The organism is Desulfosediminicola sp., from assembly GCF_048381775.1.
Classification (GTDB): Bacteria; Desulfobacterota; Desulfobulbia; order Desulfobulbales; family Desulfocapsaceae; genus Desulfopila; species Desulfopila ganghwensis.
Genome location: NZ_JBLXGE010000011.1, coordinates 1 through 57,671, shown reverse-complemented (window position 1 = coordinate 57,671; position 57,671 = coordinate 1). Strand labels below are relative to the sequence as shown.

General features: G+C 49.0%; 45 protein-coding genes and 1 pseudogene (1 of these 46 running past the window's edge). 17 read left to right on the top strand and 29 right to left on the bottom strand.

The genetic code is table 11. The features are described 5' to 3' along the window. The 15 genes from ACN5NT_RS17265 to ACN5NT_RS17195 all read right to left on the bottom strand — a co-directional run. Positions 1 to 43, bottom strand: the 5' end (the start) of a protein-coding gene (locus ACN5NT_RS17265; protein WP_419176255.1) for a sulfite exporter TauE/SafE family protein. The gene continues 1,667 nt to the left of window position 1, outside the view; only the first 43 of its 1,710 coding nucleotides appear in the window; it begins with the start codon at positions 41 to 43; its stop codon lies off the left edge, out of view. 90 nt (positions 44 to 133) lie between these two features. After that, on the bottom strand, positions 134 to 571 hold the full coding sequence (locus ACN5NT_RS17260) for a hypothetical protein (RefSeq protein ID WP_419176254.1): 438 nt from the start codon (positions 569 to 571) through the stop codon (positions 134 to 136). Next, complete coding sequence (locus tag ACN5NT_RS17255) at positions 564 to 2,249, bottom strand: GAF domain-containing protein (protein ID WP_419176253.1); 1,686 nt, start codon at positions 2,247 to 2,249, stop codon at positions 564 to 566. Before ACN5NT_RS17255 ends, ACN5NT_RS17260 begins: the two co-directional genes overlap by 8 nt. 90 nt (positions 2,250 to 2,339) lie before the next feature. Continuing rightward, on the bottom strand, positions 2,340 to 2,792 hold the full coding sequence (locus ACN5NT_RS17250) for a 4Fe-4S dicluster domain-containing protein (RefSeq protein WP_136798358.1): 453 nt from the start codon (positions 2,790 to 2,792) through the stop codon (positions 2,340 to 2,342). Continuing rightward, positions 2,789 to 4,903, bottom strand: coding sequence for a molybdopterin-dependent oxidoreductase (locus ACN5NT_RS17245; protein ID WP_136798359.1), 2,115 nt, complete (start codon positions 4,901 to 4,903; stop codon positions 2,789 to 2,791). Before ACN5NT_RS17245 ends, ACN5NT_RS17250 begins: the two co-directional genes overlap by 4 nt. Positions 4,904 to 4,939: 36 nt before the next feature. Beyond that, positions 4,940 to 5,299 (bottom strand): response regulator, encoded by a 360-nt coding sequence (locus ACN5NT_RS17240; RefSeq protein ID WP_136798360.1) that lies wholly within the window; start codon positions 5,297 to 5,299, stop codon positions 4,940 to 4,942. Between the two features lie 13 nt (positions 5,300 to 5,312). Continuing rightward, positions 5,313 to 6,863 carry a two-component system sensor histidine kinase NtrB gene (locus tag ACN5NT_RS17235; protein WP_136798361.1) on the bottom strand — a complete coding sequence of 517 codons (1,551 nt, stop codon included), beginning with the start codon at positions 6,861 to 6,863 and terminating at the stop codon, positions 5,313 to 5,315. Beyond that, positions 6,860 to 7,324 (bottom strand): hypothetical protein, encoded by a 465-nt coding sequence (locus tag ACN5NT_RS17230; protein ID WP_136798362.1) that lies wholly within the window; start codon positions 7,322 to 7,324, stop codon positions 6,860 to 6,862. Before ACN5NT_RS17230 ends, ACN5NT_RS17235 begins: the two co-directional genes overlap by 4 nt. Before the next feature lie 520 nt (positions 7,325 to 7,844). Beyond that, a complete protein-coding gene (locus tag ACN5NT_RS17225; RefSeq protein ID WP_419176252.1) occupies positions 7,845 to 8,333 on the bottom strand; it encodes a MarR family winged helix-turn-helix transcriptional regulator in 489 nt (162 codons plus the stop codon). A 423-nt stretch (positions 8,334 to 8,756) separates the two neighbouring features. Continuing rightward, on the bottom strand, positions 8,757 to 12,347 hold the full coding sequence (locus ACN5NT_RS17220) for a mechanosensitive ion channel domain-containing protein (RefSeq protein ID WP_419176251.1): 3,591 nt from the start codon (positions 12,345 to 12,347) through the stop codon (positions 8,757 to 8,759). Between the two features lie 140 nt (positions 12,348 to 12,487). Then, entirely contained in the window at positions 12,488 to 13,798 is a 1,311-nt protein-coding gene (locus ACN5NT_RS17215) for a histone deacetylase (protein WP_136798365.1), read from the bottom strand. A gap of 248 nt (positions 13,799 to 14,046) precedes the next feature. Next, a complete protein-coding gene (locus ACN5NT_RS17210; RefSeq protein WP_419176250.1) occupies positions 14,047 to 15,750 on the bottom strand; it encodes a hydantoinase/oxoprolinase family protein in 1,704 nt (567 codons plus the stop codon). Between the two features lie 187 nt (positions 15,751 to 15,937). Continuing rightward, positions 15,938 to 16,534 carry a flavodoxin family protein gene (locus tag ACN5NT_RS17205; protein ID WP_136798367.1) on the bottom strand — a complete coding sequence of 199 codons (597 nt, stop codon included), beginning with the start codon at positions 16,532 to 16,534 and terminating at the stop codon, positions 15,938 to 15,940. A 389-nt stretch (positions 16,535 to 16,923) separates the two neighbouring features. Further along, positions 16,924 to 17,601 carry a CBS domain-containing protein gene (locus tag ACN5NT_RS17200; RefSeq protein WP_136798368.1) on the bottom strand — a complete coding sequence of 226 codons (678 nt, stop codon included), beginning with the start codon at positions 17,599 to 17,601 and terminating at the stop codon, positions 16,924 to 16,926. A gap of 73 nt (positions 17,602 to 17,674) precedes the next feature. After that, a complete protein-coding gene (locus tag ACN5NT_RS17195; protein ID WP_419176249.1) occupies positions 17,675 to 18,817 on the bottom strand; it encodes a histone deacetylase in 1,143 nt (380 codons plus the stop codon). Between the two features lie 644 nt (positions 18,818 to 19,461). Between ACN5NT_RS17195 and ACN5NT_RS17190 the strand changes: the two genes are divergently transcribed. The 8 genes from ACN5NT_RS17190 to meaB all read left to right on the top strand — a co-directional run bounded on the left by ACN5NT_RS17190 (position 19,462) and on the right by meaB (position 27,859). Further along, positions 19,462 to 21,009: an acyl-CoA carboxylase subunit beta gene (locus ACN5NT_RS17190; protein ID WP_136798369.1), complete on the top strand. Its 1,548-nt coding sequence runs from the start codon at positions 19,462 to 19,464 to the stop codon at positions 21,007 to 21,009. Between the two features lie 15 nt (positions 21,010 to 21,024). Then, entirely contained in the window at positions 21,025 to 21,432 is a 408-nt protein-coding gene (locus ACN5NT_RS17185) for an OadG family protein (RefSeq protein WP_136798370.1), read from the top strand. 12 nt (positions 21,433 to 21,444) lie between these two features. Next, positions 21,445 to 21,846: a biotin/lipoyl-containing protein gene (locus tag ACN5NT_RS17180; RefSeq protein ID WP_419176248.1), complete on the top strand. Its 402-nt coding sequence runs from the start codon at positions 21,445 to 21,447 to the stop codon at positions 21,844 to 21,846. A 75-nt stretch (positions 21,847 to 21,921) separates the two neighbouring features. After that, complete coding sequence (locus ACN5NT_RS17175; protein WP_419176247.1) at positions 21,922 to 23,085, top strand: sodium ion-translocating decarboxylase subunit beta; 1,164 nt, start codon at positions 21,922 to 21,924, stop codon at positions 23,083 to 23,085. Between the two features lie 280 nt (positions 23,086 to 23,365). Continuing rightward, a complete protein-coding gene (locus tag ACN5NT_RS17170; RefSeq protein ID WP_136798373.1) occupies positions 23,366 to 23,962 on the top strand; it encodes a TetR/AcrR family transcriptional regulator in 597 nt (198 codons plus the stop codon). An 85-nt stretch (positions 23,963 to 24,047) separates the two neighbouring features. After that, a complete protein-coding gene (gene mce, locus ACN5NT_RS17165; protein ID WP_136798374.1) occupies positions 24,048 to 24,452 on the top strand; it encodes a methylmalonyl-CoA epimerase in 405 nt (134 codons plus the stop codon). 185 nt (positions 24,453 to 24,637) lie between these two features. After that, complete coding sequence (gene scpA / locus ACN5NT_RS17160) at positions 24,638 to 26,782, top strand: methylmalonyl-CoA mutase (RefSeq protein ID WP_419176246.1); 2,145 nt, start codon at positions 24,638 to 24,640, stop codon at positions 26,780 to 26,782. Positions 26,783 to 26,878: 96 nt separating this feature from the next. Then, on the top strand, positions 26,879 to 27,859 hold the full coding sequence (gene meaB / locus ACN5NT_RS17155) for a methylmalonyl Co-A mutase-associated GTPase MeaB (RefSeq protein ID WP_419176245.1): 981 nt from the start codon (positions 26,879 to 26,881) through the stop codon (positions 27,857 to 27,859). Positions 27,860 to 27,920: 61 nt separating this feature from the next. Here meaB and ACN5NT_RS17150 read toward each other — a convergent pair whose 3' ends face one another. After that, positions 27,921 to 28,994 (bottom strand): AI-2E family transporter, encoded by a 1,074-nt coding sequence (locus tag ACN5NT_RS17150; RefSeq protein ID WP_419176244.1) that lies wholly within the window; start codon positions 28,992 to 28,994, stop codon positions 27,921 to 27,923. A 112-nt stretch (positions 28,995 to 29,106) separates the two neighbouring features. Next, a complete protein-coding gene (locus tag ACN5NT_RS17145; protein WP_419176243.1) occupies positions 29,107 to 31,179 on the bottom strand; it encodes an AsmA family protein in 2,073 nt (690 codons plus the stop codon). Between the two features lie 197 nt (positions 31,180 to 31,376). Between ACN5NT_RS17145 and ACN5NT_RS17140 the strand changes: the two genes are divergently transcribed. The 3 genes from ACN5NT_RS17140 to ACN5NT_RS17130 all read left to right on the top strand — a co-directional run bounded on the left by ACN5NT_RS17140 (position 31,377) and on the right by ACN5NT_RS17130 (position 33,959). Next, on the top strand, positions 31,377 to 31,907 hold the full coding sequence (locus ACN5NT_RS17140) for a HupE/UreJ family protein (protein ID WP_419176242.1): 531 nt from the start codon (positions 31,377 to 31,379) through the stop codon (positions 31,905 to 31,907). Between the two features lie 317 nt (positions 31,908 to 32,224). Beyond that, positions 32,225 to 32,644: a hypothetical protein gene (locus tag ACN5NT_RS17135; protein ID WP_136798380.1), complete on the top strand. Its 420-nt coding sequence runs from the start codon at positions 32,225 to 32,227 to the stop codon at positions 32,642 to 32,644. Between the two features lie 247 nt (positions 32,645 to 32,891). Next, complete coding sequence (locus ACN5NT_RS17130) at positions 32,892 to 33,959, top strand: fumarylacetoacetate hydrolase family protein (protein WP_419176241.1); 1,068 nt, start codon at positions 32,892 to 32,894, stop codon at positions 33,957 to 33,959. A gap of 199 nt (positions 33,960 to 34,158) precedes the next feature. Here the strand turns inward: ACN5NT_RS17130 and ACN5NT_RS17125 are convergent, their stop codons facing one another. After that, entirely contained in the window at positions 34,159 to 35,316 is a 1,158-nt protein-coding gene (locus tag ACN5NT_RS17125; RefSeq protein WP_419176240.1) for a BamA/TamA family outer membrane protein, read from the bottom strand. Between the two features lie 59 nt (positions 35,317 to 35,375). Beyond that, on the bottom strand, positions 35,376 to 35,951 hold the full coding sequence (locus ACN5NT_RS17120) for a lipid-binding SYLF domain-containing protein (RefSeq protein WP_419176239.1): 576 nt from the start codon (positions 35,949 to 35,951) through the stop codon (positions 35,376 to 35,378). Positions 35,952 to 36,556: 605 nt separating this feature from the next. On the opposite strand from ACN5NT_RS17120, the gene ACN5NT_RS17115 reads away from it, so the two are divergent. The 3 genes from ACN5NT_RS17115 (at position 36,557) to ACN5NT_RS17105 (ending at position 41,543) form a co-directional block, all read left to right on the top strand. After that, positions 36,557 to 37,495 (top strand): PP2C family protein-serine/threonine phosphatase, encoded by a 939-nt coding sequence (locus tag ACN5NT_RS17115; protein ID WP_419176238.1) that lies wholly within the window; start codon positions 36,557 to 36,559, stop codon positions 37,493 to 37,495. Between the two features lie 221 nt (positions 37,496 to 37,716). After that, on the top strand, positions 37,717 to 39,420 hold the full coding sequence (locus ACN5NT_RS17110) for a GH3 auxin-responsive promoter family protein (protein WP_419176237.1): 1,704 nt from the start codon (positions 37,717 to 37,719) through the stop codon (positions 39,418 to 39,420). A 20-nt stretch (positions 39,421 to 39,440) separates the two neighbouring features. Beyond that, a complete protein-coding gene (locus ACN5NT_RS17105; RefSeq protein ID WP_136798385.1) occupies positions 39,441 to 41,543 on the top strand; it encodes a serine/threonine protein kinase in 2,103 nt (700 codons plus the stop codon). A 106-nt stretch (positions 41,544 to 41,649) separates the two neighbouring features. Here ACN5NT_RS17105 and ACN5NT_RS17100 read toward each other — a convergent pair whose 3' ends face one another. From ACN5NT_RS17100 to ACN5NT_RS17075, 6 genes are all read right to left on the bottom strand, one after another. Beyond that, the gene (locus ACN5NT_RS17100) at positions 41,650 to 41,907 is read right to left on the bottom strand and encodes a hypothetical protein (protein ID WP_419176236.1); all 258 of its coding nucleotides are present in this window, start codon (positions 41,905 to 41,907) and stop codon (positions 41,650 to 41,652) included. Positions 41,908 to 42,104: 197 nt separating this feature from the next. Then, entirely contained in the window at positions 42,105 to 43,868 is a 1,764-nt protein-coding gene (locus ACN5NT_RS17095) for an aldehyde ferredoxin oxidoreductase family protein (RefSeq protein ID WP_419176235.1), read from the bottom strand. An 88-nt stretch (positions 43,869 to 43,956) separates the two neighbouring features. Further along, positions 43,957 to 45,267, bottom strand: a complete 1,311-nt coding sequence (gene gabT, locus ACN5NT_RS17090; protein ID WP_419176234.1) for a 4-aminobutyrate--2-oxoglutarate transaminase — start codon at positions 45,265 to 45,267, stop codon at positions 43,957 to 43,959. A 414-nt stretch (positions 45,268 to 45,681) separates the two neighbouring features. Next, positions 45,682 to 47,088, bottom strand: coding sequence for a sigma-54 interaction domain-containing protein (locus tag ACN5NT_RS17085; protein WP_419176233.1), 1,407 nt, complete (start codon positions 47,086 to 47,088; stop codon positions 45,682 to 45,684). 89 nt (positions 47,089 to 47,177) lie between these two features. After that, on the bottom strand, positions 47,178 to 48,599 hold the full coding sequence (locus ACN5NT_RS17080; protein ID WP_419176232.1) for a sigma-54-dependent transcriptional regulator: 1,422 nt from the start codon (positions 48,597 to 48,599) through the stop codon (positions 47,178 to 47,180). After that, positions 48,596 to 50,737 (bottom strand): cache domain-containing protein, encoded by a 2,142-nt coding sequence (locus ACN5NT_RS17075; protein WP_419176231.1) that lies wholly within the window; start codon positions 50,735 to 50,737, stop codon positions 48,596 to 48,598. Before ACN5NT_RS17075 ends, ACN5NT_RS17080 begins: the two co-directional genes overlap by 4 nt. Positions 50,738 to 51,325: 588 nt before the next feature. On the opposite strand from ACN5NT_RS17075, the gene ACN5NT_RS17070 reads away from it, so the two are divergent. The 3 genes from ACN5NT_RS17070 to ACN5NT_RS17060 all read left to right on the top strand — a co-directional run bounded on the left by ACN5NT_RS17070 (position 51,326) and on the right by ACN5NT_RS17060 (position 54,343). Continuing rightward, positions 51,326 to 52,345 (top strand): TRAP transporter substrate-binding protein, encoded by a 1,020-nt coding sequence (locus tag ACN5NT_RS17070; RefSeq protein WP_419176230.1) that lies wholly within the window; start codon positions 51,326 to 51,328, stop codon positions 52,343 to 52,345. 113 nt (positions 52,346 to 52,458) lie between these two features. Beyond that, positions 52,459 to 53,031: a TRAP transporter small permease subunit gene (locus ACN5NT_RS17065; protein WP_419176229.1), complete on the top strand. Its 573-nt coding sequence runs from the start codon at positions 52,459 to 52,461 to the stop codon at positions 53,029 to 53,031. Next, positions 53,021 to 54,343 carry a TRAP transporter large permease gene (locus ACN5NT_RS17060; RefSeq protein WP_419176228.1) on the top strand — a complete coding sequence of 441 codons (1,323 nt, stop codon included), beginning with the start codon at positions 53,021 to 53,023 and terminating at the stop codon, positions 54,341 to 54,343. Before ACN5NT_RS17065 ends, ACN5NT_RS17060 begins: the two co-directional genes overlap by 11 nt. A 65-nt stretch (positions 54,344 to 54,408) precedes the next feature. Here the strand turns inward: ACN5NT_RS17060 and ACN5NT_RS17055 are convergent, their stop codons facing one another. From ACN5NT_RS17055 to ACN5NT_RS17040, 4 genes and pseudogenes are all read right to left on the bottom strand, one after another. Then, the gene (locus ACN5NT_RS17055; RefSeq protein WP_419176350.1) at positions 54,409 to 54,711 is read right to left on the bottom strand and encodes a transposase family protein; all 303 of its coding nucleotides are present in this window, start codon (positions 54,709 to 54,711) and stop codon (positions 54,409 to 54,411) included. A gap of 188 nt (positions 54,712 to 54,899) precedes the next feature. Further along, complete coding sequence (gene map / locus ACN5NT_RS17050; RefSeq protein WP_419176227.1) at positions 54,900 to 55,661, bottom strand: type I methionyl aminopeptidase; 762 nt, start codon at positions 55,659 to 55,661, stop codon at positions 54,900 to 54,902. A 440-nt stretch (positions 55,662 to 56,101) separates the two neighbouring features. Continuing rightward, positions 56,102 to 56,434 (bottom strand): annotated as a pseudogene (locus tag ACN5NT_RS17045) (iron-sulfur cluster assembly scaffold protein); the annotation flags it as partial. Positions 56,435 to 56,630: 196 nt separating this feature from the next. Further along, positions 56,631 to 57,377 (bottom strand): transposase, encoded by a 747-nt coding sequence (locus ACN5NT_RS17040; RefSeq protein WP_419176226.1) that lies wholly within the window; start codon positions 57,375 to 57,377, stop codon positions 56,631 to 56,633. Positions 57,378 to 57,671: the final 294 nt, after the last annotated feature.

Here is a 57,671-nt window from a genome sequence, read left to right as displayed (position 1 = left end):
CAAGACTTGCCACTGCAATAAATGGAATTCGCCTTTTACTCATTCTCTTTTCTCCTTTAATCATTAAAAATTTGTTACGCGTATGCAATTGGGTTGAATTGTTTTTGCGAAACACCTCCCGTAAAATTGATGATCATAAGTTGTGTTTAAGTTGCTGACTTTTAGCGGCGATCCAGGCGCCGAAGAACGTAAAGATAAGCGATGCTACACCTGATATGAGATACCGGTTCATATCCAGTAACTGCTCCCATGGACAGAACAGCGTAATGATTGTGCCCCCTGCAATGGTTAAAATGACTGCAAAGCTGAAAAGCGCTAATTTCTTCATGGGATAGGTTCCCCACTTCTCAGCCACCCCGTAACCGCCCCCGGCAGCGTTGAAACCGATGAGCACAGGAAGGGTCCATGGAAGGTTGGAGGGCACCACAATCAAGGAGAGAAATGCGAGTAAAATGACGATTCCCACAATAGCTGTTGAAAGAGCGTAGATAAAAATTCCCACCGGTGATTTGAAAATGTTTTTCACCGTTTCCACGATTACCCGTGCTCCGCCTTCATATGCATCAATCATCTTTTGCTCCTCGTTTCAGTTCGACAATGCGTGCATCACCGGCATATTCCTGCGATGTAAAACCGGTCACTGCGGTCATTTCCCGCGTGAGATCGGCAATGTTTTTCAAGTTGCGGATGATCATTTCCAGATCTTCCACCAGATCTTCTGACTCAAGGTCATCTTTAAGTAACTGAGCTGAGCCAAGGGCAGCAAAGAGAGGGCTGTTGAGCTGGTGTGCAGCTGTACCCGCCATCTCGATTACGCCCTGGAGTTTCATACGCTCCATTTTTTCCTGTTCGAGAAGTTTCTGATCTGTGATATCCCGAACCGCTTCGATAACAAATTCTACCTCGCCGTTATCATCGATAATGGGTGTGAGGTGTCGCTCGAACCAGGTCGTTTTATTTTTCAGTTCAAGCTGTTCGAGTACTGCTACCGGTGCCTTGCCTGCAAACACCTGATCTAGTGCTAAATCGGCTGCATCGCCAGTGGACCAGGGAGAGACATCTTTATAGGCACCGCCGAGTGCTTCGCTCTCCTTTAGTCGCTGGGTTTGCAGAAACATCTTGTTGGCCATGACCACACGTTTATCCGTGCTTAAAACAAGCAGCTGCATCCATAACGAATCCATGATGGTCTGCAGAAATCGCTCGTGCTCCTCGATCTGGTTGAAGAGCAGTGTGATTTTTCTATAAAGCCGTGCTTTTTCGATGGCGTTGCCGCCTTCTTCAGCCACGGTCATGGCAAAACTTATTTCACCGGGTGTGAAAAAGTGGTGCTCTGTAGTGAGCAGTCGCAATACACCAATAATCTCGCGCTCGTTCCGAATGGGGAGCACAAGAATTGATTTGATACCTTCTTTTCGTATGGCCTCGTGATAATCGACCCGGGGATCAGTTGTTGCATCATAGATCGATACAGGCTCACCCTTTAACACCTTGAATATCGAATCTTCCCTGCTGATAGATCCCCGTTGCAGATATTCGTCCGAGAGCCCGGAGGCGGCAGCCATTTCAAGCCTGTTTGTTGCCGGATGCAACAAGCGAATAGTGCACCCCTTAACGCCCATGATGGTCGGGAGTTTTTCGACGATAGTGGCAAGAACCTGATCAAGATCGAGGGTTGAGTTGACCAGTCGCGAGATTTGCGTAAGTTCCTGCAGAAATTTCACCTGACTTTCAAGTTCGTTATAAAAACGGGTCTTAGTGATTGCGATTCCCACCTGCTCGGTAAGCGACATGGCAAACCCAATTTCCTGTTCAGGAAAAGTCCGCGACTGCCTGGTGAGTAACCTCAGGATTCCGATTACTTTTTTCTGATAGAGGATTGGCAGCGAGAGAGCGCTTTTTACCCCCTCTCGCTGAATGTACTCACAGCTGTCATGGTCACAGGATATGTCGATATCATTTCTCGCAGTTGGATGGCCCTGTTTCAGTTCGGCCATAACCTCATGCGAATCGATAGTTGCACGGGACAGATATTCATCAGAAACTCCATATGCGGCACCAAGCAGAAAGGTATCAGACCCCTCATCCAGAAGCCGTATGGTTGCGGCATCAACTTCAAGCAGTTGAGGTAGCCGGCGCACCACCAGATCCATAACTTCCTGAGGATCATGGGCCATGCTTATGAGGCGGGTGACTTCCTGAAAGACCTTAAGGAATCCCTGCTCTTTATGTGTTTCTGTCTTGATCATGCAACTATCCCGTTACCACTGAAATTGCCTTTTAAAGCAATTTCAGCAGTCAGTTATATACTGGGCTACCTTGAGTGGATTTTATTTGAGTTATACTGGTTGTAGTTCAACCAACTTCAGTGCATGAGTGGTGCACTTCGCGACGCAGGCGGGTTTGAGGCCTTCATCGATTCTATCCATGCACAGGTCACATTTAACAGCCTTGTTGTCGTCAGGATTCTGCACCGGGATATCCCACGGGCAGGATTTTTGACAGGCCATGCAGCCGATGCATTTTTCCTGGTCGATATAGACGATGCCGTCAGCCCGCTGTACCATCGCGTCGGTAGGACAGACCGGAACACAGAGCGGGTCTTCACAATGACGACAACTTGAGAAAGTGATCTCGGTTTTGGGAACACCGCCCACCATCTGTAAAGGGGTACAGCTGATATCGCAGAGGAAAGGGCCGACCGGTAATCTTTTATTTACCTTGCAGTGCACCTCACAGCCATGGCAGGCAATGCATCTGCGACTATTGAGATGGATTGAATATTTTTTCACAGTGCGATTCTCCTCTTGGTGTTGCGGATACTCTTTTTTACATGGACAAAAACTTCGCAGAGATTGACTCCACCTCCGGCCTGATCCCAGTCGTCGAGTTTGCCGACCATCAGTTTCTGGTCGCTGAGCCCGGCTCTGAAGCTTCTTGTCTGGCGCGGAATATCCTTGCCGAAACCATGAACTGTGAAAACTGCTTCAGGGTGAACATGATCAGTGACATGGGCGGCAACGGTAGCGCTGTAGGATTTATCCGCAGAAGCGACCTCAAGCAAATCCCCTGATTCTATGCCAAGTTTTTTCGCCTGTTTGGTATGAATCCAGACGGTATTGGTGGGCATAAGCTCAGAGAGCAGTGGATTGTTAATGGTGTGTCCCTGAGTGTGTACAGCGATTTTGCCGTAGATCAGGCGGAACATTCCTTTTTCCGGTGCTTCGGGTGACTCATACTCTTTAAGTGAAGGCAGGCCGGCTTTAGTCAGTTTTTCGCTCACAATCTCAATCTTGCCGCTCGGTGTTTTGAACTGGGCATCAAGATTGTCGCGGTCAAAGAAGACCGGGGTGTCGATCATCTCGACAAAGCCCTTTTCGTCAAAATCAGCCATGGTGTAACCGGTTGGCTCAAGCTGCCATTGCCAGATATCTTCTATGGTCTTGAACGGGAAGGTCTCTTCCAAGCCGAGGCGTGATGCAAGCTCGCAGAAAATCTCCCAGTTAGCCTTGGTATCGTATTTGGGCTCAATAGCCTTGCGACGTAATGCCAGACGAGGCTTGAGACCTTTCTGCTGAACAATCGGAGTATCCCGCTCCAGATAGGTCGACTCAGGCAGGATGATATCGCTGTACCAGCCGAATTCGCTGTAGTTGGTATCGATGGAAACCAGCAGATCACACTTATCCATTGCCAGCTTCTGTTGCTCAGGATCAGGCATGCCACTGAACGGATCATGACGCATGGCGATCCAGGCCTTGATCGGGTACGGATCTTCTTTCAGCATATTGTTAAAGAAGAGATGCGCCAGTCCCGGCCCTTTATCAAAGTGGTTGTACTCCCAGCCTACACCATCACCGCGTTTGATATCAGGTTTGCCAAGATCGATGTTGCGAATGCCTTTCTTGCCGCAGTCGCCTGCGCCTTTTGGGATAAAGAGACCACCTTTCATCTCGATATTACCCATCAGCACATTCAGGATATGCATTGCACGACTGGCATAGAACGAATCTTTATAACGAGCGAGGTTCCAACCCGGATGAAAGATGACATGTGGTGCGTCTTCAGCAATCTCATCGACAAACGCAAGAATGTTTTTCTCCTTAACACCACATTCTTTGGCTGCCCATGCCGGTGTATATTGCTCAACAAATGCACAGAGCTCCTCAAAACCGCTCACATATTTTTCGATGAATTTCTTATCGAATAACTCACGCTTAATAACCTCATGGATAACTCCGAGGGCTAGTGCGTAGTCGGTTCCCGGTCGTACCTGAAAAAAGCGGGTGGCTTTGGCACCTGTCATGGTCTGGCGTACGTCTGCGTAGGTAAGGCGACCGCCTTTATCGAGCATGTCGAGGGTCTGATGATTCTCGGCGATTCGAAGTGCAGAGAACATATCGCGCCCAAACAGGACAAGATGTTTGGCATTCTTGATATCGTAGGCAAACCCTTTACGACCAACTCCGTTGATTGAGAGGCTGGCGTGATGGGTGTTACGACCACAGGTACAGTCATGGTTGGTGTAGTTTGGCGAGCCGAATGCATGAATAAACGCTTTATACATTGCCTGCCACGGACCACCACGGGAGGAGAGAACAACAGATTCAGCTCCATGCTCTCTCTTTATGGTGCTGAGTTTGTCAGCAACATAGTCAAAGGCCTCGTCCCAGCTCGCTTCACGCCAGCGCCCTGCCCCACGGTCGCCAACTCGAATAAGTGGTTGCTGCGGTCGTTCAGAGTCTTCAACAAGCGCGGGACCAGCTGAACCTTTAGCACACAGTGCACCACCAAGCAGGTGAGGATTTCCCTCAATCCAGGTGATCGTGTTGTCTTCTGACTCCACACGAATAGGGCAGCGCACGGTGCACATGCCGCATAGGGAGTAGACTGACTTTTTCATGTAACTCTCCTCGTTCATTTCCTGATATTTGCGAACTCAGATCGCTAAAACCTGAGCCACTTTCTCTTCTAATTCCGTTTTATCTATAGGCTTCACGCAATATTCCTTCGCCCCAAGCTCAAGCGCTTCACGTGCGGTTTCAATAGTCGGGTATCCGGTCAGCATGATGGCCTTCAATAGTGGATCTATTTTCTTCAACTCTTTCAGCACATCGACACCGCTCATCTTTTTCAATTTGATATCGAGGATAGCGAGGTCTACAGGGTGCCCTTTTACGAAATCAATGGCCTCTTCCTCTCCTGTAAAGGTGTGGACGGTATGGCCCTGTCTTTCGAGAATTTTTTTGACCAGTATCGCTGCATCAAGTACGTCGTCTAATGCAAGTATTTCCGCCATGGTGCTATTGTTCCTATAGTAAAGTGGAAGGGTTTAATGTCTTAATCGGCAGTATGATTTGAAACTCTGCGCCGGATATTTCTTCGTTGCTCTCAGGGTCTGAAAGAGGACTGTTAACGGTGATGCTGCCCCCATGCTCCTGAATAATTCCGTATGTTACTGAGAGACCGAGGCCGGTGCCCTTTCCAACTTCTTTAGTTGTGAAAAACGGATTGAAAATTTTGTTTATGATTGTGGCCGGAATGCCTGAGCCAGTATCTCTCACGCATATTTTGATGTGACTCTCATCATGATCTGTTGTTACGATGATCTTGCCACCTTCCGGCATGGCATACTGGGCGTTGTTAAAGAGGTTGATAAATACCTGCTGTATTTTTTCGGCATCTCCAAATACGTCAGGGAGAGTCTGGTCAAGAGTTCGTATTATTTCGATTTTGTTGATATTGAGTGTGTGCTCGGTAACAGAGAGAACATCGTTAATGATGGTATTTATGTTGATGCAGGATTTCACGCTCTCAGATTGGCGCGAAAATTTCAGGAGATCAGCAACAATTCGACGGCATGCCTTGGTCTGCCGCTCTATGACCCGCATATTCTCATGGGTGTCGGTGCCACTCTCAAAGTCATCCAGCATAAGCTGGGTGTAGCCCAGGATAATGCCGAGCGGAGTGTTGATCTCATGAGCAACTCCGGCAGCCATTTCACCGACTGAAGCCATCTTTTCATGATTGATGAGCTGCTCGGTAATCGTTTTCAGCCGGGTCATATCTTTACCGATCCCCTCACAGCCTATGATGTTGCCGCGTTTATCGTGGATCGCATTTGCTGATAGCAGCAGGTGACGGGGAACACCGTCGCTTCCTACACATTCCATTTCAAGATCGCTGATAAATCCCTTTTCCCGAAGAGTGGTCAGGTAGAGATCGAGTACTGCAGGATCGTTAAAAAGCTCGTGAAAATTTATTGATTCTGCATGCTCGGATAAACCAAGCATTTTCAGGCCGCTGTTATTGATATTTGTGATATGGCCATTGATGTCGCAGAAATAGACGATGTCTTTTGAATTCTCAAAAAAGTTGCGAAATTTCTTTTCTGATTGTGAGAGATCCCTTGTTCGTGCTTCAACGATGGTCTCCAGTCCGCTATTCAGCTGTTGAAGCTCCTCCGCATTGGAGGCGAGTTTCTGATTGGCGACGGCAAGTTTCTCCGCTTCAGTCCTGATCGCTTTGTATGCAGCCAGTCCTTTATGGTAATAGATGATTACCGCAGCGACAGAGATCATCAGCATCGTGTTAAAACCGCCTGAAAACGGGGCAAGTTTATACCATGTCTCAATATTGCCTGAATGAACAAGGCTGATCCGAACAATGTGACCGACACCTCGTGAAATAGAAAAAGCGGCCATTGCAATTGAGAAATACCAGAGAAAACCCCAGATAAAATTGTCCGGCTGAAGTTTTGCCAATGCCCTGGCATAGGCTAACGCAATAAAGGCAAGTATTATTGCCAGTGCTGATCCTACAAATTCTACTATGATTGCAGGTAATAGTGATAAACCGGTCATTTTTGGGCCTCCGCTAATGCCTGCTTGTAAAGAGTCCTGAGACTGATCACGAGGGCAAACAAGGCAGGAACAACCAAAAAATGATCCATCTTGGTTAAGTAATAGAGGATCTTTATAAAGCTGAGAGGGAACGCAAGCTGCTGACTCCAGCTGTTTTTATCGATAAAGTCCTGTGATGTGAGATACTCAAGCGCTTCGTGGCCGGTAACTGCCACCACGTTCCAGCAAAAGAGAAGAATGCAAAACAGTTGAAAAGCCTTCCATCCTTTACTCGTTAACTCCTGTGTACGCCGGGTATGCCAGTACAAATAGGCAAGAGCCGCCATAAAAAGGGTATGTGCCATCTGGTGCACGTATATCCCTTCCGGCGGGCCGTGGGACTGCAAAGCCCAGGCGGCATCCGAAGAGCCTACCAATAAAAGAACGATAGTAGGTATGAGTATGAGATTTCGAGTATTCATAATTTCCTTTGCTTTGAACTTTATAGAGCACCTTCCGTGCCACTTATTCTAAACATTAAAGGTAGATTTGTGATATTCACGCAGTAACAAATGTTTATTGAGAAAAAAATGAATTTCACAGCGGAAGATGGTGAGCAATGGTGCTGTTGCAGTAATTAAAGTGCAACACAATTGTTGCAATCAACAATGGATCAGAGTGGAAGAAGGGGACGCGATGGACATCGAAAGTCGTATTACTGCTATAGAGTATAATAAATACAAGGCACTACTGAGTGCATCAAAAACGTTGCGCTGTGGGGAGAACTTCTCTGGCGGGAGCAGTTTGCTGAAGGTTTTGAATGTGTCTGGGGGGATAGTGCAGTAAAAATGTTGCACCTTGTTGATTACGAGGCGGTCTCTGGCTGGTTTGCTGAAACCGCCTTGCAGACAAGGTATAAACAGATATTCATCGCAACATGCCTTGTGCGATCATCTATCAGGCGGCAGTGAGTTGCCCCTGCCGATTGAGCGTATTGACCGCTCACTTCTTATCGATTGGGCCAGCAACCAAGAAGGGAGATGCCTCGATTTTTTCAGCTGACATCATAGTGACAATTCTTTTTATAGAACTGAGGATCATGAGTTGCTCCCAATCTTCAAGAGCATGAAATGATTTGGTAAAGTCATCTTGCAATGGCGACGGTGCATCTTGCAGCAGTTGCCTTCCAATTTCAGTTATTGAGATAAGGGATCGGCGCTTATCCTGATCTGACTTTCTTCTCGTAATAAGGTCTTTTTTCTCCAAACGCGTCAGGATTTCGGTGACAGTTCCCTGGCTCAGTGAAACTGATTTTGATAATTCAGATACCGAGAGGGAGTCGAAATGTGACAATGCCTGTAGAATTACCAACTGTGGACTTGTTATTCCCGCCGTCTTAAAAAGATATTTAGAGTGAAGGTCAATTGCCTGCGTTATTTTTCGTAACCCTATCAGTAACTCTTTGCTCCGCTGGCTCGTATCGTTGTTCAAACCATTCTCCATGTTTCCTGTGGAAATCGTATCCTGTTATCTACAAGGCAGCCCAACGATTATTGGGGAACCAACGAGACTTCCTGGCGGCAGCCTCTTTACCCATCATTTCGTATACATAAAACAGATATACCTTTTGTTCAGTTTCTTTATAAACCTGTCTTTGTGATTCTCATAACATTTTTTCACTCACCCCGAAACTCCGCAATCAATGCCCAGAAACCAGATGCGCTAAAGCGCTGTAACTCACCCAGTCAAAATATTGATAAGCGACTTGCCATAGCCCCCCTGAATCCGAGTCTGCTGGCTTAATACAAACTCTTGCCGTCAACAGGTACGGTTCAACACGATTACTCCTCGGAGATTCAGACCGATCATTTTTTTCCCGCTCCCTTCATCATAATGGAAATGCCCCAACCGATTTCACTCATTTTCCTGGATTTTTACCTGCAGTGGTTGCCGGCAGTCGAGATGGACATCCCGCTGCGGGAACGGGATGCTAATATCAGCCTCACCGAACAGTCGATTGATCTCACGATGAATCTCCGTTGTGGTGGAAAGCCTGTAATCAATATTGTCGATATAAGCCCGCAAGGTAAGATTCAGGGAATTATCACCGAAGCTTTCAAAATTTACACGGGGCGGCGGATCTACCAGTACATGTTCCTGCTTCTCGGCTACCTGCAGGATTAACTCCATTGCTTTATCCACATCACTGCCGTAGGCTATGCCGATCACGACATAAATACGTGTCACCTGATCATCCAGAGACCAGTTCAGCAGACGTCCGGTTATGAATTCTTTATTGGGAACCAGCAATTCCTTCATGTCCCAGTTGCGAATGGTCGTTGCCCGAATACGGATCTTGGTTACAACACCATCCGTATCCCCGATAGTAACGATATCCCCCACCCTCACCGGCTGCTCAAAAAGAATTATCAAGCCACTGATAAAATTGGCAATTATCTCCTGCAGGCCAAAACCTATACCTACACCCAGTGCCGCAATCAGCCACTGCAACTGCGACCACTGGGCACCGATAGTATTGAGCACCAGCACCACTCCAACCGTAATTATTGTATAATTTGTGAGTGAGATTACTGTATAACGATCGCTGTGGGTCATAGTGGTACGACGAAGCAGGATAATCTCCAACAGTGCCGGCAAGCGCCTGGCCACCATGGTGACCATCATCGCATAAATGATTGCCAAACCAAAATCAGCCAGAGTAATCGGCAGCTGTTTTTCCACACCGGCCTCTGTTACGGTGTTGTTCCACAGCACCACTTCGTCTAAAATTTTCAATGCCGGCAAAAAAGATGACCAGACCATATAGAAACCAAACAAACCCGTAAGAAATACTGCAAGAGTTACGAATTCCCTGGTCTCACTCGCAAGAGCAGCCACATCAACCTCCGGTTCCTCAAACTGCATGGCTGCTTCCTCATCGCCTTCCGTTTCTGCTTCCTCAAGTTCCTCAAGCCGGGCCTTTCGTTTCTCCTGCAAAGCCTCGTAGTTCATTCTCCTGCGAACCACCATGAGCCATCTCAGCAGTAGTGCATTCAAGAGTATAAGCCCCAGCATCAGCAGCAAGGTATTGCCAAACATGTCAGCTACCACCTCCACCGAGTAGAGGTAGCCGGAGAAGGCCAGGAATATCAAGGCAATCGGGAAGAAAATCAGCAGAAAAAACAAGATTGGATAGGAGCTCATTATCATCCCCGAGGCATGTTCATCCTCACGCAGGTGGGAGAGCACTCCTTTAGCCGGATGCAATATGCGGTAGAGAAAAATTATCAGGGCAAGATACGTAATGAGAAAACCGAGACGGGCAAGAATTCCACCAGCATTTTCCGGATGCAATTTCACCGATACCAAAACCAGCAACCCGACCGGGATAATAATGATAAGAAATCGATCCAGTTCAATTCTAAGAAACTTCAGTTTTTCTTTAGGCCAGCGAAAATGTACCTCGGCCAGCCCTTTTGGCATACAGACACCGTGGAAAAAGCGCAGAAAGAAGAGGTAGCTAAAAATTGCAATGAACGTCTCTCCGAGATTCGTGACCTGTACATTATCACCAGAGTTTTGCAGCAACCAACCCATTGTTACCAACACCAAGGGTGCCGGCAATCTCAGCAGCGCTGTCAACAGCAAAACTGTAATGGTATTGCCCATGCTGTCTGTGGTAGGCCTACCGACAATCTTTGCTTTTTCTTCAATTGCGCGGATAATCGCTTTTCGCATAATAACCAGGCAAAAAGCGAGCGCAAGAACCAACCAGAATATCGGCTTTTTAAAGACATGCACCTTCACCACATTTACCCAAAAGGCAAAGGGCATTATGTGATAGAGCTCACGTACCTCGCGCGGCAGGTCAAGAAAGTCTACCAACTTCGTCGGCTCCGCATTACGCAACCACAATAGATTTTGCTGCAGAAATTGTTGATAAGCTTTGACCGTGCCCACCAGCTTTCGTTCTTCATCATTGAGCTGATTCAAGCCTTCGAGATACAGCTCAATCATATCCATAGCTTTGATGAGCAGCTGTTTTCGCAATTCAACCTGGGGACGAATCTGGTTAAACAACGCCTCACTTTTTTCTTCCCGTGCTTCTTCCGCAAGCTGGTTCATGAACAACTTCATATCAACCATGCGCCGTGCTTCTGCCTGAAGACGCAGGCGCAACACCTCCGATTCGGCTATCTGACCATCACGCTTGCGGACTTCGTCAGTCTTCTCCTCCAGTTCCGGGAGATACTTTTTTTGCGCTAATAAGACTTTACCGAGTCCTTCGGTGAGACCACTCGACTCTAAAGTAGTACGTGCGTCCTCTAAATTTGCAGCGACTCTGGCATTAAGTTTCATGGCCAGTTCCTGGTCCCTGGCCAGAGTCTCCAACTGAGCTGCCATCGTATTTATTTGTTTCGTCAGCTCGGCATTCTCAGCTGAGAGTTGCACCAGAACAGGGTTCCCCCCCCTGGCCTGTCTCTCTACCCTCTCAACCTCACGCTGCACCATCTCGGCCTCAGCCAACCGCTCGCTATTCAATCGCTCATTTATCGTAGCCACCCGTTGATTGATCAGCTCCACCTTAGCAGCCTGCCGTTTGAGCCGTGCTTCAAGCAAAGAGGTTCGATAAGGTTTGCTCAACAATTCCTCATTGAGCATACCAATTTCTGTACTCAGCGCCACAAACCCTGTTTCATAGACCCAGCGCCGCGCTTCACCCACAGCACCCTCACCAGCAGATGCCTGCAGGGCAGCCTCCACTTCATCCTGTTCCTGCTCAGCCTCCGCCAGCCGATTCGATATCACGACAGGACGTGTATTCATATAATTGAGGCGGCGGGACAGATCTGTGCTGGTGGCATTTGCTGCTGCCAGCTCGGCCTGCTGGCTTTGCAGCAGCTGGACCAGCTCGTCCAACCGCCCGCTCAGCTCCTCCCCCATCCCCTCTACCGGTTCCTGTTGCTGTTGCTCAAGCTCGAAGATATCTGCCTGTATCGACTTTATCTGCTCAGATACAGTCTGTGTTTCTTTGCGAAAAGCCTCTGTCGCTTCAAGGTTCGATTTAATATTCTGCAGATTACTTAATGACTTACGGTACAGGTCAAGCAATTCTTTCTTTTGATCCTCAGTTAAATCCGTTGCTGACTCGACCTCATCAATGTTGGCCCTCAGGGTTTCTGCGGTAACCAATGCAGGGGGAAGCTGTGCCTCAATTTCCTCGGCTGCCAGTGCCGCGCACAAGATACCAGGTATTGAGGGAGAATTTTCTGCTATGATATTCAGCGAACAGGAAAGAACGGTAAAAATAACAGCAAACAGCAGTGCCCTCGTACTTTTTACCCGTTTATAGGAAATGTTAGCGGATGATGTGGATGATGAACAAAGGGACGGATCAATGTCATCTGAATCATCGGGTAGATGCGGAAGGTTCCTGTGAAGCGATGGCAGGATTTTTATGGATTCTCTGCACTCTCTGCCACCACCGGGGTGAACATGCAGCATAGCTCCGGCTCCAACCGGCGATGAGGGAGTCTATCTCTAAAAACGCTTCCAGCTTACTGAAAGAGGAGCTGCAGTTTTCTGCTTCCCCCTCTCCCCTTGGATTGCTTATGGACGTTTTGTCCTGACACAGGACACCTTTCCTATTTTATCAAATATCGGTCTTTGACTCTATCCTGCAGGAAAATCTGGCTGAAATTGCCATATTCGCCGTGATCAAACCATTCGTTTGCCTGATCAATACAAGCCTGGCACGCCTTTCTGGGAATATGTATGCCGAGAATATTGGCACCGTAACTTGAACTGCTCTCTATGCGTAAAGCACCGGCACAATCATCGCAGAATCTGATTGTTTCATACTGATTTTCCAAGATATTGTCCGTATCATAAAATATCTGCCGACTGCGACTGTCGCTCCCGTCCCTGCTCCGCAGGGCTTGGGTCAGTTCATGCCTGTTAGCCCAGAGTTTGAGTGCATCTTCACACACTTTGTCAATCTCTGCCTTGATACTTGCCGGTTGTCTGAGATGATCAGGGTTATAATCAGGCTCGCGAAGGTATGAGTAATCGATACCCGCCATCGCCATGATAATCCCGGCATTGACATATGGCAGCGCTCCCTCAATTGAATAACCACCCTCGAGCACGGCAATATCCGCTTTCAACATTTCAGTGAGTCTGGCATAGCCCTGGGCTGAAAAACTCATGTTGGTAATGGGATCAGAGTAGTGATTGTCCTGACCTGCGGAGTTGATGATCAGTTCCGGCTGAAATTCATCCAGGATCGGCAGCACCGCATGCTCCACCGCGTACAGGAAACCCTCGTCACAGGTCTCCGGCGGTAGCGGCAGATTAATCGTTGTGCCCACAGCGTTCGGTCCGCCAAATTCGTTGAGGAAACCAGAGCCGGGGTACAGGGTGCGGCCATCCTGATGAATTGAGATGAAAAGCGTGTCAGGGTCATGCCAGTAAATATCCTGGGTCCCGTCACCATGATGGCAATCGGTATCAACTATAGCTACCCTGTCGACACCATAGGTCGCACGCAGATATTCGATCATCACTGCTTCAATGTTGATATTGCAAAATCCGCGGGCACCATGTACCACCCGGTTGGCGTGATGCCCGGGAGGACGCACCAGAGCAAAACCCCGCTCAATTTTTTTATCGAGCACCGCTTTGCCAATGGTCTTGGCGCCACCGGCGCTGATGAAGTGAGACTCTGTAGTCACCGCTTCGGCATCAGGAACGCAGAAGTGAACCCGGTTGATGTCTTCAACTGTAACGATATCAGGTTTCAACTCCACTATCCCATCTATATCGAGCAACCCCTCCTCCAATACCTGATCCTGGGTATAGAGAAGACGCTCCTCACGCTCGGGGTGGGTCGGCGAAATCGCCCAGTCGAAGGCGGGAAAAAAAACGAGCCCTGTGGTATTTTTTGCTCGAAGCATAATTCGCGCTCCGTTTATGGTTGATGGTCTGCAAATGGCCTTAGCGGAAGTTCTCATCAGCATAATTTCTTAGTTGAGGAGAGCTTCACACGTGCTACTTAATTGACTATAATTATAGATTAATTCTTATATTTTCCGTTTTTTATCCATAAGACTGATATTGGCTTCAAAGTGTTGGGTACACCCTCATAGTCAGCTCGATGTACCACCCAAATGCTGCTGAAAAAAGCGGTGGCGGACTGATAAAATTACAAGTCGGGTCGGTTGAGCTGACCTGTCTCACAATCATAACCGTGTATAAGCCCCGGCTTGACCTGGGCCCTCACCCTGATATTCTTACCCGTGGTGTGAAAGCCGCGCACCATATTGAATTCAGATTGCTCGGTAATTTCAATCTGCAGGTATTCGGGGTTCGCCCCCTGCCTGATGGCCTTTACCTTCACCAGATCCGTCGCAATCTCAAGCACATCTTCAAGAGTGGCAGTGGCTGATAGCGAGTGCTGGAACTCCTCTCCCTGGGCGGTTAGAACTCGCCGGGCGGTGTCTGCATAGACTGTCACTTCACAGGTAGTACGCGCCAAGGCGCAGCCTTTGGCATTGGCCACCTGCCAGACTGGGACCGGAATCGCTGCGCCATACTCCAACTCAGTCTCAATCACATCCAGCCGCGCGGCAAACTGTTTTGCCGGCCCCCCCAGTACCAGTATTTGATCCGGCTGTACTTTCAGTCCCTCATACATTTCATGCACAGTATAGACCGGTCGGCTGTTTATTGTTTCAATCATCTCAGCTGCTGCCAAAAGAATCCGTCTGCATGCGGTATCAAATATTTTCCCGGCCATCTCATGGGTAGTGAGACCCAGCTGTTCGGCAAGGCCTGCCACTCCTGCTTTGGCCAAATCTTTATCACCAGCATCAAGCTGGCCAAGCACAGCAAGGGCATCGGTTGTGGTCACAACCGGGCCACCGAAGGCCATAGCCACTCCCTGCCTGTCCGGCCCTATGACAATCTCGCCCTCTGCTATACGAACCACACTGTCACCGCCAACCCCGATCGACTCTGTGTGCAGCGCCCTGATCAAAGTTTTATGTTGCCCAAGCTCAATACCATGTGGGGCGATGATCGGTGAATTGCCGAGTAGGATTGCCATATCTGTCGTTGTTCCACCTACATCAAGTACCAGGGATGTTTTTTCGCTGTCTGCTGAGGCCAACGCGCCCATCACACTGGCCGAAGGGCCACTGAGGATGGTCTGGGCCGGATATCCCTGAGATGACTTAATGTCCATGGTACCGCCATCCGGTTTCAAAATCCGAATCGGCACAGACAATCCCTGCGCTTTAAGAGACCGGTTCACCGCCTCAAAAAAATTCTTATGAATTGGGTAGACTGCGGCATTCAGGTAGGTAGTGTTAATGCGCCGCGGAAAACTGAGTGCCCCCGAAAAAGTATGCCCCATGAATATGGTCTCGACATACGGGGTGAGAATCTCCACCATGCGAAGTTCATGGGCCGGGTTGCGCACAGAAAATTTAGAAACCACTCCCGCGCAACGTATTTTTTTAGCCTGCAGTTCTCTGCCTATGGAAGCCAACTCCAACTCATCGAGCGGCTCTATTTCGCGACCGCGATGATCCAGCGCTCCGGAGACGACATGATATTCTTCACCAACACGAAAGCATTCCGGGTTCAGGCCAGGGCCTCCAGCCACTAGCACCCCCACCTCCGGCAGCCTGTTTTGCACAACCATATTGGTAGCTAGGGTTGTGCTGAGTACTATTCTGGCGACCTCAGCCTTATCCCTGTCTGCCATCAATGTATCGAGAGCAGCCATTACTGTGTCAAACAGATGCTCAGAATCAGTGGGTACCTTCACCTTGTGGAGTATGCCTTCTGCGCCCAACAGCACTGCATCGGTATGGGTGCCCCCGGCATCAAGTCCGATTATCATATCGAAAATCCGTATTTTATTAGCAGCCTGCTTCTAAAGTTATTGCCAGGAATCGGTCGGAGTTGAGTCATTTTTGCTTAGACCAGGGTATTGTTCAAAAAATAAACAGATCCATCTTTTTGATATTACATATAGTAATTTCAAATCAATAACCAGGAGATGGTTAAAATGACTTTGAAGCCTGCTGTTATTTTGCTTTCATTTCATGAATCGCCTCCACCAGTTCCTTACCGGCTTCAAACGCTTCATCAAGATAATCCTGCCTGCGGTCTATATCACCTTTTCGGTCAACCCCGCGGCAAAGCACTGACCGCCAGAGCCCCGCGTCAAGCACATCAAAAAAATATTTCACGGTGAGGATTGCACCATCAAAGAGTCGCTTCCCCTCAGTGGCCCCCGTTGAAATAAACAATGCCTTTCTGGTCTCCCGGGTCTTGCCCATCTCTTGTTTTTCAATCCAGTATTTACGGACCCAGAGCGACTGACAGCGATCCATGAAAATTTTGGTATGCGCGCTAACGGTATAAAAGAAAATAGGCGAGGCCAGCATAATACCGTCACTCGCCTCAAGCTTTTCCAGAATTTTCGGAAAGTCGTCTCGAATTGCACACTCTCCTGTCTTGATACACTGATAAATTTCCAGACAAGGTGAGATCTTATAATCTCTAAGATAAATCTCATCGACTTCAGCCCCCTGCCGCCGCGCACCTTCAACAGCTTTCTTCAGCAAGGCAGCACTATTCCCATCGCGCCGGGGACTGCCATAAATTGCGACAATCTGCATCGTATACACTCCAAAGAGTTTCTTGATACTTTAACCGCTTCTGCAGACAACGTTTTTCAGTCAACTCCTACATAATATCAAGTTCCACAACATTCTCATACAACTGTTTATTTTGAGCTCATCCAACCGGAATATGCTAGCAAAACCAGTGAAGAATTATCCTTCAACCACATCTGGTTTGGAAAGTGACCCTACATACCATACAGTCACAGTCCTTTTTATCACCCAACAGGCGCAGTTGCCGATCTTCTTCCCAGTGTCATCAACTGACCGCAGCAAGTAGCAACGGTTATTCCCTTGATATCGTGTTTAACGTTTCAACACATACCTGAAAGTCGGACTAGACATCACATCCCTTTATTGAACCAGAGGCACACCTTTTTTAAAAATCACTGTTTTTTAGGAAGCTGATCAAAGTACCACTGCATCGGGTCAGTCAGTTCAAACCCGGCCTCAATCAATCTGGTCTTGACCCGTGCCACATTATTGGTAAGCAGATAAGGGAAGACCGCTTTTCTATCCTGTTCCAGACTCTTGGAGACCAGCACGCTACCAAGTGAAATACGCTCTTCTGTCACAATATCAACTATTTTTTTCATCTGCCCCTGCCTGTCATCGGAAAGAATGCAGAGCAGCGCACCAGGCTCATCGATTCCCATCACGTCGACAAATGCCGAGAGCAGATCGCGGGTAGACAAAATTCCCTTGAGATACCCGTCATCGTCGACCACCGGCACTGCACCCACCTTATATTTACGCATGATAAGCAGCACATCCTGGATGGTATAGTATACAAATATCTTTACGGGCTCCCGGGTCATGATTTCAGCCAGAGTAAAGTTCATGACCTTTTTGAGTGTTGCTTCATAGCTATCAGAATCAAGAAGTTTTGACGGCATTGCGCTGCGCATATCCCTGTCTGATACCATGCCAACCAGCTTGCCCTCTCCGTCGCTGACAGGCAGATGACGTATGCGCCGCTCTTTCATGAGATCATAGGCCTGACCGATTTTCATATCAGGCAAAGCAGTTATCAGGTCTGTTGACATCCTTTCAATGACAAACATAACACCCCCTATAGTCGGCACGGATTTTACACCCTCTGCCTTTCGTAATATTCCATTTTAAAATGATGGCCAACTAAACCCCGCGCAAGCCAGCCAGATGTTTTATGTGGTTTTCAACCAGTAATGGCAGTAACTCGAGGTTATAACCTCCCTCAAGAATTGAGACGACCTTGCCGTCAGTGAGGGCATTGGCCAGATTCATGATAAGCTCGGAGACAAAATCATAGCCATCTGTGGAAAGATTCACCCCGGACATCATATCAGCTACATGGGCATCAAAGCCTGCTGAGACCAGAATCATATCAGGTTGGAATTTTTTAAAGGCAGGGATAAGGTCTTCTGTTAATTTTCGCCGATAATCGTGATCTCCTCGGCCGGGTAAAATTACGGAATTTTTGGTTGTACCTTCACCGGCGGCAACTCCACACTCAAAATCACGACCTGTACCAGGATAGGCAAATGATGGGTGTTCGTGGATGGAGTAATAGAAGACAGTCGGATCTGTTTCAAAAATGTGCTGAGTGCCGTTTCCATGATGAACGTCGAAATCGATGATCCCTACTCGCTTCATGCCCCACTGCCGTTGCGCATACCTGGCGCCAATGGCAACATTGTTGAAGTAGCAGAAACCCATGGCCTTATCGACCTCTGCGTGGTGGCCCGGCGGGCGAACTGCACAGAATGCTGTCTCGACATCACCAACCATGATCGAATCTATGGCTTTTATTACCCCACCAGCCGCCAACAGTGCAGCCTTGAAGGATTCCCTGCAGATACTGTTCTCCTGGTGATCGAAATCGGGCATTCCCATGGCGCAGGCATCATTAAATCGCATAATGTAATTTACATGATGTACCGCCTCCACCCAGCGCTGGTTCGCTGGTTCGGCCTCAATCCTTACCAGTTTTTCCAACAGACCTGACTCTTTCAAGCCATTGACGATGACTCTCAACCGCTCCGATGATTCAGGGTGCCAGTCTCCGGTGTTATGCTGCAGGTATGTATCGTCATAAATAAAACCGGTTTTCTTCATCTGTTCCGTTTCCTGTTCGCCTGTGAAATAGTTCAACTGCATTTCCTCCTGGCTTTTCAGGGCAACACGCCGCACCGAAACCAGGTTTCCATAACTACTTCTGCCACTTCTAAGCACATTCCAGTAATTGCAGCAGGTTCTGGCAAAAAACGCTTGAACGACACCCGCGGGGAGCTCCGCCATGCAGAATACTGTTCCACTCTCCCCATGTCATTCCTATATGCCCCTACAATATATAAATTTTTTTCATTAACAAAGAAAAAAAGATTTACAACGAAGAAACCAGAGAGTAACATTGTTACCATACTGAACAACAATCAGTTCCTTCAAATTGTTTTGTATCGTTATTATATACATTTAAGAGGTCAACACCAAGATAACACGAATCAACATTTAACTTGTCATGGTGTATCTTTGACAGGCTGAATCTCAACCAAGATATTGTATTACCATAGCTATCAACGGATAACACAATCCAAAAACTTCTCCAGGAACGAGATATGGTAACACTGTTAAACACAACATCAAGGGTATACAAATGCGCTGGAAGCCTTCAGGGCCGCCCCTTCCTCTCTTCTCCTGCGCAAGCCCGGCCAGGGTCTTCCGTACCGCCCCAGCCACAATTTTCTGATACATACACACCATATATATATATGGAAGACAGTCCGGTATCCGCATCTCGCTGCGCATCTGTGGCTACCCCCTGCAACAGGGAAATGGACCTGAAGTCCCCCGTACCCCCCCGCGCTTCTGCCGAAGTAGTGGGTAAGACACAATTGCACTACCATTCCGGTCAATAAAAGTCAGAACTCAAGGGAGCATATATTATGGCTTTTGAGAAAATTGAACAGCTGCGGAAGAAAAAAGAAAAACTTGCTCTTGGTGGTGGCCAGGCCCGCATAGACAAGCAGCATCAAAAAGGCAAAATGACGGCCAGGGAGCGACTCGACTATCTCTTTGACCCCGGTTCTTTCATAGAACTGGACGCCTTCGTCCGTAACCGTTGCACGAATTTCGGTATGGACAAGATGGAATTTGAAGGCGAATCCGTTGTAACGGGCTACGGCATGGTCGACGGAAGGCTGGTCTACGCTTTTTCACAGGATTTTACGGTTACAGGCGGTGCCCTGGGCGAAATGCACGCCACAAAGGTCGTTAAAGCCATGGATGCTGCGCTCAAAGTCGGCGCACCCATTATAGGATTAAACGACTCCGGCGGCGCCAGAATCCAGGAAGCGGTAGACGCGCTTTCCGGCTATGGCGACCTCTTTTTCAGAAACGCCACGTACTCTGGCGTCATCCCGCAAATTTCAGCAATAATGGGACCGTGTGCCGGTGGTGCAGTCTACTCACCTGCACTTACTGATTTCGTATTTATGGTAAACAAATCGGCTCAGATGTTTATTACCGGCCCCCAGGTCATCAAGACGGTTACCGGTGAAGAAGTGAGCCCGGAAGAGCTTGGCGGAGCAATGACCCATAACTCCATCAGCGGTAACGCCCATTTTATTTCTGAAACAGACCAGGACTGCATCAACGAGATTCGACGCCTGCTCAGCTATCTGCCCTCGAACAATATGGAGCATGCCCCGATCTTTGAATCTGAAGATGACATCAACCGCATTATCCCCGAACTTGACACCCTGGTTCCTGAAAATCCAAATAAGCCGTATGACATCATGGATGTCATCACCGCAATAGTTGATCAAGGCGAATTTCTCGAATACCAACCTTATTTCGCCAAGAACATCGTAACGGGCTACGCCAGGATAAATGGCAGGTCTATAGGCATTATCGCCAATCAACCCAACATGATGGCAGGCTGTCTGGACATGAACGCCGGTGACAAAGCTGCACGTTTTATCCGCACCTGCAACGCGTACAATGTCCCACTGCTCACCTTTGTTGACGTACCCGGATTTCTGCCAGGAACCAATCAGGAGCATGGCGGAATTATCAGGCACGGCGCCAAGATACTCTATGCCTACAGCGAGGCAACAGTTCCCAAGGTAACAGTGATCACCAGAAAGGCCTACGGCGGAGCCTACGTCGCCATGTGCTCCAAATCACTTGGTGCCGACATGGTCCTGGCCTGGCCAAGCGCAGAAATCGCCGTTATGGGTCCTGATGGTGCGGTAAACATCATTTTCCGTAACGAGATCAACAAAGCAGAAAACAAAGAAGAAACCCGGCAGCAGCTTCTGACCGACTACCGGGCTGAGTTCGCCACCCCGTACAAGGCGGCCGAACGCGGTTTTGTCGATGATGTTATAGAACCCGGCTCCAGTCGTCAGCGGATCATTGATGCCTTCAACATGCTCGAAGGCAAAAGGGAAACACGACCGCCGAAAAAGCACGGCAATATGCCTCTGTAAAACAAGGAGCATTATATGGACACTGTCGAATTGCTCACCAAATTTGCCGACCCGGAAGCCATGCGCGCCCTGACAGCCACTCAACGTCTGCTGGCAGGGCTTGCCACCACCATTCTTGGTATGGGCATTACCCTGGTATCACTGATCCTGGTACAGTTTGTCATCACTTTGATGGCGAAATTCACTGCGCCTCAACCTGTGACTACAGAACCGGTGGAGCCTACTGCCGAAACCGGAACGGATGCAACACAACCAGACCAGCATAAAGATGAAGAATTGGTAGCAGCAATAACCGTTGCGCTGGCCATGCAATTGCAGACCGCCACCAGCAATATCGTCATCAGGAACATCAAGCGGCGCGAAGATCGCACCCCTGCGTGGAGCAAAGCCGGTTTGGCTGAACAAATGAATATTAATTCTTAGGAGTGGTCAATAATGAGAACTTTTCGAGTAATTGTTGGTGGAAACGAGTACGAAGTTGCCATTGAGGAGATTACGGATAAGGCTACAATTGCCGCTCCCACAGAGAGCCGAAGCACGCCGGCTCCCAAGGCGAATACTGCACCTGCACCAGGCAAGCCTGCTGCATCTCCAGCCAAAGCTGCACCCAAAGTGCCTGCAGGTGATGGGACTATTCTGGCAGCAATGCCCGGAACCATAACCGAAGTGCGGGTTAACACCGGTGATCAGGTTAAACGCGGTGACACTTTGATGATTCTTGAAGCAATGAAGATGGAAAACGAAATCAAAGCTCCCATAGACGGCACTGTCTCCACAATAGAAGTTAGCAAAGGTATGGCGGTGAACGCCGGAATGGCTCTTTTGGTTCTGGCCTGAGTTGCGCTTATGACGACCTGCTCCACCAAACAAATCGGTTCATCCGATTAACCCGATTAACATTGGGGGTTCGCAATGCTGAACGCACTACTGAATTTCGCACACAGTACAGGTTTCTACGGTCTCACCTTTGGCCATATCATCATGATCCTGATCTCTTTTGTGCTGCTCTATCTAGCTATTGTTAAAGGCTTTGAGCCGCTACTGCTGGTTCCCATCGCCTTTGGCGTGTTACTGACCAACCTGCCCTTTGCCGGCCTGATGGCAGAACCGGTAATGGAGATTACCGAACATGCCGCCCATACCGTCGAGCCGGGAGGTTTGCTCTACTATCTGTTTCAGGGGGACCACCTTGGCATCTTCCCACCTCTTATATTTCTTGGAGTGGGCGCAATGACCGATTTCGGACCGCTTATCGCCAACCCCAAGTCTCTCCTGCTCGGTGCGGCTGCCCAGTTCGGTATTTTCATCACCTTCATCGGCGCTATCGCATCCGGACTATTCACCGCCCAGGAAGCTGCTTCCATCGGTATTATCGGCGGTGCAGACGGACCGACAGCTATCTTTTTATCATCCAAGCTAGCGCCGCATCTGCTCGGGGCCATCGCGATTGCCGCCTACTCATATATGGCGCTTGTCCCTATCATCCAGCCGCCCATTATGCGCTGGCTCACCAGCAAGGATGAAAGAAAGATTCGCATGACCCAGCTTCGCGAGGTCACCAAGAAAGAGAAAATCCTCTTTCCAATCATCGTCACCCTGGTTGTATCGCTTATCGTGCCACCCGCTGCAACCCTGATCGGTATGCTGATGCTCGGCAACCTGTTCCGGGAATGCGGTGTGGTCAGCAGACTTGAGGATACCTCCAAAAATGCACTGATCAATATCGTCACAATCTTTCTGGGGGTGACGGTTGGTGCAACCGCCACAGCAGAAGGTTTCCTGAACGTGAAGACTCTGGCGATCCTGGGTCTGGGCATCGTAGCCTTCGGCATTGGCACCGCCTCAGGCGTATTGATCGCCAAATTAATGAACAAGTTTCTCGATGTGAAAATAAATCCGCTGATCGGCTCTGCCGGCGTCTCAGCCGTGCCAATGGCAGCGAGGGTTTCCCAGGTCGTGGGCCAGAAAGAAGAACCATCAAATTTCCTGCTCATGCACGCAATGGGTCCAAACGTTGCCGGCGTAATCGGTTCGGCAGTTTCCGCAGGCGTTCTGCTCTCCCTCTTTGGCGGCTGAAACCTGTGCAACCTAAGCCTTTACAGCATTTAATGGTCGTTCTTTTTTGTTGCAGACCAAAAGTATATGCATTACAAGCAGGTAGAACTTTGTCTTATATTAAAGTCTTACATGATGTATCCTACAGGTTTGGTCGTAAAATCAGCAAGTTAAAGCAACATCATTTCTTTACATACATACTCCGTAGACGCGATCGCCTTCCCCTCTCTCTCTTGTGCATTGTGCACCGGGCAAGCATCCCTATGGATCAGTTAATACAAGAAAAAGGACGGCAGTAACAATGGCAGAAGAACTCAATCCTGACATCCAACGAAGACTGGAAAAAGCTGTACTGGAGGTTTTCTCTCACTCCGATTTCCACAAGGCAAGCATCCGCGATATTGCGGAAAAAGCCGGTGTCAGCTTTACCACCATCTACAAACACTACGATAGCAAGGAACGATTGGTCTTTGCTTTTGTAGACATCTGGATGGGCAAGCTGACAGACCGGATTGTCGATCACCTTCAGGGCATCGAAGACCTGAAGGAGAAGCTGCGCAAGGTTTTCTGGCTGCAGCTCGACTACTATGAACGTCACGAAGGTTTAGGCAGAATCGTCTTTATGACCCTGCCCATGAAAACCTGGATGGCGGATGAAACATTTGAGCAACGCAGGATGATGAACCTGTTGATCAATGTGCTGCAGGAAGGACAGAAAGAGGGTGTACTGAACAATGATGTTCGGGCGGGTACCTTACTCGACTTCCTCATGGGTTTTGTGCAGCGCAGCTTTTTCATGTGGATACTTCGCGGCAAAAAAGAGAGCCTGGCAGGTCAGGCCAATGTGATGTTCGAAATGGTTTGGCGCGGAATGGCGAACCCACACGAAAAGAAATAGGCTTCATCCTCCTTTCAAAACAAGCAATGATCGGGTTGTCCGTATTATGCGGACAACAACACTGAACACTTTTGGGAGGCGCACCATGAAAATTTTGAAGATTGATCATCTGGGAATTGCAGTCAATTCTATCGATGCCGGTAAAACATTCTGGTCAGATGTTCTTGGACTCGAATTTGAGGGAGCGGAAACCGTAGAAGAGCAGAAAGTTACCACCGCATTTTTCCCTGTTGGGGATAGTGAAGTTGAACTTCTTGAATCCACCTCACCCGACGGCCCTGTGGCCAAATTTATCGAAAAGAAAGGCCAGGGATTTCAGCACATAGCCTTTCGCGTCGAAAATATCGAAGAAGCTCTCGAAGAACTGAAAGCTAAAGATATTCAGTTGATCGACCAGAAGCCAAGGATCGGCGCAGGTGGTGCTAAAATCGCCTTTTTGCACCCGAAAGCCACCGGCGGCGTACTGGTTGAACTCTGCCAGCGCGACTGATAACTATATAATACACTTATTGAAGACAGTGAGAGAGTAGGGAGTGTCTTCAATCAGTATCTGAATTTTTCATCCTGAAACTGTTGCTGTCCGTTACCCATCCCACAAACACCGCACCTCAGTTTCAGGGTGAGAAGTTTTTGTTGCTTACATCGGCTTCAGCCGAACATATAAAGGAGCACACCATGTCAGTACATCCCGATAAGGCCAAATGGGAAGAGGCGGCAACCAAGCTACTCAAAGGTAAGTCACCGGACTCCCTGAACTGGGCAACACCTGAAGGAATTACCGTAAAACCACTTTACACGGCAGAAGACCTGGAGGGCGTCGAATCCGTCAATACGCTGCCGGGAATGGCACCATATGTGCGTGGGCCGATGGCCACCATGTATGCGGGACGCCCCTGGACTATCCGCCAGTATGCAGGCTTTTCCACTGCCAAAGAGTCCAACGAGTTCTACCGTAAAGCACTTGCGGCCGGCCAGAAGGGCCTTTCCGTGGCGTTTGACCTGGCCACCCACCGTGGCTATGACTCTGACCATCCCCGTGTTGCCGGTGATATCGGTAAAGCGGGCGTGGCCATCGACTCCGTTGAGGACATGAAGATCCTCTTTGATGGCATTCCGCTGGATAAGATGTCGGTATCCATGACCATGAACGGCGCGGTCATTCCAATTCTTGCCGGCTACATCGTCGCTGCCGAGGAACAGGGAGTGAAGCACGAGCAGCTTTCCGGTACCATCCAGAACGATATTTTAAAAGAGTACCTGACCAGAAACACTTATATTTATCCACCCGAGCCCTCCATGCGGATTATCTCCGACATCATGGAATTCTGCTCCAAGAATATGCCGCGCTACAATACCATCAGTATCTCTGGCTATCACATGATGGAAGCCGGTGCCAACTCAGTACTGCAAACCGCCTTCACCCTGGCGGATGGTGTTGAATATGTTCGCGCTGCCTTGAAATCCGGTATGGACGTAGACACCTTCGCTCCACGCCTGTCGTTTTTCTTCGGCATCGGCATGAACTTCTTCATGGACATCGCCATGCTGCGTGCCGCCCGCTTTCTCTGGCACCGGTTGATGAGCCAGTTCAACCCGAAAAACCCGAAGTCTTCAATGCTACGTACGCATTGCCAGACCTCCGGCTGGAGCCTCACCGAGCAGGACCCGTATAACAACGTAATTCGTACCACTCTCGAGGCAATGAGTGCGGTTCTGGGCGGTACCCAGTCACTGCATACCAACTCATTTGATGAAGCTATCGGCCTGCCGACCGACTTCTCTGCCCGCATTGCCCGGAACACCCAGATTATCATCCAGGAAGAGTCCGAGGTAACGAAAGTTATCGATCCCCTCGGCGGATCCTACTATATCGAATCCCTCACCGCCTCCATCGTCGAAGAAGCGCAGAAGATCATCGACGAGGTTGAAGAGCTCGGCGGCATGGCCAAGGCCATCGAATCCGGTATGCCGAAAATGCGTATTGAAGAATCTGCCGCCAGAAAGCAGGCACGTATCGATCAGGGCAATGATGTTATCGTGGGCGTAAATAAGTATAAACTGCCGAACGAAGAGATTGATTTCGAGGTACGTGAAGTACCGTCAACTGTTCGTGATGAGCAGGTCGAACGCCTCAAGCAGATCAAGGCAACCCGTGATTCCGCAACCGTCGAAAAAGCTCTTGCACATCTCAAAGATGTCGCCAAAAATGGTGGCAACCTGCTTGAGGCCTCCTTGCCTGCGGTTCGCGCCCGAGCAACCCTGGGAGAGATCTCAGACGCCATGGAAAGCGTATTTGACCGTTTCACCGCTACCACCCGTTGCATCTCCGGCGCGTATGCCTCTGAATACACAGATAACAACAAAGACGTGATCGACGCCCTTCGCAAACGTACAGAAACCTTCATGGAGAAAACCGGACGCCGGCCAAGAATGCTGGTGACCAAGATGGGCCAGGACGGCCATGACCGCGGCATCAAGGTTATTGCCAGCTCCTACGCTGATCTCGGTTTCGATGTGGACATCAGCCCGATGTTCCAGACCCCTGAAGAAGCAGCCAAGATGGCAGTCGAGAACGATGTACACATCGTCGGCGCGTCAAGCCTTGCCGCAGGCCACAAGACCCTTGTTCCTGCTCTTATTGAAGAACTCAAAAAACTCGATGCAGGCGATATTATCGTAGTCGCTGGCGGCGTTATTCCTCCAGGCGATTATGAGTATCTCTATGAAAAGGGCGTTCGCGCAGTATTCGGTCCAGGTACCCCGATTCCGGAGTCTGCCGACAAGACCCTGCAGCTTCTTGAGAAAAAATATATACAATGATGTGGAGGAGGTTTATCATACCGGGATAACCTGCTTTCCCTCAGGGCACGTACTTGTACGTGCCCTTTTTCTTCCAATTGCTGATTTGAGCACCCTATGCAGATAGACATTGAAGCCCACATAAAAGGCCTTGAGAGTGGAAATCGGCGAATGCTCGCCCGTACTATCACCCTGATTGAATCAGTATTGCCTGCCCATCAGCAGGCCGCCCGTACCATCATCGATCGGCTGCTGCCGCGTACCGGCAAAAGTGTTCGACTTGGGATTACAGGCGTGCCGGGTGCCGGGAAGTCTACTTTCATAGAATCTTTCGGGACAATGCTGACCGGCATGGGCCACAAAGTCGCGGTGTTGGCCATCGATCCCAGTTCCACTCGCAGCGGCGGCTCCATATTAGGGGATAAAACCCGTATGGAAAAACTGTCTATTGATCACAATGCCTTCATCCGGCCCTCGCCTTCCGGCGGCAATCTCGGTGGCGTGGCCCGTAAGACACGTGAAGTAATGCTGGCCTGCGAGGCGGCAGGATTTGATGTGATTATTATTGAGACAGTGGGAGTCGGCCAGTCAGAGACCACGGTCGCGTCCATGGTCGATTTTTTCATGGTACTGATGATTGCCGGGGCTGGAGACGAGTTACAGGGCATCAAAAAGGGTGTGCTTGAGGTTGCCGATACAATCGTCATCAATAAAGCAGACGGTGATAATATCAGTCGCGCGGAAGCTGCCCAGAAAGAATACCAGGCTGCTCTTCATCTCCTGATGCCGCACAGCCTTAACTGGAATCCACCAGTGCTCACCTGCAGTTCACTGCGTTCAACCGGCCTGGATACGATCTGGCAGACCATCCTCGATCATAAGGAAAAGCTCACAGCCTGTGGCGAACTCGAGGAGAAGCGGAAAAACCAGACTCAGGACTGGCTCACCTTTCTGCTCAATGAAGGACTTCGCGAGTGGTTTTACCAGCTTGACGAAGTGAAAAGCACTCTGCCGCAGTTGAGAAACGAGCTTGCAGAAGGCACCCTCTCCCCCACCGCGGCAGCCACGGAATTACTGCATCTTCTTCGAAGACATTGAAGAACTTCAGCAGCAGACCGATTTGGGCCGGAATATCCCCATTATTCCGGCAGTAAAATTCTTACTCCTGCTGAGATTCTCTTTTTTCGACCTCTTCCAGCCTCACCAGAACCTCTTTATTAGAACCCAGGAGTATACCGAGCCAGGAAGTGGATTCGTGTTCAGACAAGGCAATCTTTATCGCCATGGTCAGCGGCACAGACAACAGCATACCGATCGGCCCCAGCACCCAGCCCCAGAAAACCAGAGACAGGAAAACCACCAGGGCAGAAAGGCCGACACCTCTGCCCATAACTCTCGGTTCGATGATCGAGCCGATTATGACATTGACGAGCAAAAAGCCGATACCAGTTGCCGCGGCATACCCTACCCCCAACTGCACCAGCGCCAACAGGATCGGTGGGATCGATGCGATCAGTGAACCGATATTCGGTATAAAATTGAGCAGAAAAGCCAGCAACGCCCAGAGCACCGGAAAATCCACCCCCAGGAACTGCAGCAAGATATAGACAAGAACTCCTGTCGCCAGGCTGGTGGTTGATTTTATCGCCAGATAGCGGTTCACCCCCTTGGTTATCGCGGTATAACTGTCCAGTGCACCATATTTCCCATTACGGATCAGGCGTATTTTTAAGGGGATTGCTGCGCCCTCAAGAATCAGAAAGGTGAACATTAACAGAATCATGAACGCATTTTTTAAAATACCGCCCACAGAATTCAAGGTACTGGCCACCAATCGCATCAACCTGCCGGGATCAAAGATATCGTCGAGGATAGATTTATCTACCGTGAGACCATAACCTTGCAGCCACACCCAGCCTTCCCCAACCATTGCGCGAAGTCTCTCCTGATAAAGGGGAACCGAGCGCGTAAAATCGGCAACAGCCGTGCCAACCAGAAGAGCAAGCGCCACCCAGGCACCAACCACAACCGCCAGGATCAACAACAGCCCAAGCAGCTCGGGAACGCCTTTTTTCTCCAACCAGATGAGCAATGGCAGGCACACCACCGCCAGAAACACTGCAAGCAAAAACGGCACGACCAGGGCACCTGCAGCCTTGATACCCGCTATGGTGACTACAAAAGCAGCAAAATTCAAAAGACCACGGCCGCCAGCCTGAGGTAAAGATGTCATAAATTCAATCCGTTATTTTGAGATAATCAGGCGCATAGAGTACCCTATCACCAGCTTGAGATCATTTTAGAATTGGTCTAATTTCGTTTTCCCCATTGCAAAGCCGTTTTTTTCAGTTACAGCCCGGTACCTGAATATCATCTCTCGCCTCGGCCCCTAACACCATATTACAGACGTCAGAGCCATCTTCCGGTATTTTTACGGTTACAATCCTTTTCAAGGGGGTAAACACCGGACTGGTTAAAAACCTGACTGCAGAACCCAGAACTCCTCCACCCGCTACACCAACTTTCACTTCGTCAAACCTTCCTTTAATTTCTATTGGAGTGGCGACATTGAAGTACTCAGCTTTTTTGGGTGTTGGCTGGACGAGCAGATTGAGTGAATTGTTTGCGAAATCGATCGTACCGCTCCCGCATATGCGTATTTTCCCGGTGTCCACAAACAGAACATCAGAGGTTAGGATCCCATCCTGCACACTCCACCTGCCAACCGCGCAATTGACTTTTGAACTGCTATCCTTCGTGCTTGTCAACATGGCGGTAACCAGATTCACCGCCCAGAGATCCACTGCCCCTGCTTTGATATTTTTCATCTGACCCGAGAAATCAAAATGCCCGGTGCCGCGCTCCAGAACCGTGTCCAGGGTGCTGGCAGTTGCCTGCAGATCAACATCCAGATTTACCAGCCCTCCCATCTCTGTCTCTGGGTCTTTTCTCCTGGCCAGTACTCCGATATCAAAATTGGCTATTTTCGCTGAAAGCGTCGCATCCGAATCCCGGTAGCCTGGTTTCAACGAGGCTTGCAAGGTTATGCCTCCGCCTGGGACATTCAGTTGCAACGGTTCGATTGCCAGTCTTCCTTCTTTAATGGTCAGGCTCAAAACACCTTTACCAAGCTCATCACGACCTGATCGTACGGACTGTGCCTGAATAATACCAAATGAGTCTATATTCTTCAGAACTTCCGGATCTAGCAACCGCCTTAGAACCTCTGCGGATTCTTCCTTTTTTTGCTTTGGAACTTCTGAAGCATCATCTCCATTATCATCCCGTTCACTCCCACGGAACCACGACCAATCCTGAAAAATAAAATCATTGAGCTGTATCATAGGTGATTCAAGATTCACCCCCACCTCATACAATTCACCTCTTCTGGTTACCAATATATTCCCGCCAAGACTGCTGGAGCCGGTTTTTATCATGGCATCTGTCAAATGAAAGACATTATCGGCCAGACGCAGTGCGCCGGAGATTTCAAAGCTTGCGAAAGGTGGGAGGTCAAATTGCACAAGAGTATCCAAGGTACTCAGATCTTCACCGGTAACTGTTGCCTCAACCGCCAGTTCCTTGTGGCTCTCAGAGAGGCTGACCTCACCCCGCAGTTCGAAAACCGTCTCGGCTATAGCGAGTTGCAACTCCGTCCAGGTGAACTCATCTTCGATTAACTCTTCAAGTGAGGCAAAAGATAGTTCAAGAGAATACTGATGGCCAACCAACTCTCCATCCATCTGTAATTGAGCAGGCTGGCCGGCCAACATTGTTCCAACACATTGCTCTACACGAAATTTTGGCTCCACATTCTCGCTTTCTTCTTTTCCCATACCAGGTTCATGGACAAAGAAGCTGATATCCTGCATTCTCAATTCCTTTACAACCAGGCTATCTTTTCGCAAACGTTCTGCCCTCGGTGGCCTTTGCTGATCTCCCACGCCGGCATCCTGGTCATTCACCTCTTTGCTCTGTTTTTCCTGTTTTTCACCTGTCTCCTCCTTAACCCAGTTGACTCGGCCATCGCTGGTTTCTTCGAGCGTTACTGTCAGCTCGTCCACCAAAATCCTTGAAAAGTAGATTTTCCATTCCAGCAAAGGCAGCAGTTCAAGTTCCAATTCCGCTGAACCCAGATACATAAAAGTATCTGTTTCAAATACTTCAGGATTACCTATACGTAATCCTTTTATTGCAAACACGGGATGCAATGAGGTTTTGAGCTCTATCGTTTCCTCTATGGAGACCGGACGCTCAAGCAGGTTCTCCACTGCAAGCTCGATTGGAGCCTTCACCGCCGTTAGCGGCAACGGAATCCTGAACAGGGCCAACACCACCAAACCTAACAACAGGAACAAAACGGTAAAGAAAAACAAGTATATACTTAAGCGAATAAACCTCAGAACAAGTGAGCTCATATTTGCCTCGCATGTGGTCAATATTCAATATATTAGAGATAGAGACCCTCTTCTTCATCAGCAACAAATTCACCAGAGAACCACATATCACTCCCATTAAATCTTGTTTTCTCCAGCATGGTACGAAATAATAGCAACAGCACCTAACCAATTCTAGCAGATTATAACCATTCAGTTAACACGCAGGAATTAACAGAATGACATCACTCTATGGAGAATCAGTGCTCTTCCTGTTCAGCTCTGAGGGAGTCCTCTCCCTTATCATCTTCCTGTTTTTTAGCTGTCGCACTCGTCCATCTGCCAGTCACAACACATTGTGCATACTCGCTTTCTGCTGGCTTACAGGCAGTGCTATCGCGCTTTTTTCTCCTGTCGAACTGCTCCCTCCCCTTGACATCCTGTACCTGTTGCCTGCAATCTCCCTGCTTGTTATCGGTGCCCTGCTTGCCTTTGATGTGCAACTCTCTGTTCTGTCCATTACGTTTTTTGCTTTCAACTTCGGCTTCTTGCACGGATTTTCCCATGGCATAATACTCGGCAATAACTTCAACCAACTGAGAGTCTTTGAGCTATTAGCCGTCCCCACCGCTATTTATGGTGCCGGTGCGCTTATAAACAGACTTATGCGGCATGTCGCGTCCCCAATTTTTCAAATCACATTTCGAATTTTTGGTGGATGGACTGCAACTACAGGAATACTGATGGGTTGTATCGTTATGTATGGATAATGATTACAACGGCACCTGCCGATCATTGAAAAGATCTCGCAATACGATGTCAGCACCTGAATCATTGGACCTCACGCATTCATTACATGGCAGCTTTTGATCAGGATTTTGAATATTGGCAGGTTAAATAAAAAAACTATCAGGCCTAATTACCCAGGGGACTTCATTTCACACGACTAATCACAAGACCACTAACTTGCACAGAGCTGTAATGTCTTTATTTCACTAGCTTTTAAAAGCATACAGAGTAATAACGACATAGTTGTAAGAAAATGTACAATTGCTTTTTATTACATATGTTTATCCAGGAGTTCGTGATGAAGAAATATATACTGCTATTAGGGTTGATTCTGTTTGGGAGTGGTTGCGTAAACCAGGCCAGAACGATGAAGGTGGAAATTGACAGTTCTCCGGTAGCCAACAGCACGGCAACAGTCATCCTTTACCACCAATCCAATTACCAGGAAGGATTTCTTAACGAATACCCGATAACGGTTGATGGCTCCCTGGAAGGAACAGTAATCGCGGAACAACCGCTAAAACTAAGTCTTAACGAAGGCATCCACACCCTGCTCACCAACAGCTTTGGCCTGAAATCTAAAGGGGTGACACAACGATTTAAAGCCGGGAAAGTCTATTTCTTTTCTGTTCAAAAGAAATACAGTACTTTTTACGACACCCTGGTAATCGCACCAAGTGAGGAAGTACAGTATTACGAAATTATCTCTCACCGGTAAAGTTCACTTTCGCATGGTCTGCGACAAAGGCTCCGCAGCCTTGATCTAACCGGATCGTATACTCTTCGAGGCGATCTACAGGTTTTCATTGCTTACAATTAAAATTCCTCATAAGCTGAGATCCACTCCTGATGATCTGTTACAGCCATTTGACAGCCCAGTCAAGCTCGTATACCCTGTTACCATACCCCTGTAATATCAGACTCTCCAGCCGACCAGGCAACATACCCGATGCCCAGGAGACATCATGACAGAAGCCCAATCCTGCCCTAACGATAAAACTCAGTATCAGCCCTGCCCGCCTGTACTGTTTTTCTGGTTTGCTCTGATAGCAATATCACTGACTACTCTACTTAGTGGCTGCAACACCCCTAAACCCTTTAACGGAGAACCAGTACAACTTGATGTATCAGATGGTCAGTGGCAAACACTGCAGCCTGAAAACATCACGGCAATATACGGAATTGGACTCAGTTATGCTGAACATATCGTAGAAACAGGAAGAACCTGGGACCCCGACACCCCTGCACCGGTTTTTAAAAAATCATTGAATTCCCTGAATACAGGCCAGACTATCGTATATCCCGATCGGGCATCATTTCTGACCATGGCAGAAACTGTCGAACCCGGCCTGGCACGTGTGCTTGAGGAGCGTTTCCCGTATATAAACCCACTTCTTGACTACGAAGTTGAGCTGGGTATGGTCTTGCTTGAGCCCTACGACCGCAGCCGTATAAACGATTCGAATTATCTGCCAAGGCTCGGATTTGTCCTGGCTGCTGATATCACCGCACGCTCTTTTATGGTACTCGGTGAAGATAAACCGAACCAGAGTGAGTATTGGGGAGCCGCCAAGAGTTTCCCTGGATTTTCGGCTGTCGGTAGCAAGATGTGGATACCAAGTGCGTTTTCCAACGAAACAGTAGTAAATGTGTCACTTGAGACCTGGGTGAACGGGAAACAACGACAGAATGGCAATACTTCAGACCGGGTCTACTCCGCCAAAGAGATGATTGAGTTTATTGCGGCCCAATACCCTGGTGATCCTTTACACGCCGGTACAGTTATAATGACAGGCACCCCTCCCGGTGTTGCCTTCAGGGTGCCGGGCTGGAAGCGTGCTCTCGCCAAAATGTTGGGTCTTAACAGGTTCACTCTGCTGGGAATGGTAATTGAAGCAAATGATAATAATCCCGACTTTCTCATGCCCGGAGACATTATAGGTTTCAACGTCGGTCAATACGACTCGTTGAATTACAAGGTCGTGGGCCAATCCGCCGCTGAGGAAATCACTGGATCAACTGGCAGCAACTGAACATTTACGCCACAAACCAAAGAGTTGGTTACAAAGGGCTTAGTCCGGCAATTTCCCAGGAGGCTTAGTCCGACAATGGCTTCCCCCCAAACTCTTCGGAATTTCCAAAAAACAATGCTCGCAATATCTAACATATGGTTGTGCTTATTTTTTGAAAATGTCTCGATTTTGACCAAAATCCCTATTATCGGACAATCTCCTAGAACGCCTCATTAATACTCAGATAAAATCCAGCGTCATCACGCCCGATACCGAGATCCGCCCTGAGATTCATACGCTCCTGCAGCTCGAATCGGTACCCCACACCACCATTCGGCAGATCATTTCCACTAAAATCATCGTAGTCTTCACCAATGAATCCCATGCCGACCCAGGCCACCATGCCATGTCGACCAAGCTCACCAACAGAATTTTGAAACTGATGCCGATACTCCAGCAGACCATACATCATAGTCTTATCCCGGAAGCGCCCCCAGGTGTACCCCCGTAAATCGAAAGGACTACCTACCTGGGACATCTCTCCCCATGGTACCTCACCGGTGGTATACCGAGTGCTGATATTCCAGGCCAGGGTTGTTCCCTCACGCCAGAGCGGCAGGTATTGCCGGTATTCCGCCTCAATCACATCATAGTCGTTATCCGAACCCAGTGCCTCCAGGTAATGGGTGGTCATAAAATTCAAATAGATTCCCCGCCAGGCATTCACCGTTACATCGCGCGTATCATAAGAGAGAACGATACCGGCTCCGACATTGGTGTTATCATCGCCGAACTCTTGAAAAGTAGGATCATCTATCATCCCCGGAGCCTCATCGTCTGATGAGGTATGGTTCAGATCAAAAACAGCTCCCAGGAACAGGTCACCAACTGTGCGGAAGGCTGCCACCGGTGTCAACTGGTACCATGTTCTATCGTATTCGGTTGTCAAAGGGCCGTCATCCACATCAAGACCGTTATCATAGCCGACTCCCCAGTAGTTATCAGGCATATCCTTGAACCAGAATTCGACGTTTACCCGCAGGTTGTCATCAAGCCAGAAAGAGTCGAGAAATGAACTGATGGTCATAGAACTGTTGGTACTGTATATGAAAAAAGTAGAAAGTGATGACCGAGGCATATTGGGGTTATCCGGCTCCGTGGAAAATGTCAGTAAGCCACCAAGGGCTACTCCAAATTCCATTTCCGGGGTATACATTGGGCCAACTATAGGGGAAAGCACAAAATTGCCTGTCTCTCCTAGCGGGTAACGCAGAAAGTCACCTTCCTCCTTCTCCTCCCCGCCAAGGGCAACCCCCGTCAAACCAACAGTCAGCCACAGCGCCGCCGCTGCTACCGACCCGTTCCTGAAACTGGTCATAACTACCTCTCAAGTCGTTCAGTTAAATCCACTTTTATCTCTTACGCCCTATCCTTATACTATTTTGCTGCAGCTTTTACCGCTGCCCTGAGTTTATCGGCATGTCCGTTGACAGCATCCCTGCGAATCAGGATATCGGTAGGACTCACTTTTCTGCCGTAATATGCACCATTCAAACCATCTCTGGTTTTAACCACTGCACCATCCAAAGAGACCCCCGCAAATACCCCCTTGGCCCTGGCATACGATATGATGTCTGCAGTCTTGGCCTTGGCTCCAACCCCAACCGGGCCCGCAGCCAAAGTGACATCAGCGCCAAGTTTAAAAGAACTGGTGAGCATGCTCTCCATACCCCTCTCCGTCATGACCATCAGGATGATCTCTGACGACTCCGCCCCAGCCTGCAAACCAATCGAAAGACTCCCCAGGGTATAGAATGCGGGATAACTCCATTGTCCTGTTTTTATATCCCGGGCCAGTAACACTCCGGAGCCGCCTGCACCACCCACCAGAAAGGCACCTTTCAGATTTTGTGGGATTATCAGAACTGCCTGCGCCCTGTATACATTTTTTCTAAACCAGTCCAAATCCGGATCAGCTGTAAAACTGGAGACAACAGTTGTAGATTTTTCCACCAAGGCTTCTGCTTCAGCCTGTTCCTTTGGCTTCGCCTGGCACCAAACTGACACAAAACAATAAATTGTAATGACTGACAATATTATGAAAAACTTTTTCACTGTGCACCTCCCTGAAAAATTGTTTCATAAACCAGCTCATTTTGGCACGTCCCAGGCTGCGCGATCAATCTTGCCTGAGCCATATGCCAAATTCATCACAAGAGCTGACAACCTATCCTCAATTTAAAAAATCTCAAAACACACCTCATTCATGATAGGTCAGCATTACATTTCATGCAAATAACTGTCTCGACTGGTGATGTATCTCCGTCCTCTTTCGCTTTGCAACCATTTGATGGTACTTCGGCCATAAGCACCAGTCGCCGGTTCATGCGGTTGGCAATCAAGGGCAACCCAACCACAATTATCAGGCCATGCAGGAACTGTAAGCCCGCACCTTTTTTCAATTATTTCTTGCCCTAAACTTAACCGTTGCGATACCCTTTCCCTAGCGCAAAAATACAAGGTTCGGGATTTTTTCTGTCACCAATTCCAATATACTTTCGTAATATTTATAAACAGGTAGAGGAGTTATTCATGGTGTTAGAGTTTACGGGTAGGCGTTGAAACAATATATCGCATATGCGGATAAGCAGATAGAGGGTGCTCGTTTGCGGCAGGAAGATAGCCTGTTGGTGGTTGAGCACGTCAAACTTGCCGCTGAGCAACCAGGAACACTACTGTTAATCTGTGATGGAATGGGTGGTCACACCTCTGGAGGATTGGCCAGTAAACTGGTCACCTCGACCATAGCGCGAACGTTCCACCAAACCCATGGCACCATCCCACAGAGACTTAAGAGTGCAGCAGAATCGGCAAACGCTGCTATTGCCTCACGTATTGTCGATGATCCCCGCCTCAATGGCATGGGAACCACACTTGTAGCCGCCTTTATCTCCGATTGGAATATCTACTGGTACAGTGTTGGTGACTCCTCTTTATGGTTGATTCGCAACAACCGGTTACGACGCCTCAACGAAGACCACTCCATGGCGGCAATGTTGGACAAACAGCACAAGAGAGATGAATTATCTACTGATACAGAATACTTTCATGGACGACATTTTCTCATGTCCGCCATCAACGGCAAAGTACCGGACATTGTAGATTGTCCGAGTCTCCCATTCACGTTGCAGGAGGGTGATCAGTTACTGCTTGCCACCGACGGCATTGAGACACTGAGTCTCTCACGTTTAAACGAAATACTCACCAAGACCTCTCAGCTACCAGTAGCCGGAAGCCTGGATGCTATTTTCGAGGAAATCAAATTTCAGAATCATCCACAACAGGATAATGCAAGCGCAATTCTGGTTCGCATTGGCTCAGGTGCCGACATTGAAAAGCCCCAACTATCCAGACATAGCACTTTGTTACCCGGCAGACTCAAGACCATCCGCAGGACAATCATGCATGGAGTAAAATCGAAGAAAATCATGCGTATTTTTATGATCATAGCTATGATCATAATTGCGGCACTGATAATAATTCGCCTGATAACCTAGCCTGCGAAGCAGTATCATATCATGTTTCAGATGTTGTCATTGAGTACCGGAAGTCTCATCTCCGGCAAGGCACTCATGAAGAGAGAAACGCTACGTGACCGACGAAGCTGTACAGTCAGGAAGTTGTAACAAGAAGTTCTCAAATATATGAGAAATGTGACATAAAACACATTAACCAACGCAAAAACCACCTCATGATTTTAAGCAGGAGGATTTAATATATGTCTATCGCAAGTTTTTTAATCGGATTAACAATCAAAAGATCTGCACAAAGGTTTGAGCAGGCAACCGCTCAACCGATGGTTATGCAGGAGAACAAACTGTTCTCCATACTCACCAGAAATGCGAACACGGAGTATGGGAAAAGATACGGTTTCTCCTCTATCAAAACCATAGAAGAGTATCAAAAACAGGTTCCGGTAATGACATATGAGGATATCAAACATGATATGCAGAGAATCATAGTCGGAACCAAGAACATACTAACCGCTGAAGATCCGGTGATGTTTGCCCAAACCAGCGGTACAACGGGCGATCCCAAATATATTCCCGTTACCCCTTCCTGCCAGGGCCAGGAAACCAGCGACCAGATGCGCGCCTGGACCTACCATTGCAAAAAGGATCACCCGGACATATTGGAGAAAAAAGTGCTCTCACTGGTCTCTCCCGCCGTGGAAGGTCACACACCTTCCGGGATGCCATACGGCTCCACCTCCGGGTTGATCTATAAAAATATGCCTGCACTTATTCGCTCCACCTACTCAATACCTTACGATGTTTTTGAGATCGAAGATTACGGAGCAAAGTATTTCTCCATTATGCGGATCTCCCTGGAGCATGATATCCGCTTTTTGGTCACCGCCAACCCATCATCGGTGATCAAGATGTGCGAAAAAGCCAACAGTCACAGTGAAGAGATTATTCGTGACATTCATGACGGCACCCTCTCTGCATCCTTTCCCATTGGAGCCGCTCTTTTTGAGTCGATATCCAAACGACTCAAACCCAACCCGAATCGCGCCAAGGAATTGGCTACACTCCGTGATCTTCGCAACGGGGAACTACGCCCTGCTGATTACTGGCCGCAACTCAGCCTGATAGGCTGTTGGAAAGGCGGTTCTGTTGGTCATTATCTGAACCGCTTCCCCCACTGGTTCAACCCGGAAGGCGGAAAAGAGATTCCTGTACGCGATATCGGCTACCTCTCCAGTGAGGCCAGAGGCTCCATTCCGCTCAGCGATGAAGGCAGCGCAGGCGTCCTTACAGTGGCGACCAATTTTGTTGAATTTGTTGAAGTGGAAAACCTGGAAAGTAACCGCAATAATCCCCAGGCTTGGAATTTCCTTACTCTGAAAGACGTTGAAATCGATCGGGAATACTACATATTCTTCACCACCACCGCAGGCCTCTACCGCTATGACATTAACGATGTGATCAAAGTGGTTGGATATTACAATGAAACCCCCAAGATCATCTTCTTGAGAAAAGGTCGGGGGATGACCAATATCACGGGTGAGAAGGTCAGCGTCAACCAAATCATCAGCTCCTTCCAGAAGGCCAGTGAGGCGACCGGCATCAGTGTAGACCACTTTAAAGCCGAGGCAGACCACAAGAACAGCCGCTACATTTTCCGGGTTGAATTCACCACCAGAGTTCAACCGGAGCTCGAACAACAGTTTATCCGTGAACTCGATAATCAGCTCAAATCAGTCAACATCGAATATAAAGCGAAACGGGACTCGCAGCGCCTTGACACACCTCTTATGCATGTAATGCGTGAAGGTTGGTATGAACGGAACCGCAAGCGCATGGTTGAAGGCGGTATGCGTGCCTTTCAGGCCAAAACAGAACTACTCAGCCCCAATGTTCTGGCTACCCAGCAGATCAAGCCGGAACTGGAACGAATAGTGGAAATCGAGCAGTAGGCGTAGCAGGTATTATTCTGATGATCACTAATAAAAGAGTTTTACAGATAAAGGGTGGCACCTATACGCCACAACCAAGCAACTGGATCACTACCGCCAGAATTGTGGGAGTCTCCCTGTTTGTCTTATCCCTGCTGGCTGGCATCGGTTACTGGACCTCTCACGCCGTCCGTGAAGCAATCGTCAATGTTTATGCCGCAAACCTTACCACCATTCTTGATGCGGACGTGGAAGCACTCGATATCTGGGTTCACAACGAAATGAGTTTTGCCAGATCTCATGCCCAGGACCCTCTCATTGCCAGAGAGACCATGGGATTGATCGAGATTCACCAGAAACAGCCGGGGGACACAGACAAGCTCATTAACTCGGAAAGTTTTAAAACTCTGCAGAAACATACCCTGCCAATCCTTGAAGAAAAAGAGTATTGGGGCTATTTCATCGTAGACCGGGCCGGTTACGTTTTAGCGGCAAGTATCCCGGTTCCGTTTACCGGCTTAACCATCAACCCGGAAATGGCTGAAACAGTCGCCAGAGTTTTCAACGGGGAGACAATCGTGAGCAAGCCGCAACTCTCCGGCATTTACCTGCCTGAGATACAGTTAAACCAAAGCCAGCCGATCATGCTCTCCTCAACCCCCATTTTAGCTGCCGACGGAACGATCATCGCCGCCCTTGCACTCGCGCTCAACCCGGACAAAGACTTCACCCGCATCCTCTCTGTAGCTCGAATGGGTGACTCCGGCGACACCTATGCCTTCGACAAAAACGGTTTCCTGATCTCCGATAGCAGGTTTGAAGACCAGTTACGTGAAATCGGTCTACTCCGGGACCTGCCCGATGTCCGTTCAATTCTCGCTATTCAGATTCGCGACCCCGGCGGTAACATGACCAAAGGCTTTACCCCGGAATTGCCGATTGAAGAGCTCCCGCTTACCCGCATGGCAGCTTCCGCAGTAGCGGGCAATTCTGGAGTCAATGTCAAAGGCTACCGGGATTACAGAGGAGTCGAGGTTATAGGTGCCTGGCGATGGCTGGATGAATATGGCTTCGGTGTGGCCACAGAAATCCCCAAATCCGATGCATTCAAAGGACATCGACCGGTAATAATTGCCTTTTTCGGTTTATTTAGCCTGGTGATCATCAGTTGTCTCTGGTTTCTCTACTCCGCACGCTCTATCCAGCGCCTGCAAAGCAAAATCGACTCCTTCCAACAACTGGGACAATACAGACTCATCAAAAAGATCGGTGAAGGCGGCATGGGCAAGGTCTATCAGGCACGGCATGCGCTGCTGAAACGCCCCACCGCAGTGAAATTTTTAAAACCCGATGCCATGGATGATGAAACGGTTGAGCGATTTAAACAGGAAGTGCAGTTAACTGCCAGCCTGAGCCACCCGAACACTGTGCAGATATATGACTACGGTAAAACAGAGGAAGGTATTTTCTATTACGCCATGGAATACCTGAACGGCATCAACCTGGCCCAATTGCTTGAAATCGAGGGCAAAGTACCTCTTGAGCGAGTCATATACATCATTAAACATGTCTGCTATTCTCTGGAGGAAGCCCATAAAATAGGCTTGATCCACCGGGATATCAAACCGATGAATATCATGCTCTGCATGCGGGGCGGCAGATATGATTCACTCAAGGTTCTCGACTTCGGCCTGGCCAAAGAGCTAAACCGGCAAAGTGATCTGACCCTGACCACCCGTCAGGGAATTATCGGAACTCCCGCCTACATTGCCCCGGAACGCTTGAAAGGGACCAGAGAGATTGATATTCGCTCAGACTTCTACTCACTTGGTTCAGTAGCCTACAACCTGCTGTCTGGTAAAGACGTCTTTGACACCGAATCGCCGGTTGAGATCTGTTACCATATTATTAATACCGAAGCTCCCAGTCTCAGCGAGAGATTGGATTATGAGATACCCGCTGAATTTGAACAGCTTATCGCCACTTGCCTCGCAAAAAACCCGGATGAGAGACCAGCCAATGCGGCAGCCATAATCGCCGCTTTGAAATCACTTGAAGAGAAATACTGCTGGAGTGAGGATGACGCCCGACAGTGGTGGCAGGCGAATGAGAAGAGAATTAACGAGTTGCTGCCGCCGGGATAATACCTATGTGCTGGTTAACACTGGCTGCGATGCGATATGTAACTGCAGGAATCAAGGTCCTGGGTCCTGTTTGACAGATTCATTTTTAGCCCTCAACCACTTACAATTACACAGATTCTTGAGCATCTGAAGATCTCTGTAAACATTTCAGACCTTCACCTGTAATAATCGAGTAGCGGTTTTCAATATTGGTGACAACCACACCCGTATCGTTCATCACTTTCAGCGCCTCAGCCACTGTTTCCTGGCGGACACTGAGGCAACGTGCAATCGTATCGGAATCCATAACATCCGGTGAGAGATTGTTATGGATGTTGTCGGCCAAAACCTGCAGTATATTCTTTTGTATCTCTAAAACCGTCATACATTCCTCCTGGATTCTTATCCTTTCCTGCTCGCCTTGCCAAGAGTAAGGGAGTCAATCACCGGGTACCACAACGGACCGGCCTGGAAACAAACGCGGTAAACCTGCCGAGTGAGAGTATCGTGCAGTAATCGGCGCCGCTTTTGCGCACTGGAAACCTTCCGGTACACGGCGCCACGATCCATTTCGCAAGGTGGTCAACTCGGTATGCCCTGCTCGTTCCAGCCGCGCAACTGATAGTAATCGCCGAGCATGAACTCCATCTCCTCCCCGGTGAGCGAGTCGCCTCCCTGGAGGGCTTCCTTGTGCAACCGCTTCGGCAAGCGGTCGTATTCTGGGAGGAATCCTTCCCGGATATTAAATTTCTTTGTCATATCACATATGTTCGAAGAAACAGTTCGCAACATCTCCTTGGAAACCGGCAGGCCCGTAACCAGACCGATGGACTTTTCGAGCTCTTCCCAGGAGTAGAGATCGCGGTAAAATCGGCACAGCGTGAGGGTGTCGAAGATGTTCAGACGGTCTTCATAATCGATCAGCATTTCTGCCTTGTCCCGAATCTGCTCGGGCGGAATGAGCCCGGAAAGTTCAGGTTTGTAAAAGGTCGTCCTGAGATGACAGGCACCCCTGGGGGAAGTACCGAAGCTAAGCCCCATGCCCTTCAGCTTTCTTGGGTCATATCCTGCGGGCTCCAAGCCCTTTACATGGATGGCCAGGTCTTCCACCCCGAGTTTTTTCGAGGCGGGGATAATGCCGTCGGCAAGAATGTCCCCTATGCCGTTTCGAGCGCCGATCTTCTCGACAAGTTCGATCACCTTGTCGGCGTCGCCATATTCGATATCGTAATCGGTACGCTGCCGCGCCTTACCTTCCATGAGCATGGCACAGAGGTTGCCTGCGGTGATGGTATCCATACCAAGGCGGTCACAGAGGTCGTTGAGGTAGGCAACCTCCTCCATCTCTTCGATCATACACAGGCCGCCGAAAGAATAGATGGTCTCATACTCCGGCCCTTCCAGCTTAAGGTCCTTGTGGCGCCCTTTCTTCAGCCGGGCAAGGCGTCCGCAGGCCATGAAACATTTGGCGCAGGAATGAGCCTTCACCTCGTGCTCGCTGTGATAGGTTTCACCGCTGATCTTCTCCCAATGCTCACACTCGCCCTGATTCCAATACCTGGCGGGAAAAGCGCCTACGGTGTTCATCAAAGCGACCATCATGGTCGTTCCCATTTTCCTGTAGGCCTTGACACCGGGATGCTGCATATTTTCCTTTGAGAAGGCCTTAGCATAGTCAGCCACCCCGTCCGGGTCGGCATACCGCCGCTTCCTGTCGCCCTGGAAGACAATAGCCTTGACCATCTTGGAACCCATCACCGTGCCGACCCCGGTCCGGCCGGCGCAGCGCCACTTATCGTTGGCGATGATGGCGAAATTAACAAGCTTCTCCCCGGCCGGCCCGATGACGACCGCACCAACTTTACGATACCCCTCGACGTCCTTGGCGAACTGTGCCACTGCCCGCTCTTCGGTGGTAAAGGTATCCAACCCCCATAAGTCGGAAGCATCGTGAAAATCGACACCGTCCGGATAGATGGTCAAGGCGGTGGGGCCACCCGCTTTCCCTTTAAATACGATCGCATCGAATCCGGTGGAATCAATCGCCTCAGGTACCCTCCCGCCGGAGTACGACTCCGTATACAGCCCGGTCAGTGGGGATTTGGTGAAGACCCCGTAGCGGCTGCCCCCCCAGAGTCTGCCACCGCAAAAGGGTCCCGTCGCAAAGATAAGGTGGTTATCTGGCGACAGAGGCTCGACCCCGACGGGATTGCGATCGACCAGCAACTGCGTTGCCAGCCCCTTCCCGCCGAGACATCTGGTCAATACCTCGTCGTCAATATCTTCAATGACGAAGGTCTGCTCCGTCAGGTCGACCGTCAGGATACGATTGTGAAATCCGTACATGTTATTTTCTCCTCTCAATGAACTTCCTGTCACCCACCCGCGCAAACAGGCAGGTGACGGCTGCGGCCTACAGGTGCGACCGATGGTTTTACTGGCTGACGGCCACCATGCCACCTTCCAGTATCTCCAGGCCGGCTTCAAGCTGCTCATCGGTGATTACCAACGGCATCAGGAACCTGATGACATTGCCATAGGTTCCACAAGCGAGGATCAAGAGGCCACGGTCAAAGCAATATTTAACCAGCGCCCTGGTCTCATCCGGCGCCGGAGTCCTGGCGGCCCTGTCCTTGACGAGCTCCATGGCAATCATCGGGCCCAGGCCGCGTACGTCGCCGATAATCTCATATTTTTCCTGCATCTTCTTGAATCTGTCCTCAAGAGTTGCTCCGAGTTTCTTTGCCTTCTCCAGCAGATTTTCGCTCTCGACGATGTCAAAAACCGCCAGCGCCGCCTCACAGCAGAGCGGATTGCCACCATAGGTGCCGCCTATTCCCGATGGGTGAACCGCGTCCATAATCTCTTTTTTGCCCACCACGGCTGAGAGCGGCATGCCGGCAGCGAGGCTCTTGGCGGTAGTGGTGATATCCGCCTCAACCCCGTAATGCTCCATGGCGAACATGTATCCCGTCCTGCCGATTCCGGTCTGGATTTCGTCGGCGATCAACAACACATTATTTTTCTCGCAGATCTCCTTGAGCTTGACGAAATATTCTTTGGGCGGGGCGATGAAGCCACCTTCGCCCTGAACCGGTTCGACGATAATGGCGGCGGTCTGCTCCGGTGCTACGGTATTAATAAATATCTGTTCCAGATGCTCGGCGCATTCAAGGTTGCAGCCTGGATATTCTCTGTTGAACTGACACCTGTAACAGTTGGCGAAAGGCATCCGGTACACTTCCGGCGCGAACGGCCCGAGGCCGAATTTGTACGGCTTGATCTTGGAGGTAAGGCTCATACCCAGCAGCGTCCTGCCGTGGAAAGCGCCATCAAAAGCGATGACGGCAGGCTTCTGGGTGTAATATCGAGCAATCTTAATCGCGTTTTCAACCGCTTCCGCACCACTGTTGGCAAACATCGCCGCCTTGGGGGAATCACCGGGTACAGCGTCGCACAGCTTTTCCGCAAGTCTGACCGCAGACTCATAGGGAGAAACCATGAAACAGGTGTGGGTGAACTTTTCCGCCTGGGCCTGAATAGCCTTGACGACTTTCGGATGGGAGTGCCCCACATTCATGACGGCTATACCACCGGCGAAATCGATATACTTTTTTCCCTCAACGTCGGTGATAAGGGCACCTTTGGCGTAATCGACATATGAGCTTGTGCCGCTGACGTTACCTTTTGCTATATACTTGTCGCGAATTGCCTGCAGGGCGCTGTTGCTTTTGGTCGGTTCCATGTGTTCTCCTTCCGGTAATGGATTGCTGTCGGTAATAAAAACGTTGTATGTGCAAACCCAATAGCAAAAGTAGTGCCAAAAGAACAACTTTCAATTTATCAGCTAGTTACGTGAAAATCGCTGATCAAACCTCGCATCGCAAATTGCTTTGATCCGTATTTGGATCAAACATGGGGCTAAGCATCGGATCAGGGTACGTTTTTTGATTCGGAATCAAATCAGAAGAGAGTTATTGCCAGTAAAATCTTATAATCACGCGATATATCCAACAGGAATGGTGATTCAGATATGTATCAGAATAGAGCGAACCGGCCTGCCGCCATTGACGAAGAAGATCGTTGCCGATAGCCGGGATTCTTCCTTCGTTTTCCCTGCACGAGATCCACACAGGGGCAAGGGCACTGCATTACCGGGTTACTGAATATTATATTGCTTGAGCTTTCGAACCACCGAAGGCTGGCTTATTCCCAGTTTTTTTGCCATCTCCCTGGTGGTGGGAAACTCCTGTTTTGCCCTCAGGAGTATCGTTCTTTCAAGCTCCTGAACATTTCTGGTCAGGTTGAAACTTTCAGGCGTCGAGCCGGCCGTCATGCGCTTTCGGCCTTGGGGGCAATCTCCCTCAAGGCTGATATGAATAAATTCATCGGCCGCACCGTTTTCAGATAGCGCGACGCTGTTTTCGATAATATTTTTCAATTCCCTGATATTACCAGGAAAAGCATAGTGCATAAGGGCCTGCATTGCCCCTGAGCCCACCCTGGCAGTGCATGAGTATTTCTCGTTGAATCTGTCGAGATACAGCCGTACCAGGCCCGGTATATCTTCCTTTCTTTGCCGCAACGGCGGCAGCCTGAGAATGAAGCTGCTGAGCCGGTAATAGAGGTCTTCCCGGAAACGTTTTTGTTTAACCAAGTCCTGCAGATCCTGGTTGGTAGCGGCGATGACAGAGCAGTCCACCTGGATCAACTCGGTACCGCCGACCCTGCGAATCTCGTGGTTATCCAGGTATTTTAAAAGCTTTGCCTGCAATGCCAGGGGCATATCACCGATCTCGTCGAGAAACAGGGTTCCGCCCTGAGCCATTTCGAACAGACCGATTTTCCCCTGCTCGTTCGCCCCCGTAAAGGCACCCTTTTCGTAACCGAAAAGCTCCGCCTCAAGCAGACTCTCCGGCAGGGCTGCACAGTTGATCTCCACAAAGGGGTTCGATCTCCTGCTACTGGTTTTGTGAATGAATTTTGACAGCATACTCTTGCCAGTTCCCGACTCCCCGAGTATGAGGATGTTCGAAGCGCCGATGTTGGCAAGCTTGAGCGACATCTGCAGGATATTACGCATATTTGGCGCTTCAGCGACAAACCTGTTTTGCTGCAGCTCAAGCAGGGAGAGGCCGGAGAGTTCTTCCCTGACTTTTTCTTCCACTTTCCGACTCTGTTCGAATTTCTTCCTGAGCGTGTTGAGTTCGGTAATGTCCCGTTCGTTGACGACGATGAGCGAAATACGGCCGTTCTCATCCTTGGACGGTGTTCCGGTACTCAGCAGATATTTTTTGGTCCTGGCAATATACTGCATTACCGTTTCCCGTCTACCGCTCTTGAGCACCTTGGCCGTTACGGAATGATCGAAAACCCCCTTACCAACGAGATCCCGGATGTTGCGCCCGATGATCTTCTCCTCCTTGATGCCGTTCAACATCTCCGAAGCCCTGTTGACCCGGACAACAGTACCATCCTTGTCACAAACCCATATCCCGTCTGATGAGGAAGCGAATATCGCCTCCAGCTGGTTATTGATCGTCTTCCGGCTTATCGTATTCTGCATGTCGGTTTACCTTTGCTCCATAAGCAAACATCAGTAAAGAAGCTGCGGAACAAAATCGAAACCGATGTCTCCCGCGCCCTGCCTTAGCTCTAGCCGGCCTCGTTTTTTTTCAGTCGTTTATGAATCGCCTGCCGCGATATCCCCAGCAGTCTGGAGGCTCTGCTCTGGTTGTTGTCGGAAATGGTCATGGCCAGGTTCACGGCATAATCGGTCAGCTCGGTGAGGGTCGGGAAATGGCCGAAGATCGATTCCAGTGAATTGGTCCCCACTGAAACGGGCTCTTCGTTGCCCGTCACGGAAGCCGCGCCCTCCAACCTGTCCAGGATGATCGTGTCATTGAGCACGTCAAACTCGCAGAGAGCCACCGCATCAAAGATATATGCTTTCAGCTCCCTGATATTACCAAAAAAAGGATGACGGCAGAGGAACTCGACCACCTCCTCGCTGACTGAGGGAACATTCTTGTTCATGATCCCGGCCGCCTGCTTTAAGAGATGGTCCACCAGAAGTGGAATATCTTCTTTTCGTTCCCGCAGGGGAGGAACCTTGATCAGATGGGTACTCAGACGGTAATAGAGGTCCATCCTGAACACCCCTTTCCCGCCGGCCAGCTTGCTGAGGTCCTTGTTGGCGGCGGTAATAATCCGGGCATTACACTGTCTGGGCTGATCCGATCCCAGCGGATAATAGATGTTTTCCTGCAACAGCCTCAGCAGCTTGACCTGCGAGGTTTCACTGAGATCCCCAACCTCGTCGAGAAAGAGCGTTCCATTGGCCGCCTTCTCGATCATCCCGGGTCGGGGATGGTCTGCACCGGTATAGGCCCCTTTCCTGTGCCCGAACAGGGTGTCGGAAAACAAGGTGTCGTCGAGGCCCGAAACATCGACGGCGACAAACTCGCCGGGGAGATTACTCACCTCATGAATAGCCCGGGCAAGGAGCTCCTTCCCTGAACCGGTCTCCCCCAGGATCAGGGTCGGCAGTCCGCTTGTCGCCGTGGCTTCAATATATTTAAAAATCGCGTGCATGGCGCCGCTGCGCGTCACGATGGCATCAAAAGCGGTATTGGCGTTTCGCTCCTGCTCAAAACGTATCCCCTTCAGGGAGAGGACCTCGTTTCTCAGCAGTCCTATTTCCAGAGCGTTACGGAGCGCAGAGCTGAAGGTCTTGAGGTCTATCGGCTTGACGAGATAATCATGGGCCCCGATCTTGAGGCATTCCACAGCGGTCTCTATTTCCGAATTGGCAGTGATGATGATCACAGGGATATGCGGTCGTTTTGCCCGCAACGCCTTCAACACCTCAATACCGCTCACTTTCGGCATATTCAGGTCGAGAAAGACGATGGACGCGCGGTTCGAGTCGAGGGTTTCGAGGACTACGCTGCTGTCGTTTAGAGTGAAAATATTCTTCACGCCCATGGAGTGGAGCAACATCGCGTACGCGTCCAGCTCCGTCTGCTCGTCGTCGACCAGCAAAATCCTGCTGTTCTTCATTTCGGAGGTAATCATTGCGCATCATCCTCCATTACTCTCTTCAGGGTGATGGTAAAAGCCGTCGAACCGGATTCACTAGCCACAGATATCTTTCCATTCATCTCTTTTTCCACTATCATTTTTGCCATGTATAGACCGATGCCCGTTCCCGACTGGGATGATTTGGTCGTATAATAGGGATTGAAAATATGGGGCAGGATATGTTCCGGAATGCCGGTGCCGTTGTCCCTGATCTGGATGGTAACGAACTCATCATCGCCACCGACCATAATCTCCATCTTTTTTCGGAGCGATTCCTCACGCTGACTGTCCAGTTCTTTGAGGGCATCCCTTGCGTTGGCCATAATGTTAACCAGCACGTGGACGAATTCACTCTTGTAGCCGTAAACCGTAATAGTACTGCCCCCTGTCGTGTTTTTCACAAGCAGCTTAATGTCCGCGTCCTTGATTTGTGCCTCCATCAGCTTTACAGCGCTCATTATCACATCAAATACGTTGAACAAGCTCTTGATCTTTGATGGTTTGAAGAAATTGCGGAAATCATCGATCGTCTTCGACATGAACTTTATCTGGCCGTCGGCTCCGCAGACAATCTTCTCCACAAATCCCCTGGACAACATGTCGTTGTATTGTGCCGCCTGGAGACTGGATATGTAGGTGGACAGGGTGTTCAACGGCTGTCGCCACTGGTGGGCGATGATACCAAGCATCTCCCCTATAGCGGCCATTTTCTGTGCCTGCATCAGCTGGGCCTCGGCATCGATACGCTTGGAAATGTCCCGGATAGAGAAAAAGAGCAGCTTCTCCTCCTTGAGCTCAAATGATTTAATACTGACCGAGGCCGGGAATTCCGAGCCGTTGCATCGCAGAAACGACCAGCGAAACACCTGCTGCTCTCCTTTCTGCGTACGGGTAATAATTTCCTGGAGGCTACTTGAACTCGAGGCGCCGTCAGGCTGATAGGTTGGGGAGAGATCCAGCAAGGTCTTATCCAGCAGCTCATCCGCGGAGAGCATAAACATTTCCTCCGCCTTTTTATTGCATTCCGCAACTTTCAGATCCTTGCTGATCACGATCGCGTCGTTTGCGACATTGAACAGGGTCTGGTAGTAGGCTTCCACCTCTTTACGTTTGACGATATTCCATTTCAGATCTTTTGAGATCCCGGTCATCTCCGTCTCGTATTTCTGCAGGGTGGAACTGTATCGCCGACCAAGGATAAACACGACGGTGCTGCTGCCGACCATACTGAAAAGAACAATAAGGGCCAGGATACCGAGCGCCCGCAGGGTAAGTTCAACGGCAAATACCATTGTATTCTCCCTGGCGAGGCTTTTCGCCTCATCATACGGGGCAATGACACAGGAGAACCAGTTGGAGTCGGCTATTTGTTTGTAGGAGAGGAGATACTTCTTGTCCCCATCCGATACAAAACGGATACTCTGCGCGGCTGCACCTTCGAACCCGGAAATCCTGTGTTTGAGGTCCTTTTCTATCTTGAAGATCGACTGCCGCATCACATAGTCACGGTTCGGGTGGATAATGATCGTCCCTTCCTTTTCTACGATAAAAGCAAAGCTGTTCTGGCTAATCTTGAGCTTCAGCACGTTTTGTTCCAGTGTATCCAGAATCGTATCCGCGCCGATGACCCCCATAAGTTCACCGTCAATGAAAAGAGGTTTCACCATGGCGATGACAAATTCATAGGTGACGAGGTCAATATAGGGTGTAGTAAAACCGAGTTCCCCTATCTCCACTGCGTGCTTATACCAGGGCCGCCAGCGAGGGTCATACCATGGTGGAGGTTCCCAACCGGCCCCGTCGAACAATTCGCCTTCTTTTTCGGTACCGAGATAGACGTCGCTGAAATGCCCGGCTTCCATGGCCATTTGAAGAGGGACGTAGGTGTCCTTGTTTCTGCTAACTGCAGAAAGTGGCAGGGAAGCAACGGTCGCCTTCAGGATCTTTTTTTGCTGTTCCATCCAGATTTCCACGGTGTCGGCCGCTTCCGCTGCGATTTCCTGCTGGTGCCTAATGATGGTCCTGTCGGCAACATTGTGGGAGATCTGATAGGTGAAACCCACCACCACAAGCAGGAAGGCGGATAAAACAGTCAGTATGATTATGGTCTGTTTGGTCGGCAGCATTGACATTATTTCTCTGATACGAGTCACTGTTTTCTTTCAATCCGAACGCGATCTTCAAAAACCTGGAAGAGATAGCGTACTGTTTTCGTGTTTATAACTTTCGTAGCTGCAACACCTGCACCAAAAGTACGCTCTGAGCATTTTAATCCGCTCATCCGGCCTTCTTCGCTATGAAGTAGCAGCCTTCTGGCAGCCCATAATACGCTTACACAGTCTCCCCTCCACTCCTTGATCATTTTGTATCGATATATGAGTGATTTCCAGCATGCCATCCTATACTTGTCAACATTTCTTGACATTGTCAACCTTCGTTGACGCTTTGGTTGACTTCGCCACTTCGGCTCCACTGGGGTATAAAAGCTGTTTTTTCTCATGTAGATGCTGGACCAGCTACCATATCACCACACTTTCCAGCCTGGCACACTACTTGCTCAAATGATTCCGAGACCGCCTGAATTGATGAGAAACCCGGGCCAGTCTTCGTCTTGGCGCAAGCCGGTAAAAACCGGCCTGTCTGAATAGGGAGAAACCACGGCAACTTCAAAATACAAAGGCCGATTCCCCCGATATACCTTTTATGTAACGGAGATGATGATGCTAAAAGAACTTATGGGTGTAAAAAGGAAGCTTATCTGCTCGGTGCTGGTGGCCGGCTTAAGCATCGGCATGATGGCCCAGACCGCCGTCGCTGCAGAGCATAACTGGCGCTTTGCCAACCTTTATGGCCGCGGCACTGCTTTCGGGGCACTCTATGAGCAACTCGGCAAGGATATCGAAAAACTGTCCGACGGCAAGATCAAAGTGCAGGTTCTTTACTCGGGTGAAGGTGTCGGAACCACAGGCTTGCTGAGTGCGGCCAAATCCGGCCTGATCACCATGGCAGCACCGTTCCAGTCCATGCACGCCGGGGAATTCCCGGCCGGTGTTGTTGAGATCGGCTTGCCCGGTGGCACTGCGGATACTGACACATTGTACTCTCTCTTCCATGATAAGGGTTGGGATAAGGTCCTGACTGAAGCTTACGGTGAACACGGCCTTGTATGGCTCGAACCGTATATTCAGCCGCCAGTCTATGTACTCACCAAGAAGCAGATAAATTCCGTTGAAGACTTTAAGGGTCTCAAGATCCGTGCACCCGGAGCGTACGGCAAGTTCCTTCGCAATCTCGGCGCGTCGCCAGTATCCCTTGCATGGGGTGAGATCTATACCAGTCTCGCCACCGGAGTGATCGACGGTTCCATCGGTTCCAATATGATTGATCACCGTGACGGCAACCATGTAGAGGTTGCCAAGTACATGTATAAACTTCCGCTTGCAGGTGCTCAGGTACTGCCGATCCTTGTCAACCAGAAGGCCTGGAACAAACTTTCTGCTGACCTCAAGGAAGCAGTGTGGGAGGCCACCAGACTGCACGCCACGGCCCAGCTGGAAAAATCAAAGCAGTGGGAATCTGAAGCCGTCATCGAGATGGAAGTGAAAGGACTCAAGTGGAGTCCGATTCCAAACGACGCAGACAAGAAGGCATGGACGAAAGCCGGTGAGACCCTCTGGGAAGATTATGCAGGGGCCGACAAATATAGCGAGGAACTCATTTCCATTATGAAAAAGAGCTGATCCACCCTTGCTTTTCTTTTTTTACGTAGACGGTCGGTCCTTGGTGGTGAACCATAAGGGCCGACCCTGTCGGGAAAGGTACTTTCCCGCAACTACACAATACAGGTGTTGCTATGTTCGTCACTTGCTTGCGCTGGTTTTGCAGGACGGTCGACCTGCTCGTTAAATATGCCGGTTATTTCGCTTCTGCACTCATGCCGCTTCTTGCTGCAATTGTTGCTTTTGAGGTTTTCTCCAGATATTTCCTGAATCGCCCGACGGTATGGGCTTTCGACTTCTCCCTTTTTCTCTTCGGTTATATTGCCATAATCGGTGGTGCATTTGCCCAGCAGAAAGGTGGGCATATTACCGTCGATATCCTATATAAGAAAGTTTCCGTCAATACACGCCGGATATTTGATATCATCACCTTTTCCGTCGCGATCTTCTTTCTCGTCCTCATCGTCTACATCTGCTTCGACAAGGCGCAAGACGCCATTAAGTTCGGAACACGCCGGCAGAGCGAGTGGGCACCGCCGATGCTGCACTTCTGGATTATGACGATATCCGCCTGCAGCCTCTTTATCCTGCAGTTATGCAGAGACATCTTAGAGAACCTGTTTGTCCTGATTACCGGCAACCCACTGCTTGAGCGTCAGAGAATCAACATCGGCAGTAAAAAATCGGAGACTAACGATGGGAATTGAATCACTTACCGGAGTATTACTCTTTTGCATCCTCATTTTCTTCGCCCTGGGAGCCCCGGTAGGCCTGGCACTCGGCGGCATTGCCATGGGTGTTGGCTACCTGGTATGGGGAGAGGCCGTATTTAATGTCATCCCCACCACCATCGAATCAACATATTTCAGCTTCATTCTGCTGGCCATCCCCCTCTACATATACATGGGACAGTTTTTCACGAAATCGGGGATCGGCGACGCCATGTTCGACGCCAGCCAGATGGTCATCGGCCGGATAAGGGGGTCACTGGCAATCAGCGTCATCGTGGTCTGCTCAATGATCGGAGCCATGGTGGGCATCATCGGTGCCGGCATCATGACCTCCGGATCCATCGCCTTGAAACCAATGCTCGATCGCGGCTATAACCAGCAACTGGCCCTTGGCGTGATCATGGCCGGCGGCGCATTGGGCATTCTCATTCCGCCGAGTATCCCGATGATCATGTTCGCAGCGGCGACCCATAACTCCATCGGCAAGATGTTTATCGGTGCCTTGATGCCGGCCCTGCTCACCGTCACCATGCTGATTGCTTATGTGGCGATCAGCTGCCAGCTCGACCCCAAACGGGCTCCCATAACAGAAGCTGATACAGCGAACCGCAAAAAACCGTTGTTGGAGAAGTTCGCCATCGCCCGCGACGGTTTCCTGGCCGGGTTGATGATCGTGGTGGTCCTCGGGAGTATTATCACTGGAATCGCAACACCCACTGAATCGGGAGCCATCGGCGTTGTCGGAGCGGTTCTGCTGTCGATCATCTTCAAGCGGTTCAAGGCAGATATGTTCCTCAACGTCGGTCTGCAGACCTCCATCCTGGTCAGCGTGGCGATGTGGATCATTTTCGGGGCCTCGGTGTTCAGCAACTTTCACCTGCTGATGGGTGTACAGTCCATGGTCTCCGATTTCGCCCTGAACCTAAATTTGCCGCCGATAATGATCATCATCATGTTCCAGGTGATCATGCTGCTACTCGGCTTTATCATCGATGAGTTTATTATCGTACTCATGTGTGCGCCCCTGTTTACCCCGATCGTCGTTTCCCTCGGCTACGACCCGATCTGGTTCGGGGTGTTGATGATCCTCAACATCCTCATCGCGGTACAGACACCACCCTACGGGTTTGCCCTCTTTTACCTCAAGGGAATCGCGCCTCCGACAGTTGGCATGGCAACGATCTACCGCTCGATACTGCCCTTTATTACGGTAAACTTCATCGTGCTGGTCATCTGCATGATTTTCCCGCAGATCATTCTCTGGCTGCCAAACAAGCTTATGGGCTAGTGACACATTCCCCCGCCATGGCTGGTCATCTCAGGGGTGCGCTACTCTAATCGGGGCATCCCTTGTCACATATTCACCTGGCTACCCTCGCTGGCATATGGAACTTGAACCAGACGAACTCCATGGTCTGGGCACTTTACTCTGGGAACACGGGCAGTGATATAGCAATGATGCTGAAAGGATTTCAGGTGACGCAAATTTTTCTCTGCAAAATCATGAACAGAGCACATTTTCTGACATTCAGGACATGGATAATGGCTTCCCCGATCAGCAGCGACCTCAAGTTGGCGTTCGTGCGGTTTGTTTAAGAAATCTGAGTGCTGATTGATTAAGCGCCTAGTTTCCTGCAATCCCAGGCCTAGGACCATGATGCCGTTTGTGTTCATGCCGTCTCGATGTTGGTATTATGAAAACGGTAAATATACTCAATCCATTTCATGTCGTCGAAGAGCCATAAAAATAAGCACATACAAAGTCAAACTGTGAGCGTCCACCTAATAACGAGTTGATAACGTTTAACCAAGAAAATTGCTACCGGAACAGCCTCTTGACAGTATCAAAGAGACGTTTGGGTTAATATTTCAACTCCCGAATTGGTTACCAACAAGGTATGTTCGAACTGCGCTGACAGTTGATTATCCACCGTCCTTGCTGTCCATCCATCGCTCTCATCAATCGATGCTTCAGCCATGCCTGCATTGATCATAGGTTCAATTGTGAAAATCATACCAGGTTTCATTCTCGCGCCGCTTTTTTTGGGTGAAATATGATGCACTTGTGGTTCTTCATGGAACTCAACTCCGACACCATGACCGCAAAATTGATGTACAACACTAAAGCCGTGAGCTTGAGCATGTTTGGCAATAACAAAGCCTATATTGCCGAATCGTTTTTTAGGATAAACCTGCTCAATCCCTAATGTCAGACATTCTTTAGCAACCTGAATGAGTTTTTCAGCCTCCGCAGACACCTCGCCTATTGAAAACATACGGCTAGTGTCTCCAAAGTAACCATCAACTATAGTCGTCACATCAATGTTAAGAATGTCACCATCCTTTAGTATAGTTTCCTGGGAAGGTATTCCATGACAGATTACATTGTTCAGTGAAATACAAGATGACTTGGGGAATCCGTGGTATCCGAGAGGGGCGGGTATGGCACCTCTTTCTGTTATGTGTTTATAAATAAGGTCATCAAGGTACTCAGTGGACACCCCTGCTTCAACATGTTCTGAGATGTAATCTAAAGTTTCAGCTGCTAATTTTGAGCTTTCCCTGATTCCTTCGATCTGCTTTTTTGATTTAATGATAATTGCCATGCTTTCTATGTTCGCTCTATTATTTGTTTATTTCCCAAATCTCTTACAAACTGATCTTCCCATTAAAAATGGGCAGGCACCACCTTTAAGCCATAACTGTAGTCATTAATGCTTTTGACTAAAACTCGAGCCATTGGCACAAAAGGCTAATATTAAGAAATAGAGGTTATCAGTTAAAATTAATACATAAAATGTGGTGAACTTTCGACCACTAAAATGCGACATGGGCCACAAAGCATGCAATATACATCATCCACTTGTTCCGCTTCTTATTTCTATTTAAAAAGATCCTCTGAACCACACTTGTCACACTTCTTGCCTTACAAATCCATATTATCCTCAGTTCTTAGATTAACTTTCTTAATTGAAATAATAAACACCCCTTGTATACAATGCAATTATCATAGCTAGAAGAGCAGTATGATGGTGTTTGCACACGTTTAAGAGCTCTTAACCGCGTGGTTGATGAGGTAATTGTTGGCACATTCGTGAAGAACCTGTATGGCAAGTTCAGTGCAATGCTGATCATCGTCGGGTAGTTTACCAATTTCATTTAGTACGTCTATTGGAGTGAGGGAAAAAAGTTCTTCAGCTGTACGCCCAAGAGCAAGTTCCGCAGTAAAAGAACCTGCCAGCTGACTAGAGGCGCATCCGTTTGTTATATATGACGCTTGTTCTACCTTTTCCTCATTGAACTTTAAGAAAAGTTTAATCGTGTCACCACATTTTCCTTTAAGTGCAATTTGACTATCTGGATCATTTAATGGCCCGTTAAATTTTGGGTTTCGTCAACGCTCAAAACCTTTTTCCCCATATGCGTTTTTAGCGTCTTTAAATGACTCTTGTTGAAAAGAGTCCACGAGTGCGTCAAATTCGTCATCTGATAATCTTTTTTTATTACTCATTTCCATTGTCCTTATTTAAAAATAAATATTCCTTCGACCTCTCAAGTGGATTACAAATTTGTCCTTATGGGCTGGCAATCATGTAAATCCTTGCAATGAATGCTTCATTATTACGGTATCCCTTGCCGAACTTCGAGCATCCTGAAATCGGATATGAGGCCCTCAATCCTGGCATTTGTGAAGTTGACGTCCATCGCTGAATGACCTGACTACCATGCTTTTCCAGGGTAGCAAGAGCGCTTTTAACACTATCGGTGTATTGGAGGTCTTCCGATAACAAAGCGGCCTTTTCAATGAAGAGGTCAATTCGTTCTTCTGCCTGTTTGATGCTCTCATTATTTTTTATCCATGCCAGAGGCTCTTTGATCTGCCGTGCGGTTGCTGTCTCGCGCTTGTTTTCAAGCAGTGTGTGTAGCGCATCTACCTGCTGAGATGATAAGCGATTGTTTCGTCCTTTCTGTACTGCAAATACAGACGCTTTAGGCAAACCAATGCGACGGTTCCCGAGTTTTCGTGTGTCGTCATCTGCTTTGACAAACTGTGGTACAATGTAAAACCAATCAAAAGTGACTTGACTGTGGGCCAACTCGTCTTCTATACAGCTAAAAATAAACGGAGACATACCACAGACGACCTCAGTAACGTTGCAGGCTGAACCACATTTGCTCTCAAGGAAAGTACGAAATTCCTGAACAGTTATCTTTCCACTTCCAGAGGTTGCTGCAATCCCAGGCCCAGTACCATGATGTCGTTTGTGTTCATGCCGTCTCCATGTTGGTAATGTGAATATCGTGAATATACACAATTCCATTCATTTCGTCCAAGATCCTATTTTTTCTGATCAGGATCTCTCTCACAACAAGCACTGGGATAAACCCTTGAACATAAGTAGAATGACCACCTATCATTAAAATGATGCAAGATGAATTAGAATTAAAGAATAAGCAAGATACGTGAATTTGAATTTTTTATACGTCAGTATTAAAACGATACAAGCTACCATTGCGGGTAACACTTCAAGAAGCCAAGTGAAGTAATCACTTGGCTTAATTGCAGACCAGAGCAAAGAAAGAAAAAATATTGTTACCCATATATATTTCATATA

What these genes read in the sequence shown, in the direction of transcription:
- ACN5NT_RS17220 (WP_419176251.1), bottom strand. Translation starts at nt 12,347, where the DNA reads ATGCTGCATGTTCACCCCGGTGGTGGCAGAGAGTGCAGAGAATCCATA.
- ACN5NT_RS17055 (WP_419176350.1), bottom strand. Translation starts at nt 54,711, where the DNA reads ATGGTCCTAGGCCTGGGATTGCAGGAAACTAGGCGCTTAATCAATCAG.
- ACN5NT_RS17215 (WP_136798365.1), bottom strand. Translation starts at nt 13,798, where the DNA reads ATGCTTCGAGCAAAAAATACCACAGGGCTCGTTTTTTTTCCCGCCTTC.
- ACN5NT_RS17075 (WP_419176231.1), bottom strand. Translation starts at nt 50,737, where the DNA reads ATGTCAATGCTGCCGACCAAACAGACCATAATCATACTGACTGTTTTA.
- ACN5NT_RS17180 (WP_419176248.1), top strand. Translation starts at nt 21,445, where the DNA reads ATGAGAACTTTTCGAGTAATTGTTGGTGGAAACGAGTACGAAGTTGCC.
- ACN5NT_RS17105 (WP_136798385.1), top strand. Translation starts at nt 39,441, where the DNA reads ATGATCACTAATAAAAGAGTTTTACAGATAAAGGGTGGCACCTATACG.
- ACN5NT_RS17070 (WP_419176230.1), top strand. Translation starts at nt 51,326, where the DNA reads ATGCTAAAAGAACTTATGGGTGTAAAAAGGAAGCTTATCTGCTCGGTG.
- ACN5NT_RS17190 (WP_136798369.1), top strand. Translation starts at nt 19,462, where the DNA reads ATGGCTTTTGAGAAAATTGAACAGCTGCGGAAGAAAAAAGAAAAACTT.
- ACN5NT_RS17200 (WP_136798368.1), bottom strand. Translation starts at nt 17,601, where the DNA reads ATGTTTGTCATTGAAAGGATGTCAACAGACCTGATAACTGCTTTGCCT.
- ACN5NT_RS17040 (WP_419176226.1), bottom strand. Translation starts at nt 57,377, where the DNA reads ATGGAATTGTGTATATTCACGATATTCACATTACCAACATGGAGACGG.
- ACN5NT_RS17080 (WP_419176232.1), bottom strand. Translation starts at nt 48,599, where the DNA reads ATGATTACCTCCGAAATGAAGAACAGCAGGATTTTGCTGGTCGACGAC.
- ACN5NT_RS17205 (WP_136798367.1), bottom strand. Translation starts at nt 16,534, where the DNA reads ATGCAGATTGTCGCAATTTATGGCAGTCCCCGGCGCGATGGGAATAGT.
- ACN5NT_RS17240 (WP_136798360.1), bottom strand. Translation starts at nt 5,299, where the DNA reads ATGGCGGAAATACTTGCATTAGACGACGTACTTGATGCAGCGATACTG.
- ACN5NT_RS17110 (WP_419176237.1), top strand. Translation starts at nt 37,717, where the DNA reads ATGTCTATCGCAAGTTTTTTAATCGGATTAACAATCAAAAGATCTGCA.
- ACN5NT_RS17100 (WP_419176236.1), bottom strand. Translation starts at nt 41,907, where the DNA reads ATGACGGTTTTAGAGATACAAAAGAATATACTGCAGGTTTTGGCCGAC.
- mce (WP_136798374.1), top strand. Translation starts at nt 24,048, where the DNA reads ATGAAAATTTTGAAGATTGATCATCTGGGAATTGCAGTCAATTCTATC.
- meaB (WP_419176245.1), top strand. Translation starts at nt 26,879, where the DNA reads ATGCAGATAGACATTGAAGCCCACATAAAAGGCCTTGAGAGTGGAAAT.
- ACN5NT_RS17125 (WP_419176240.1), bottom strand. Translation starts at nt 35,316, where the DNA reads ATGACCAGTTTCAGGAACGGGTCGGTAGCAGCGGCGGCGCTGTGGCTG.
- ACN5NT_RS17095 (WP_419176235.1), bottom strand. Translation starts at nt 43,868, where the DNA reads ATGTACGGATTTCACAATCGTATCCTGACGGTCGACCTGACGGAGCAG.
- gabT (WP_419176234.1), bottom strand. Translation starts at nt 45,267, where the DNA reads ATGGAACCGACCAAAAGCAACAGCGCCCTGCAGGCAATTCGCGACAAG.
- ACN5NT_RS17260 (WP_419176254.1), bottom strand. Translation starts at nt 571, where the DNA reads ATGATTGATGCATATGAAGGCGGAGCACGGGTAATCGTGGAAACGGTG.
- ACN5NT_RS17145 (WP_419176243.1), bottom strand. Translation starts at nt 31,179, where the DNA reads ATGAGCTCACTTGTTCTGAGGTTTATTCGCTTAAGTATATACTTGTTT.
- ACN5NT_RS17230 (WP_136798362.1), bottom strand. Translation starts at nt 7,324, where the DNA reads ATGAATACTCGAAATCTCATACTCATACCTACTATCGTTCTTTTATTG.
- ACN5NT_RS17255 (WP_419176253.1), bottom strand. Translation starts at nt 2,249, where the DNA reads ATGATCAAGACAGAAACACATAAAGAGCAGGGATTCCTTAAGGTCTTT.
- ACN5NT_RS17175 (WP_419176247.1), top strand. Translation starts at nt 21,922, where the DNA reads ATGCTGAACGCACTACTGAATTTCGCACACAGTACAGGTTTCTACGGT.
- ACN5NT_RS17245 (WP_136798359.1), bottom strand. Translation starts at nt 4,903, where the DNA reads ATGAAAAAGTCAGTCTACTCCCTATGCGGCATGTGCACCGTGCGCTGC.
- ACN5NT_RS17235 (WP_136798361.1), bottom strand. Translation starts at nt 6,863, where the DNA reads ATGACCGGTTTATCACTATTACCTGCAATCATAGTAGAATTTGTAGGA.
- map (WP_419176227.1), bottom strand. Translation starts at nt 55,661, where the DNA reads ATGGCAATTATCATTAAATCAAAAAAGCAGATCGAAGGAATCAGGGAA.
- ACN5NT_RS17210 (WP_419176250.1), bottom strand. Translation starts at nt 15,750, where the DNA reads ATGATAATCGGACTTGATGCCGGGGGCACCCATACCGATGCAGTGCTG.
- ACN5NT_RS17060 (WP_419176228.1), top strand. Translation starts at nt 53,021, where the DNA reads ATGGGAATTGAATCACTTACCGGAGTATTACTCTTTTGCATCCTCATT.
- ACN5NT_RS17140 (WP_419176242.1), top strand. Translation starts at nt 31,377, where the DNA reads ATGACATCACTCTATGGAGAATCAGTGCTCTTCCTGTTCAGCTCTGAG.
- ACN5NT_RS17135 (WP_136798380.1), top strand. Translation starts at nt 32,225, where the DNA reads ATGAAGAAATATATACTGCTATTAGGGTTGATTCTGTTTGGGAGTGGT.
- ACN5NT_RS17150 (WP_419176244.1), bottom strand. Translation starts at nt 28,994, where the DNA reads ATGACATCTTTACCTCAGGCTGGCGGCCGTGGTCTTTTGAATTTTGCT.
- ACN5NT_RS17185 (WP_136798370.1), top strand. Translation starts at nt 21,025, where the DNA reads ATGGACACTGTCGAATTGCTCACCAAATTTGCCGACCCGGAAGCCATG.
- ACN5NT_RS17085 (WP_419176233.1), bottom strand. Translation starts at nt 47,088, where the DNA reads ATGCAGAATACGATAAGCCGGAAGACGATCAATAACCAGCTGGAGGCG.
- ACN5NT_RS17130 (WP_419176241.1), top strand. Translation starts at nt 32,892, where the DNA reads ATGACAGAAGCCCAATCCTGCCCTAACGATAAAACTCAGTATCAGCCC.
- scpA (WP_419176246.1), top strand. Translation starts at nt 24,638, where the DNA reads ATGTCAGTACATCCCGATAAGGCCAAATGGGAAGAGGCGGCAACCAAG.
- ACN5NT_RS17195 (WP_419176249.1), bottom strand. Translation starts at nt 18,817, where the DNA reads ATGGCGGAGCTCCCCGCGGGTGTCGTTCAAGCGTTTTTTGCCAGAACC.
- ACN5NT_RS17065 (WP_419176229.1), top strand. Translation starts at nt 52,459, where the DNA reads ATGTTCGTCACTTGCTTGCGCTGGTTTTGCAGGACGGTCGACCTGCTC.
- ACN5NT_RS17170 (WP_136798373.1), top strand. Translation starts at nt 23,366, where the DNA reads ATGGCAGAAGAACTCAATCCTGACATCCAACGAAGACTGGAAAAAGCT.